Consider the following 57,671-nt stretch of genomic DNA (forward strand, 5'->3'; position numbering starts at 1 on the left):
CAGTCAGGCGACCCTGATTCTCGAACTCTTCGCGGGTTACGGTTGGGTAGTAGATCAGCTTCTCTTTCAGTGCATCACCGAAGTATTCGTTCTTCGGCAAATGCTCGGTGATGAACTCGCGATACGCCACCTCGTTGACGTAACGAACACCATGAACCAGCACCACTTTCTCGTAGCGCTCATAGGTTTCTGGGTCTTGAATCACGCTCATGAACGGCGCCAAGCCGGTGCCGGTGCTCAACAGGTACAAATGCTTGCCTGGCAACAGATCATCAAGAATCAAGGTCCCGGTTGGCTTGCGGCTCACCATCAACTCATCACCTGGCTTGAGGTGCTGCAGTTGCGAAGTAAGCGGACCGTCTTGCACCTTGATGCTGAAGAACTCGAGGTGCTCTTCGTAATTCGGGCTGGCAATGGAGTAAGCACGCATCAGCGGGCGACCAGTGTCCTGCTGCAAACCAATCATTACAAACTGGCCATTTTCAAAACGCAGCCCAGCGTTACGGGTGGTCTTGAAACTGAACAGCGTGTCATTCCAATGGTGGACGCTGAGCACACGCTCGACGTTCAAATTGCTCATGCAGGTATCCTCACTAAAGTACGCGACCCACTGTGGGTAATTGCGCTGCATTCTAGAGGGGCGCAGAATATCTGTTAAGTGAATTATTAAGATATAGGTTATCGGTTATATAGATATGCGATTTACTCTTAGACAACTTCAAGTATTTGTGGCCGTCGCCCAGCAAGAAAGCGTGTCTCGTGCGGCCGAATCCCTGTCCCTGTCGCAGTCGGCCACCAGCACCTCGGTGACCGAGCTTGAGCGACAAACCGATTGCCAACTATTCGATCGCGCAGGCAAGCGCCTGACCCTCAATGCCTTGGGTCACCAGTTGCTGCCACAAGCGGTTGCACTGATCGACCAAACCAAAGAGATTGAACGCCTGCTGGCCGGCAAAAGCGGCTTTGGCACCCTGAATGTCGGCGCCACCCTGACCGTCGGTAATTACCTGGCGACCTTGTTGATTGGCAACTTCATGCAATTGCACCCCGAATGCCGGGTCAAGCTACAGGTTCACAACACCGCGCATGTGGTGCAGCAAGTGGCCCATTACGAGATGGATCTTGGCTTGATCGAGGGCGATTGCCAGCATCCGGACATTGAAGTTCAACCTTGGGTGGAGGATGAACTGGTGGTCTTTTGTGCACCGCAACACCCACTGGCCCAATATAAAGTTGCCAGCGTTGAGGCACTTAACCAGGAAGCCTGGATTCTTCGTGAACAAGGCTCCGGCACTCGCCTGACCTTTGACCAAGCCATGCGCCATCACCCTAATCCGCTAAATATTCGCTTGGAACTCGAACACACCGAGGCCATTAAACGAGCGGTTGAGTCAGGCCTGGGCATTGGTTGTATCTCACGCCTGGCTTTGCGCGACGCCTTTCGCCGCGGCAGCCTGGTGCCCATCGAAACGCCAGATCTCGACCTGCGGCGACAGTTCTACTTCATCTGGCACAAACAAAAGTATCAAACGGCGGCAATGCGCGCTTTTCTTGAGTTGTGCCAAACACTGACGGCCGGATTAAGGCGTAGCGATGAAATCGTTTTGCCAACCATTGCCTGAGAACGCCTCAATGGCAGTCACAAGCGCTAGCCCAGCAGGATGATCAACCAGACACTGCCAATCAAAGAGAGGGAAACAAACTGAGCAGCACTGCCCATGTCCTTAGCATTTTTCGACAGCGGGTGCAGATCCAGCGAGATACGATCAATCGCCGCTTCAACCGCAGAGTTGAGCAATTCCACAATCAACGCCAACAGGCACACCGCAACCATTAAGGCACGCTCGCCTTTGCTCACGTCAAAAACGAATGCCAGCGGAATCAACACCACATTAAGCAGCACCAACTGACGAAATGCAGCCTCACCTGTAAATGCAGCGCGCAGACCATCGAATGAATAGCCAGTCGCATTGAGGATGCGCTTAAGACCTGTCTGGCCTTTAAATGGAGACATAGTTAAATAACCACAAACTGAAAAAAGGACGGCAGGCTACGCCAAAACGTCGCTAAAAGTCTGGTTTTTTTCAGCTGCCAGGAGCGGCTTCAGCCCAATAGCTGAAGCAATTAGTCAATTCAAACCGTTGTAGCGTTAGGAATACTTTCAAGCTGCTGCAGCAAAAGCGCCGCTTGCGTACGCGTGCGCACACCTAGTTTGCGAAATATCGCAGTGACATGCGCCTTGACCGTTGCCTCTGAAACCCCCAATTCATAGGCGATCTGCTTGTTCAGAAGCCCTTCGCAGACCATGGTCAAGACCCGGAACTGCTGCGGCGTCAAACTGGAAAGCCCGGCACTTGCGGCTTTGGCTTCAGCCGATACGGCTTGCACATCAGCACTGATTTCTGGCCACCAGGTATCACCATCCAGAACCTGACGAACAGCTTGCTGGATGGTTTCCAGCGAACTCGACTTAGGAATGAACCCGCTAGCCCCGAACTCTTTTGAGCGCAGCACAATCGCAGACTCTTCCTGTGCGGAAATCATCACCACCGGTATCTGTGGATATTGCCCACGTAGCAATACCAGCCCGGAAAAACCATAGGCCCCCGGCATATTGAGATCGAGCAAGACCAAGTCCCAATCTGGTTTCTCAGTCAAACGGCTTTCCAACTCAGCAATGCTTGCCGCCTCTACCAACCGCACACCCGGCCCTAACCCCTGGGTTAATGCTTGCTGCAATGCACTGCGAAACAATGGATGGTCATCAGCGATCAGGATTTCGTAAACAGCCATGGCAGATCCCGTTATTGTTATGGGGGCTACATAAGAGTTAGTTCAAAGCTTTCAACTCAACACTTTAGCAACCCATACACTAGGTGCGAACCTCAAATGCGCCTGAGGCGGCGCCCAGCATGCCCAGCGAAGACGGGGTGGTCAAGCGCAATACTTTCCGGCAAAGTCTGCGCCTTTCTAATCCATGAGCTTTTTTATGCGAAGCCAAGCCCTGCGCGCCGATCTTTTGATGCTAGTCACTGCCATGATTTGGGGCTCAGCATTTGTTGCACAGCGCTTAGGCATGGACTCCATCGGGCCATTTCTTTATAGCGGCTTACGCTTCTCCCTGGCGGCAGTCGTGCTACTGGCCATACTGCCACTGCTCAGCCGCAACAAGGCTGCTAGCAAACCGGCTGTGGATAAAAGTCTATTATCCGGCGGCGCGATCATGGGTGTGGCGCTGGCGGTCGGCATCAATCTACAGCAGGTCGGCCTGCTGTTCACCAGCGTGACTAACTCGGGCTTCATCACCGGCCTTTACGTGATTATCGTGCCCATACTCGGCCTATTTATTGGCCAACGCAGCGGCATGGGTATCTGGCTGGGCGCAAGCCTGGCCGTGATTGGCATGTTTCTGCTCAGCGTAGGTGAAGGCTTTACAGTGGCTTCGGGTGACTGGCTACAGCTGGCCGGGGCCTTCGTCTGGGGCCTGCATGTGCTGCTGGTCGGTTTCTTTGCGACCCGCCATGATCCGCTGCGCCTGGCGGTCATTCAATTTATCACCTGCGCGGCAATCAGCATGGTCCTGGCGCTGATCTTCGAGCCATTTGCGCTAGACGCCATCGCCGCAGCAGCTCCAGCGATCATCTACGGTGGCATATTCGGTGTCGCCATTGGTTTCACCCTGCAAGTGGTCGCCCAAAAGCATGCGATTGCCTCCCACGCGGCAATCATTCTTTCACTGGAAGCTGTATTCGCAGCGATTGCAGGTGCCATCCTGCTCAACGAGACGCTCCACCTACGCGGCTACATCGGTTGCACATTGATGTTTGCCGGCATGCTCCTGGCACAGCTCTGGCCCCACAAGCCGGAAGTGAGCGCCGCAAACAGGGTATAACCGTTAAGCGACCGCTTAACGGCTGCAATGCTATTCCAGAAACGGCAGCAATCGACGATGCACAGGGTCAGCCAGATCGACAGCCCGAGGCGCCTTGGCCGCCAGGTAATGCTGACTGAACACATCGAAGTAAGCATTCAAGCCATCGGCGGCCCGTTGGTCCCCCGCCAATTCAAGGCACAAGGCCGCGACTTCTGCAGTACAGAGTTGCTCGTTACGAGTTGAACGGCGCAGGTGATAACGCGATAGGCGCTCCGGCGACAGGCTCAACACCGGTAGATGATCCAGGTAAGGACTTTTGCGGAACATCTTGCGCGCCTCGGTCCAGGTCGCATCAAGCAGCACGAACAACGGACGCTTGCCAGGCGCGACATTAACCTCGCTCACAACACGTTCAGGTGCAACGTACTCACCCGGAAACACAAGGTACGGCTGCCACTGTGGATCATTGAGCAACGCAGGCAAGGCCGGATCTACCTCAGTCCGCAGCCAACCAAAAGCACTGGTTTGAGCAACCACGTCCGCGATAAGCCAGCCGGTATTGCTCGGTTTAAGCACTTCCACGTCATGCATGATCAGGCACATGGCTGATTGCGCTTCAATGCGTGGGCGCCAGGCACATAAACAATGAGTCTGGGCAATTCGGCATTGATCGCAGCGCACGGCTTTGCAGCCCCGCGCCAGAAAAGGTTTTTCACTGCGTGCTAGACGCTTGTCTCGCAAACGCGCGACTGCATGGGTCATGGGCGCTGACCACGGTAAGAAAAGCTTGGCATATTCAGTCCTGAATTAATCGGCGCGCAGTCTAGCAAATCTGGGTTGTTTGAGCGCTGCAAGCCGTCTTCAAGCAAAGCTGTGCGACTAATTTTGCCCATCGCTAAGGTACAACCCTGCCTTTGAGCGTTATCATAGGCACCAGCTGAACCTCTGCGGGTGCTTACCTGTCGAAGGATTGAAATGACTGTGGAGACTTGGATGTTACGCCTAACTGCTCTTACCCTGGCTCTGAGCCTACCCTTTGCCGCCCATGCTTCCTCGCTGAAAGAATACGAGCTGACCAAGATGCTACAAAGCGTCGCTCAGCAAAGCAGCGTCGGCACACCCCGCGCCATCAACGCGGATATTCTCGATCAAGGCTACACGGTCGAAGGCCATACCCTGATCAACCACCTCAGCGTGCAGCCACGCCATGCGGCGCAAATGCGCAACAACCTCGACGCAGTGCGCTCCCAACTGGGCAAAAGTGTCTGCAGCAATGGCGGTTTCCACAAATTACTCAGCGAAGGCGCCGAATTGCGCTACGAATTCACTGAGTACAAAACCAACAAGCCGATTGTTCGCGAGACCTTTGACAAGGGCGACTGCGGCCAATAAGTCATTTGGGCGACCCCTGGAAGCTACTGCGCTAGATATTACCGGGGCAGCTCTACCGCAGCCCCGAATGGGTGAGCAACGCGGATCAGACGCTCACTTACAGCACCTAAAGCCAACGCCCCGGCCACGCCGCCCGTTATTGCGCTGATTTTCAGCCCCTAACTGCAGCAACAGCCCAGCGTGCTGGTTTCAATGGTTACTGCAAGCCAAGACAGCTGCCAGCATTTGCTCATGGCACAAGTCTATTGTTAGCTTCATTGACGGGCCTGGGAGACAGAGCATGCCTTATGACACGGATGACTATCTAAGCCGACACTTTCAAGCCAGCGGCATTGATCTTCGCAGTAAAGTTGATGAGCTGACGTCGCTGATCGCCCCCGCCAACAGCCCCAACATCGAGCTGTACCAGGAAATGCTGATTACGGTTATTCGCATGGGCCAGGCAGACCGCAATCGCTGGGATGCCAAGATCATGCTGCAGACCTTACGTGAGATGGAGCATGCCTTTTGCGTGCTTGAGCAGTTCAAGCGCCGGCGTAAAGTCACGGTCTTTGGCTCAGCGCGCACCCCGGCCGATCACCCGATTTACCAACTTGGCCGTGAACTCGGTGCCCGGCTTGCTAGTCATGACCTGATGGTTGTGACCGGCGCTGGCGGCGGCATCATGGCGGCAGCGCACGAAGGTGCCGGACTCGACAATAGCCTGGGCTTCAATATCACCCTGCCCTTCGAGCAAAGCGCCAATGCCACTGTAAGCGACTCAGCCCACCTCCTGTCCTTCCACTTCTTCTTTTTGCGCAAACTGTTTTTCGTCAAGGAGGCCGACGCGCTCGTACTTTGCCCTGGTGGTTTCGGCACCCTGGATGAAGCAATCGAAGTATTGACCCTGATACAAACGGGTAAAAGCCCGCTGGTGCCGGTGGTGTTGCTTGACCAGCCTGGTGGTAGATTCTGGAAAGAGGCCTTGCAGTTCATCGAGCGACAACTCAAAGACAGCGGCTATATCCTTGCCAGCGACCTGAACTTGATGACCTTGGTCTACAGCGCCGATGATGCTGTTGCGCAAATTACCCAGTTTTACAGCAACTACAACTCCAGTCGCTGGTTAAACAAGCTGTTCATCATCCGTCTCAATCACTCACTCAATGCCCCTGCGCTAACCGCAATACGCAGCACCTTCGCTGACATCTGCAAGACGGGTGATTTTCAACTACAGGACAAAGCGGAGGACGGTCAGGATACAGCCGAGCTGGCACATTTGCCGCGCGTGACCTTCAATTTCAATGGACGTAATCACGGACGCCTTCGCGAGCTGCTTGATTTCATCAACCTGCGTGAAAACTGGCTTGGCGAGTAACCTCCGCTGCTAACTGCTGAGCCTGCCGCGCAACAACTCGCTGATAAGCTCCATCGGATACCCCCGGTAGCTCAGAAAACGGTGTTGTTTGGCTCGTTCACGCATATCCTGCGGTAACTTCCCGGCATACTTGCGCTGCCAGACCTCGAGCAGCTGCTCTGCCCAGTCAAGACCGCTGTCGGCCAGTGCCTGCTCAATCTCAGCACGCACCAAACCACGTTGTGTCAGCTCTTCTCGTATGCGTACAGGCCCGTAGCCCGAGCGGGCACGGTAGCGGATAAAACTTTCCAGATAGCGCGCTTCAGACAACAAGCCCTCTTCCGTCAACCGGTCGAGGGCTGGGTCGATCAAATCATCTGTTGCGCCGCGCTGGCGCAACTTGCGTACCAACTCCATACGTCCGTGCTCGCGACGCGCCAGCAAATCCATTGCGGCGCGCCTCACGGCTGTAGGGTTGTCGAGCATGGTGCTCAACCCTTAAGCATCAACTTCAGCATCAACCGGCGCTTCAGCACTCGCCTTGGCAGGCGTTACTGGGACCAGCAGCTTTTCACGGATCAAGCCTTCAACAGTGCGGGCAACTTCTGGATTGTCTTCCAGGTACTTGGCCGAGTTGGCCTTGCCCTGACCAATCTTGCTGCCTTGGTAGCTGTACCAAGCGCCAGATTTTTCCAGGAAGCCATGCAGCACGCCAAGGTCGATGATTTCGCCATTACGGTAGATGCCCTTACCATAGAGAATCTGGAACTCAGCTTGACGGAATGGCGGGGCAACCTTGTTCTTAACCACTTTCACGCGGGTTTCGCTGCCGACAACTTCGTCGCCCTCTTTAACCGCGCCAGTACGGCGAATATCCAGACGTACCGAAGCATAGAACTTCAATGCGTTACCACCTGTGGTGGTTTCCGGGCTGCCGAACATCACACCGATCTTCATGCGGATCTGGTTAATGAAGATCACCAGGCAATTGGCGTTTTTGATATTACCGGTGATTTTACGCAGCGCTTGTGACATCAAACGGGCTTGCAAGCCAACGTGCATGTCACCCATTTCGCCTTCGATTTCAGCCTTTGGCACCAGCGCTGCCACCGAGTCGACCACGATGACGTCGATGGCGTTTGAGCGCACCAACATATCGGTGATTTCCAATGCTTGTTCACCAGTATCTGGCTGCGAAACCAGCAGATCGTCAACGTTGACCCCAAGCTTGCCTGCGTATTCAGGATCAAGCGCGTGCTCGGCATCGACGAATGCACAGGTAGCACCGAGCTTTTGTGCTTCAGCAATAACTGACAAGGTCAGGGTGGTTTTACCGGAGGATTCCGGACCGTAAATTTCGACGATACGACCTTTTGGCAAACCGCCAATACCCAGCGCGATATCCAAGCCCAAAGAACCGGTCGAGATGGCCGGGATAGCCTGACGATCGTGATCGCCCATGCGCATCACTGCGCCTTTACCAAACTGCTTTTCAATCTGGCCAAGGGCAGCAGCCAGAGCGCGCTTCTTATTCTCGTCCATTGAAGTCCTCACGTGATCAAGAGGGCCTGACGGCCGCCAACAACTGTATAAGTAGCCAGTATTATTCCATAGCCTTGGCCGCCCGCCTACCCCAGAGTTGGATTTTCTTTTTCGACCAGGCGTATCAGCCCCTCTAGCGCGGCAATAACCGTTTGTCGGCGGACATTTTGGCGATCACCGGTAAACTCTTTGCGCAGGCTATACAGCTGCTCAGAGTCGCCCCAGGCCAGCCAGACAGTGCCAACAGGCTTGTCCTTTGTGCCACCATCAGGTCCAGCCACGCCACTGACAGCTACGGCATAGCGCGCGCCACTTTGCGCTTGCGCACCGCGCACCATAGCCTCGACCACTTCGCGACTTACAGCACCCAAGAGTACAAAGAGCTCAGGGCCAACACCTAGTTGCTTGGTTTTCTGAGCATTGGAATAAGTCACGTAACCTGCCTCAAACCACGCAGAGCTACCAGGCACGCGGGTAATAGCCTCGGCAATACCGCCGCCGGTGCAGGATTCAGCCGTACTGACCTGAGCATGCAACTCGGTCAATTTGCGACCCAATTCAGTTGCCAGGCGGGTTATCTCAGATTGATTTGCTTGCATCTTCACTCCGGGGTTAAGGCGGACTAGGTTGATACCGTACACTAGGCGTTTTTACGATTCAGCCGGACAGTTAAAACGATGAGCCAAAGCGACCTCAGCGCCCACACCCCGATGATGCAGCAATATTGGAAGTTGAAGAACCAGCACCCTGACCAGCTGATGTTCTATCGCATGGGTGACTTCTATGAAATTTTCTATGAAGACGCAAAAAAGGCCGCCAAGCTGCTCGACATCACCCTGACTGCACGCGGTCAATCCGCCGGTCAGGCGATTCCTATGTGCGGCATTCCTTACCACGCCGCAGAAGGCTATCTGGCTAAGCTGGTCAAGCTTGGTGAGTCGGTGGTTATTTGCGAGCAGGTTGGCGACCCGGCGACCAGCAAAGGTCCGGTTGAACGCCAGGTCGTTCGTATCATCACTCCGGGCACCGTCAGTGATGAAGCGCTGCTTGATGAGCGTCGTGACAACCTGATTGCCGCGGTACTTGGCGATGAACGCCTATTTGGCCTTGCGGTGCTCGACATCACCAGCGGGCGCTTCAGTGTGCTGGAGATTAAAGGCTGGGAAAATCTGTTGGCAGAGCTTGAACGGCTCAATCCGGTTGAACTGCTGATCCCTGATGACTGGCCGCAAGACCTGCCCGCCGAAAAACGCAAAGGCGCCCGTCGCCGCGCACCCTGGGACTTTGAACGTGACTCTGCGCATAAGAGCCTGTGCCAGCAATTTGGCACCCAGGATCTCAAAGGCTTTGGTTGCGAGTCACTGACGCTGGCGATCGGGGCTGCCGGTTGTTTGCTCGCCTACGCCAAGGAAACCCAGCGTACTGCACTGCCGCACCTGCGCAGCCTGCGTCATGAGCGCCTCGATGACACTGTGATTCTCGATGGTGCCAGTCGGCGCAATCTTGAGCTTGATGTCAACCTGGCCGGCGGCCGTGAAAACACCCTGCAATCAGTGGTTGATCGCTGCCAGACCGCAATGGGCAGCCGTCTGCTCAGTCGTTGGTTGAACCGCCCGCTGCGTGATCGCAGCATCCTTGTGGCACGCCAGGAATCGATCACCTGCCTGCTTGAGCGTTACCGCTTTGAAACCCTGCAGCCACAGCTCAAGGAAATCGGTGACCTTGAGAGGATTCTCGCCCGTATCGGCCTGCGTAATGCGCGCCCACGCGATCTTGCCCGGTTGCGCGATGCATTAGCCGCCCTGCCTGAACTGCAAAGCGCCATGACAAAGCTGGAGTCGCCGCACCTGACGTCACTGGCGACAATCGTCAGCACCTATCCAGAACTGGCTGAACTGCTCGGCAAAGCAATTATCGATAATCCACCCGCAGTGATTCGCGATGGCGGCGTGCTCAAGACCGGTTACGACGCAGAACTCGACGAGTTGCAATCGCTGAGCGAAAACGCCGGCCAGTACCTGATGGACCTGGAAACCCGCGAAAAGGCCCGGACCGGCTTGGCCAATCTCAAGGTCGGTTACAACCGCGTACATGGCTACTTTATCGAGTTACCGAGCAAACAGGCGGAGTCGGCCCCTGCCGATTACATTCGCCGGCAAACCCTTAAAGGTGCAGAGCGCTTCATCACCCCTGAACTCAAGGAGTTCGAAGACAAAGCCCTATCCGCCAAGAGCCGGGCTCTTGCACGCGAGAAAGTACTGTACGAAGAGCTGCTCGAGCACCTGATCACCCAACTCTCGCCGCTGCAGGACAGCGCCTCGGCCCTGGCCGAGCTCGATGTACTGAGCAACCTGGCCGAGCGCGCACTAAACCTCAACCTAAGCTGCCCGCACTTTGTTGACGAGCCCTGCATGCGCATCAACCAAGGCCGTCATCCAGTGGTTGAGCAGGTGCTGACCAAGCCCTTCGTGGCCAACGACCTGAATCTTGATGACGAAACACGCATGCTGGTCATCACCGGCCCGAATATGGGCGGTAAATCGACTTATATGCGCCAGACAGCATTGATTGTCCTGCTCGCCCATATCGGCAGCTTTGTGCCTGCGGCAAGCTGCGAGCTGTCATTGGTTGACCGTATATTCACCCGTATTGGCTCCAGCGATGATCTCGCCGGGGGCCGCTCGACCTTCATGGTTGAAATGAGCGAGACCGCCAATATTCTGCACAACGCCACAGAGCAAAGCCTTGTCCTGATGGACGAGGTTGGTCGTGGTACCAGTACCTTTGACGGCCTGTCACTGGCATGGGCCGCCGCCGAACAGCTGGCTAAACTTCGTGCGTACACCCTGTTTGCCACACATTATTTCGAGCTGACCGTGCTGCCCGAAAGCGAACCGCTGGTGGCCAACGTCCATCTCAATGCAACCGAACATAACGAACGCATCGTGTTTCTACACCATGTGTTACCAGGCCCTGCAAGCCAGAGCTATGGTCTAGCGGTTGCACAGCTGGCGGGCGTACCCAATGCTGTAATCCTGCGCGCACGCGAGCACCTGGCGCGGCTCGAAACCACGAGTTTGCCCCATGAACCGCTGCGTACTGAGCCCGGCAAACCGGCTGCGCCGCATCAAAGTGATATGTTTGCAAGCCTTGCTCATCCACTGCTTGAAGAATTGTCTAAGATCAATCCGGATGATTTGAGCCCACGAAAAGCACTTGAACTGTTATATACATGGAAAACTCGAGTCTAACGCCCACGCCAACAAGCTGTTAGAATCCTGCGCGCTCGGAATAGCTATGTGCTAAAGCCTGGTACTGAAGTGAGCTTTTCGAGCCGAGAGACTGTTTATGAGGGCAGTTTCGCGCCGTAGCCTGAGGAGAGAATTAGAATGACCTTCGTCGTCACCGACAATTGCATCAAGTGCAAGTACACCGACTGTGTGGAAGTCTGTCCGGTGGACTGCTTCTACGAAGGCCCGAACTTCCTGGTCATTCACCCTGACGAGTGCATTGACTGTGCTCTGTGTGAACCAGAGTGCCCAGCGCAAGCCATCTTCTCTGAAGATGAGGTGCCTGAGGACATGCAGGAATATATCGAGCTGAATGCTGATCTGGCTGAAGTTTGGCCAAATATCACCGAGAAGAAAGAAGCGCTCGCTGATGCTGAAGAATGGGATGGTGTGAAAGACAAGCTTGAGCACCTGGAGCGCTAAGACTGCCTCTGCAGCCCATGAAAAACCCGCTTCGGCGGGTTTTTTATTGACTTGAGAATGACCCCGGCACAAATCGCAGGCGAAAAAAAGGGCGGTATGACCCGCCCATTTTGTCCCTATTCCCTTTGTCTCCTACTCATCATCCTGATGAAATCGCATCCCGCGATTGTCCTGGTCGCTGTCCCTAACAACCTGTGTTTATCCTTAAACACAACTTGATAATAAGGGATTTTCAAAGCTTCACAAGTACCTGAAGATCTTCGAAATAGCCGACAAGACCGTTGCAATAAAATAAAAAACGTTTTAATTCAACAACTTAAAAAATATCCTAACGCTCACCCCTACAAATAGCAGGGCAAATGACTGCATTAGCCTACACTGGGGTAAGCGATCTCCTACACGGCCAACATACAAAAAAACCGGCATGAGCCGGTTTTTTTGCAAGATTTCACAACTCACTGGAACAGAGAGTCACTCGACAATCCGTTTTTCTCGAGAATTTCACGCAGGCGCTTGAGCGCTTCAACCTGTATCTGCCTGACACGCTCACGGGTGAGGCCGATCTCTTGGCCAACCTCCTCCAGCGTGCAGTTCTCATGGCCACGCAGACCAAACCGCCTGACCACGACCTCGCGTTGCTTATCGGTCAACTCGCATAGCCACTGATCAATGCTCTGTGACAGGTCGTCATCCTGCAACAATTCGCATGGGTCGGTCGGGCGCTCGTCAGTCAGGGTATCGAGCAGCGTTTTGTCAGAGTCAGAGCCCAGCGAAACATCTACCGAAGACACCCGCTCGTTGAGCCCGAGCATGCGCTTGACCTCACTGACGGGCTTGTCGAGCAAGTTGGCGATTTCTTCAGCAGAGGGTTCGTGATCGAGCTTTTGGGTTAGCTCGCGCGCGGCGCGCAGGTAGACGTTGAGTTCTTTGACCACATGGATTGGAAGACGAATCGTACGCGTCTGATTCATGATTGCGCGTTCGATGGTCTGGCGAATCCACCAGGTCGCATAGGTTGAGAAGCGGAAACCACGCTCAGGGTCGAATTTTTCCACGGCGCGGATTAAACCGAGATTGCCTTCTTCAATTAAGTCGAGCAATGACAGGCCACGATTGACATAACGCCTGGCGATTTTAACAACCAGTCGCAAGTTGCTTTCAATCATGCGCTTGCGGCCAGCAGGATCGCCTTTTTGCGCCAGTCGGGCAAAAAACACTTCCTCCTCAGGACTGAGGAGCGGGGAAAAACCTATTTCATTCAGATACAGCTGCGTAGCATCTAATGCGCGCGTGTAATCAATGTACTTGTGCTGCTTGGGTGCCACTGTTTTCGCCTTGGCTCTGGACCGCTTTGGCGTCGTCTCAACATTTAAATCTGCCCCATCCCCCAAGACGACATCCGACTCCATGAGGAGTACATCATCGTCTACGTCAAACTCGGGCACTAGTTTTTTTTTGAGAGCCATTTCTTAATATCCCTTGCTGAGTTCGACAGCAAGCCCCGGTGCGACCCTCTCCCTGGAGACACCTGAGCCCGTCCCTCCTACGCAGGGGAAACAGGCAGACAATAAGTTATTGGCGTGGCAAAAATTGCAAAGGATCTACAGGCTTTCCCTGACGGCGAATTTCAAAATGTAGCTTCACGCGGTCAGTGCCCGTTGAACCCATTTCAGCAATTGCTTGCCCTGCTTTGACCTTTTGCCCCTCTTTCACCAAGAGCCTGCGGTTATGTCCGTAGGCACTTACGTAGGTACTGCTATGTTTGATGATCACCAACTCGCCGTAGCCCCGTAAACCACTTCCGGCGTAAACCACTGAGCCATCAGACGCAGCTAAAACAGGCTGGCCCAAATCTCCGGCGATATCAATGCCTTTATTCAAACTACCGTTTGAGGAAAATCGACCAATAACCAAACCTTTGGTAGGCCACGTCCAACCAGAGGATGTGCCACTCACCGATTGCACGGGTTTGGCGGCAACAGGAGGTTTCTTGGCCGCTGGCTTGGCCGCACTACTCGATGTTGTCGGACGAACGGTACGAGTAGACGAACTGGACTTGACCACTACAGAAGAAGGCTTCTTGCCATCAAAACGAATCGGCTGGCCGACTCTCAACAAATATGGTGCAGGGATACCGTTGCGGGCTGCCAGTTCTTTCCAGTCCCAGCCAAAACGAAAGGCAATGGAATACAGCGTATCGCCACGCCGGACCAGATACTGACCACTCGTAACATGAGGCTGCTTCGATGTGATGGGTACTGGGCGACCGTTGCGATCTAAAACCTGAACGCCGCCTGCAGGCGCGCTTGAACAGCCAGACAAGATCAACGATAGAACCAAACCACTCAACAGGCATCGAGTGTTGCTATTGCGAATGCACGCTTGAATGGCGTCGAAACTCACCTGTCTCTCCCTTACTGGCTATTAGCGCCTGACACTATTGTGCAGGATTTATTGATTTTGGTCAGAACTTAACTGCTGACGCCCTGCCAACCACTCCAGTCCCAGGACAAGCACAACCCCTAGCAAAGCTAAAAGTCCTGCGAGTAAGAGTTGAGGGTCTTGGCCGCTGACTTCGGCAAAACGTGCAGGCAGAAGATTAGCTTGCAGCAAGGGAACCTGTTGTCCATGACGGTCGGTAAACCAGGTTAATGTCTCCTTCCACGGCCATATCTTGTTCAGTGAGCCAAGCATCAAGCCGGTCAAGAAGGCCAGCGACAGGTCGCGGTAGAAGCGAAGAAGCCAACGCAGGAAGCCCGCAAAGCTGATCAAGCCAACAGCACAGCCCGAAGCAAATAGCGCCAGGACAGTGATATCCAAGGCCTTTACCGACCCCAATACAAAGCTGTACATCCCCAGCAGGAGCAAGATGAAACTCCCCGAGATACCAGGAAGAATCATTGCGCAGATGGCGATAGCCCCTGCCAGAAAGATGCTCAGCGGATCGGTATCAAGGTGCACCGGCGAAGCAACCGTAATCCAGTAGGCAAACCCAGCGCCCAGGGCAAAACTGAGGATACGGGTCCAGTTCCAACGACTGATCTCGCGCGAGACCATGTGCGCCGAAACCAGCACCAAGCCAAAAAAGAACGACCACACCGGAATGGGGTGCTGCTCCAGTAAGTAGGTAATCAACCGGGCCAGGCTGACGATACTGGTAAGAATGCCAGCAAAGAGCACCAGCAAGAATGTTGCATTGGCAGTCACCCAGGCTTCGCCGAAGCGGCCGCGAATTGCCAGCAACGCAGCACGCGGCATGCTGGAGATAGACTTTAATAGCTCGTCATATATACCGCTGATAAAAGCAATGGTGCCGCCCGACACGCCCGGGACAACATCCGCTGCGCCCATGGCCACGCCCTTGGCGTAGAGCAAAAAGTATTTTTTCATAAACCCGTCAGAGCAAATGCTAAGCCAGTGGTCCATTAAGCAAAGGCACAAAACGTACCGCATCAAGAATGTGCCGCGAATAACCTTGCTCATCACGAATGATCAACATCAGCTGCTGCACATCGCCGGTGCCAACTGGGATAACCAGTCGCCCGCCCACCGCAAGCTGATCCAGAAGTGCCTGTGGCACCTCAGAAGCTGCAGCTGTGACAATAATTCCGTTGTAAGGTGCCAGCGCTGGCCAACCTTCCCAACCGTCTCCCCAACGAAAGACCACATTGCGCAAGTTCAGTTCGACCAAGCGTTCCTTGGCGCGATCTTGCAGACCCTGAATACGCTCGACGCTAAACACCCGCTCGACCAGCTGCGAGAGTATGGCGGTCTGATAGCCTGAACCCGTGCCGATCTCCAGCACTTTATCCAGCGGTCCAGCTTCAAGCAGCAACTCGCTCATGCGCGCAACCATATAGGGTTGCGAAATGGTCTGGTTGTGGCCGATGGGCAACGAAGTGTCTTCATAGGCGCGATGAGAAAATGCCTCATCGACAAACATGTGGCGCGGCGTACGGCGAATAACCTCCAACACCTGGGCGTTGGACAATCCTTCTTCATAGAGACGCTGGATAAGTCGCTCACGGGTGCGTTGTGAGGTCATGCCAATGCCACGGCGGTTCATTTCATCTTGTTCGCGATTCATTAAACTAAGCTCTCCAGCCATGGTTGCAAGCTGTTAAAGCCATCCTGAAAAGTACGATCGAATTGTAATGGGGTGACAGATACATAGCCTTGCATCACCGCATGGAAGTCTGTGCCCTGGCCACCGTCCTCGGCATCGCCAGCCACTGCAATCCAGTAGCCGACCTTGCCGCGCGGATTAATCGCCTTGACTGGCGGCGCAGCACGACCGCGATGCCCCAGGCGAGTCACTTGAATGCCGCGAATATGCTCCAGGGGTAAATTGGGGATATTCACATTAAGTACAGTGCGCGGCGGTAGATCGAGGTGTTCATGCGCTTCGACCAGCTTGCGGGCGAAGTAAGCAGCTGTCGGCAGATTATCAGTATTGCGTGACAGCAAGGAGAAGGCGAATGCCGGGCGCGATAAGAAGCGCCCCTCAAGCGCCGCGGCGACCGTCCCCGAATAAAGCACATCATCACCCAGGTTGGCGCCCAGATTAATCCCGGAGACGACCAAGTCAGCCACCTCGGGAAGCAGCCCATTAAGGCCCAAGTGCACGCAATCAGTCGGCGTGCCATTAACGCTGATATAACCGTTATCCAGCGTGCAAGGATGCAGCGGACGGTCAAGCGTCAGCGAACTGCTGGCGCCGCTCTTGTCCTGATCCGGTGCAATCACCGTACAGTCGGCATAATCAGCTAACGCGGCATGTAGCGCGGCAACGCCCGGCGCCATGACCCCGTCATCGTTTGAAATTAGAATACGCATGGGTTGTCCGTATGCCCTGTCGGCAATAGATCGACAAGCTCGCGAACCAATACGGTAGCGAAGCATCCAGCCGGCAGGACGAATTCCAGTTGCAGAATGTCAGACTCGGGATAATGCCACGTAAGGCCCGCAATGGGGAGGCGCAGAATGCGACGTTCGTGCGCCATGTCCGCTTCTGCCAGCCACCAGGCCAAGTCTTTCTCGGTTTGGCCAATACGCTGTTCAAGCGCCTGAACCGCCCCCAAGGTTGGCGGCTCGCCCTGACCCCAGAGCGGACCGGTGGGATGCACATCAAGCGCTGCAAGCCGCGGGTCACTGCACTCAGCCTCGCCCGCCGGGAAAAAACTGCGGCTATCGGTAAACGCCAGCAAGTCACCGACCTGCGCCTTGTTCCAGGTGCCCTCACCCACGCGCGCAGCCAGGACCTGATTGAACAAGTAGCTGCGCGCCGCCGATAGCAGCCGCGAACGAAGATTACGCTGCACCGGGCGGTCTTTGCGCTCGGCATACTGGCAGGCATCAAACAGATTGCCGCCCTCAAAGCCGAAGCGCTGCAAGCCAAAATAGTTCGGAACGCCCTGCTCGCGCACAGCCTGCAAACGCGCATCAAGGGCTTCAGGGTCAGCGCTCAATTGGGTCAGGCGTAAAATAAAGCCATTTGCGGCATGCGCCCCGCGTTGCAATTTACGCTGGTGACGCACCTGCTTGAGGATGCTCAGGCTGGCGTCTTCTGCAGCGCTCAGGTCTGGATTTGCCTTGCCCGGCAGATGCAGGCTGAACCACTGCCTCGTCAACGCCTGGCGATCCTTCAGCCCGGCATAGCTGATCAGTTTGAGCTGGACACCCGCCGCCTTGGCCAGACGCCGGGCGGCTTCCTCGGTATTGAGGCCGCGCTTTTCAACCCAAAGCCATAAATGCTCACCATCACCGGCCAAGGGAATATCGAGCACTTCCTCAACCTGGAAGTCTTCGGCACTGGCCTTGAGCAGCGCAGTACCGCACGCCTGGCCATGGGCCTTGGGGCCCAGCAGTTCAAATTCGTTCATGGGCGAACCAGCAGGGCCACAGCATGCACTGCAATACCCTCTTCGCGACCGGTATAACCGAGTTTTTCAGTGGTAGTGGCTTTGACGTTGACCTGATCAAGATCAACCTCAAGGTCCGCAGCAATCAGGGTGCGCATCGCCTCGATATGCGGTGCCATCTTCGGCGCCTGGGCAACAATTGTGCAGTCGACATTGCCAACCAGCCAGCCTTTGGCAGCGATCAAGGCGTACACATGCCGTAACAACACCCGGCTGTCGGCACCTTTGAAGGTCGGATCGGTATCAGGGAAATGCTTGCCAATATCCCCCAGCGCCAAAGCGCCAAGCAACGCATCCGCCAGGGCGTGCAAAAGCACATCACCATCTGAATGGGCAACGAGGCCGAAACGATGAGGAATCTGGATACCGCCAAGGGTAATGAATTCGCCCTCGCCAAAGCGGTGCACATCAAAGCCGTGGCCAATACGCATGCTGCTACTCATATAAAAATCAGGCCCAATAAATATCAGGCCATGATTCTACAACGCTATGCTCCCGAACTGGGCATCGTTATGCGCTGCACAGAGGCCAAAACCCATGCAAAGCGCCGTTCAAGATGCTGCAGATAACGCAGCAGCGTGATGACGCAGGTGATCATCAATAAAGCTGGCGATGAAGTAGTAGCTATGGTCGTAGCCTGGTTGCAAGCGCAACTCCAACGGATGCCCCGCCGCTTGCGCTGCAGCTTGCAGTGCTTCTGGCTTTAACTGGTCAAGCAGGAAGTCGTCTCGGTCGCCTTGATCAACCAACATCGGCAGGCGCTCGGTGGCATCAGCCAACAATGCGCAGGCATCCCACTCACGCCAGCGTGAGCGCTCATCACCCAAATAGCGACTGAAGGCTTTTTCGCCCCAAGGGCAATTCATTGGGTTAGCGATGGGAGCAAATGCCGACACCGACTGATACCGCCCCGGATTGCGCAGCGCACAGATCAAAGCGCCATGCCCGCCCATGGAGTGACCGCTTATGCCACGTTTGTCAGTGACCGGGAAGTTGGCCTCAATCAAGGCGGGTAACTCTTGCACCACATAATCATGCATGCGGTAGTGACGCGCCCAGGGTTCTTGTGTTGCATTGAGGTAGAAGCCGGCACCCAGGCCGAAATCATATGCAGCATCCGGATCATCCGCCACACCCTCGCCACGCGGGCTGGTATCCGGGGCGACAATAATCAAGCCCAGTTCGGCAGCCAACTTATGCGCACCGGCCTTCTGCATGAAGTTTTCATCGGTGCAGGTCAGTCCCGACAACCAATACAGCACCGGCAACTTCGCATCCAGCTCAGCCTGGGGCGGCAGATAAACAGCAAAGGTCATGTCGCAGTTGAGCGTGCTTGATCTGTGACGGTAACGTTTATGCCAGCCACCACTGCTCTTCTGGCAGGAAATATTTTCCAGACTCATCAGTCCACTCCTCAACAGAGCGCTACTGGTCTATCCAACGATATTGACCGGGTAGCAGTCTGCGTGTTTGCTTGGAAAACTGCTGAAAAATGCACGCGAAAAGGGCTGCCTAGCAGCACCACTTCGCGCAGCCGTTCTTGCAGCGTTTTAGAAATTAATGACTGTGCGGATGCTTTTACCTTCATGCATCAGCTTGAAGGCTTCATTGATATCTTCAAGCGGCATATTGTGGGTGATGAAGGTATCCAGCGGGATCTCGCCCTTCTGCGCCTTTTCCACATAGCCTGGCAACTCAGTGCGACCTTTAACGCCACCGAATGCCGAACCACGCCAGACGCGACCGGTGACCAATTGAAATGGACGGGTTGAGATTTCCTGGCCGGCGCCAGCGACACCGATAATCACCGACTCACCCCAGCCTTTGTGCGCACACTCAAGGGCTGCACGCATCAGTTGAACATTGCCGACGCACTCAAAGGAGTAATCAACACCGCCATCGGTCATTTCGACGATGACTTCCTGGATCGGCTTGGCGAAGTCTTTGGGATTGATGAAATCGGTTGCGCCCAGTTCACGGGCGATATCGAACTTGCCTGGGTTGATGTCGATGGCAATGATGCGTGAAGCCTTGGCCATTTTCGCGCCAATAATCGCTGCCAAGCCAATACCGCCAAGCCCGAAGATGGCAACAGTTGCCCCCTCCTCGACTTTAGCGGTGTTAAGTACGGCGCCAATGCCGGTAGTGACACCGCAACCCAGCAGGCAGACTTTTTCCAGCGGTGCCTCTTTAGGGATTTTGGCCAGCGAGACTTCAGGCAACACCGTGTATTCAGAGAAGGTCGAGCAACCCATGTAGTGATAGACAGGCTCGCCATTGTAGGAGAAACGCGAGGTGCCATCGGGCATCAAGCCTTTGCCCTGGGTGGCGCGTACCGAGCTGCACAGGTTGGTCTTGCCTGAAGTGCAGAACTTACACACGCGGCACTCAGCGGTGTACAGCGGGATCACATGATCGCCGACTTCCAGCGAAGTCACGCCCTCGCCAACCGCTTCGACTATACCGCCGCCTTCATGCCCGAGAATGCACGGAAACACGCCTTCTGAGTCTTCGCCGGACAGGGTGTAAGCGTCGGTGTGGCAAACGCCAGAGGCGACAATACGCACCAACACTTCACCGGCTTTTGGCGGTGCAACATCGACTTCAACGATTTGCAGCGGTTGGTTCGGCGCAAAAGCTACGGCAGCACGTGACTTGATCATGGAAGGCCCTCCGGCAGATAAATTCAGTGCATCCAGTGTAGATCAGCGCTCATTTGGGAATAATCCACCTATTGGAAAAACATTATTGCTATACAGGGATAATCAAGGAATTTTCGGTAGAATCTGGCCATATTCACCCACGAGTGAGCGCGACCATGAACAGCTGGGAAGGCATTGATGAATTTGTGGCGGTTGCCGAGTGCGGGCAATTTACCGCGGCGGCAGATCGGCTCAGCCTCTCATCCTCGCAGGTCAGTCGCCAGGTCGCACGGCTTGAGGAGCGCCTGCAAACACGACTGTTTTACCGCAGCACGCGCAAGGTGGCCCTGACCGAGGCCGGGCAAACATTCCTGCAACACTGCCAGCGCTTGCTCGATGCCCGCGAAGAAGCCTTGCGCGTGGTCGGAGACCTCAACAGCCAACCCAAAGGCTTGCTGCGCATGACCTGTGCGGTTGCCTATGGCGAACGCTTTATCGTACCGCTGGTGACAGAATTCATGGTCCGTCACCCACAGCTGCGGGTTGATATTGAGTTGAGCAATCGTCAGTTGGACCTGGTCCATGAAAGCCTGGACATGGCTATTCGACTGGGTCGCCTACAGGACTCAAGCCTAGTGGCGGCTAAACTTGCGCCGCGCAAAATGTACCTGTGCGCCGCCCCCGATTACCTTAGGCGCTACGGGCGCCCGCACAGCCTTTCTGAACTCAGCCGACATAATTGCCTGATTGGCAGCTCCGACACCTGGAGTTTCAAAATCAACCAGCACGAGACCGCGCAGCGCGTCCAGGGTAACTGGCGCTGCAACAGTGGCCAGGCAGTGCTCGATGCAGCGCTACGCGGCTTAGGGCTTTGTCAGTTGCCGGACTACTACGTGCTGGAACATCTGCGCAGTGGCGCGCTGATATCCTTGCTGGAAAACCATCAGCCTCCAAACACCGCAGTCTGGGCGCTTTATCCGCAGCAGCGCCATCTTTCCCCCAAGGTCCGCCAACTGGTTGATTTCCTCAAAGACGGACTGGCCAAACGCCATGAATATGCTCAGTGACAGAATGTCACAGATTACCCGGGAACCGCTTTAACCTCTGCATCGTCGTAGCTATAAGGCTCTTATCCTGGCCTTGATCAATCAGAGGAAACGGTTATGCAAGTTCTGGTCAACAGTGACAAACATATTGAAGCCTCACTCGACTTAGTCACCAACGTACGCAGTCGTGTCGAACACAAGATCAAACGTTTCGAAGATCACCTGACTCGAATAGAAGCGCACCTGAGCGATGAAAATGCCCATAAAAGCGGTACTCAGGATAAGCGCTGCCAGATAGAGGCCAGAATGAAGGGCCGAGACCCGATTTCAGTCACCCATAACGCCGAATCACTGCACCAGGCAATAGATGGCGCTATCGACAAGCTAAGCACGGTACTGGACCGCAACGTGCGTAAAACCCGCGTCGCCTAGCCGGGCCAAAGGGTGGACGCCAGTTCTGCGTCCACCCTTTGAGCTAGCTTCAACATTGGCGGACAAGCTTCGGATTGACCGCCTTACTGACGGTCACGCCAGATGCGCGCCAGGTTATTAAGGTCTTCCTGGCGGGTAACCTTGATATTGTCGGCGCGCCCCTCAATCAATCGCGGCGACTGCCCCGCCCATTCCACAGCCGAGGCTTCGTCGGTAATGGCCACATCGGAAACCAGCGCCTCAGCCATTGCCCGGTGCAAAAAACCCAGGCGAAACATCTGTGGGGTATAGGCCTGCCAGATCACCGAGCGGTCAACCGTTTCCTTGACGCGCCCATCCGCGTTGGCACGCTTTAGGGTGTCGCGCGCAGGCACCGCCAGCAAGCCGCCCACGGGGTCATGAGCCAACTCGGCGAGCAGAAGATCAAGGTCTTCGCGGGCCAGATTGGGTCTTGCGGCGTCATGCACCAGCACCCAGTCGTGTTCATCTGCACCCAGATCCGCGAGGCGTAGCAAGGCATTTAGCACCGACTCAGCACGCTCATCACCGCCAACGGCCACCTCGATACGCGGATCATTCGCACAAGGCAACTGCGCCCAGAACGGGTCATCCTCGGCCAGACTGATAACCAGGCCTTTAAGCCGTGGATGATCAACAAAGCACGCCAAGGTGTGTTCAAGAATGGTTTTACCGGCCAGCGGCAGATATTGCTTGGGCCGATCAGCACGCATACGACTGCCAACACCGGCAGCCGGTATGATTGCCCAGAAAGCAGGAAGTTTTTGCAGGGTCATGAAAAGGTCTTCACGCAGTTATTCGGCCAACTGATAGAGCGTCTCGCCATCTTTGACCATGCCCAATTCGTGACGTGCCCGCTCCTCGACAGTTTCCATGCCTTTTTTCAATTCGCGCACTTCCGCCTCGAGCACACGATTGCGTTCAAGCAGGCGTTCATTCTCGCCTTGCTGACTGGCAATCTGATGCTTCAAGTCTGTCACCTGCGCCAAGCTGCCGTCACCGACCCAAAGCCGATACTGCAGACCAGCCAGTATTAAAATCAGAACCGGGAACAACCAATAGGCTTTACGCATAACAACCAGAAAATCCGTCCGAAAAAAAGGGCGACTTTCGCCGCCCTCCTTTTAACATGCTTATGCTTAACCGCGGAACTCTGCGATACCAAGATAAGCTGCTTTCCCGCCCAACTGCTCCTCAATACGCAGCAATTGGTTGTATTTGGACACTCGGTCCGAACGGCACAGTGAACCAGTCTTGATCTGGCCAGCCGAAGTACCCACAGCCAAATCGGCAATGGTTGAGTCTTCGGTTTCGCCGCTACGGTGCGAGATCACCGCCGTGTAACCAGCTGCTTTGGCCATCTGGATGGCTTCAAGCGTCTCGGTCAGCGAACCGATCTGGTTGAACTTGATCAGGATCGAGTTGCCGATGCCCTTGTCGATGCCTTCCTTGAGGATCTTGGTGTTGGTTACGAACAGGTCGTCACCCACCAACTGAACCTTGCTGCCGATCTTGTCGGTCAGTACTTTCCAGCCAGCCCAGTCGGACTCGTCCATACCGTCTTCGATCGAGATGATCGGATAACGCTCGGACAGGCCAGCCAGGTAATCAGCAAAGCCTTCGGCGTCGAAGACTTTGCCTTCGCCAGCCAGGTCATACTTGCCGTCTTTGTAGAACTCGCTCGAAGCGCAGTCCAGGGCCAAGGTGACGTCATCACCCAAGGTGTAACCAGCATTGGCGACGGCTTCAGCGATCGCTGACAGCGCGTCTTCGTTGGAGGCCAGGTTAGGTGCAAAACCACCTTCATCACCCACCGAAGTGCTCAGGCCACGCGCCTTGAGAACCGCTTTGAGGTGATGGAAGATTTCAGCGCCCATGCGCAGTGCTTCGGCGAAGTTTTTCGCGCCCACTGGCTGAACCATGAATTCCTGGATATCAACGTTGTTATCCGCGTGCTCGCCGCCATTGATGATGTTCATCATCGGCACAGGCATCGAGTACACGCCCGGCGTACCGTTAAGATCAGCAATGTGAGCGTATAGTGGAACACCTTTAGCTTGGGCGGCGGCTTTAGCAGCAGCCAGCGATACAGCCAGGACAGCGTTGGCGCCCAGTGAAGCCTTGTTCTCTGTGCCATCAAGCTCGATCATCGCGCGATCAAGAGCTTGCTGGTCAATTGCATCCTTGCCCAACAGCAGATCACGGATCGGGCCATTGATATTGGCAACAGCCTTCAATACGCCCTTGCCCAAGTAACGGCTCTTGTCGCCATCACGCAGTTCCAGCGCTTCGCGAGAACCGGTTGAAGCACCCGATGGCGCACAAGCGCTACCGACGATACCGCCTTCAAGGATCACATCAGCTTCTACAGTTGGGTTGCCACGTGAATCCAGAACCTCACGGCCTTTGATGTCGACAATCTTTGCCATTGCGTTAAGCACTCCAAAAATTAACTAAAGTGAATCTCCAGCATTGTTGCGTAACCCTTGTTACCAGCAATGCGATTAGAAATTCTCTAGAAAGCAACGCGAGCCTAGTTTTGCCCAGCAAACCAACACGGAGTGAGCTGATGCAATTTAGCTGACCGATCGGTCAGCTTATGCCCGGATTGCACTCTACCGGATAAGCGCCTTGTTAGGCAGTCTCAATCGGCGGAAAACTCTTTACCAGATCATCAAGCTGCTTGAGCTGGGTCAGGAACGGCTCCAACTTGTCCAGGCGCAAGGCACAAGGACCGTCGCACTTGGCGTTGTCTGGATCGGGGTGCGCCTCAAGGAACAGTCCGGCCAAGCCCTGGCTCATGCCTGCCTTGGCCAGATCGGTGACTTGTGCGCGCCGACCACCGGCAGAATCAGCACGACCGCCTGGCATCTGCAAGGCATGGGTCACGTCGAAGAATACCGGGTATTCAAACTGCTTCATGATGCCAAAGCCAAGCATGTCCACCACCAGGTTGTTGTAACCGAAGGAAGAACCACGCTCGCACAGGATCAGTTGATCATTACCCGCTTCAACACACTTGGCCAGAATATGCTGCATCTCTTGAGGAGCAAGAAACTGGGCCTTCTTGATGTTGATGATTGCGCCGGTCTTGGCCATGGCCACAACCAGATCTGTCTGGCGCGATAAAAACGCTGGCAGTTGAATGATGTCGCAGACATCGGCAACAGGTTGCGCCTGATGCGGCTCGTGCACATCAGTGATGACGGGTACGCCGAAGGTCTTTTTGATTTCCTCAAAGACCTTCATGCCCTCTTCCAAGCCAGGGCCACGGAAAGAGGTCACCGAAGAGCGGTTAGCCTTATCAAAGCTGGCTTTGAACACGTAGGGAATACCGAGCTTCTCGGTAACCCGCACATACTCTTCACATGCCTTCATCGCCAGGTCGCGCGATTCAATGACGTTGATGCCGCCGAAGAGCACAAACGGCTTGTCGTTAGCGATTTCGATATTGCCTACACGCACTATTTTCTGCGTCATGCATTAAGCCTTTTTGCTTTTGTGAGCCAGCGCAGCATTAACAAAACCACTGAACAATGGGTGGCCATCGCGCGGGGTCGAAGTGAATTCAGGGTGGAACTGGCACGCCACAAACCATGGATGATCAGGCGCTTCAACCACTTCAACCAAAGCGCCATCACCGGAACGACCGGTAACTTTCAAGCCTGCCTCGGTTAACTGCGGCAACAGGTTGTTGTTGACTTCATAACGGTGACGGTGACGTTCAACAATCACGTCCTTGCCGTAGCAGTCATATACGCCAGAACCGCTTAACAGCTGGCAATCCTGAGCGCCGAGGCGCATGGTGCCGCCCAGGTCAGAGGCTTCAGTCCGCTGTTCGGTTGCACCTGTAGCATCTTGCCATTCAGTGATCAAACCAACCACCGGGTGGGTGCTTGCAGAGTCAAACTCGGTGGAGTTGGCGTCTTTCCAGCCCAGCACATTACGTGCGAACTCGATAACCGCGACCTGCATGCCCAGGCAAATACCCAGATAAGGGATTTTGTTCTCACGGGCATAACGCACCGCTTCGATCTTGCCTTCAACACCGCGCAGACCAAAGCCGCCCGGCACCAGGATCGCATCAACACCTTCAAGCACGGAGGTGCCTTTGGTTTCGATCTCTTCAGAGTCGATATAGCGCAGGTTGACCTTGGTGCGGTTCTGGATGCCAGCATGGCTCATCGCTTCGATCAGCGACTTATAGGCATCCAACAGCTCCATGTACTTACCGACCATGGCGATATTGACTTCTTTTTCCGGGTTGAGCTTGGCATCGACCACGCGGTCCCACTCGGAAAGATCAGCACCGCCGCAATTGAGGCCAAAGCGCTCGACGACGAAATCATCAAGGCCTTGAGCATGCAGCACCGAAGGAATCTTGTAGATGGTGTCGACGTCTTCGAGCGAAATAACCGCGCGTTCTTCAACGTTGGTGAACAGCGCGATCTTGCGGCGCGAGGACACATCGATCGGATGGTCGGAGCGGCAAACCAGTACATCGGGCTGCAGGCCAATGGAACGCAGCTCCTTGACCGAATGCTGAGTAGGCTTGGTCTTGGTTTCACCAGCGGTGGCGATGTATGGCACCAGCGTCAGGTGCATCAACATGGCGCGCTTGGCGCCTACTTCAACGCGCAGCTGGCGGATGGCCTCAAGGAAAGGTTGCGACTCGATGTCACCAACAGTGCCACCGATTTCTACCATGGCCACATCAGCGTCACCCGCGCCCTTGATGATACGGCGCTTGATTTCGTCAGTGATGTGCGGGATCACCTGGATGGTAGCACCGAGGTAATCACCACGACGCTCACGACGCAGCACGTCTTCATAGACGCGACCGGTGGTGAAGTTGTTGTTCTGGGTCATGGTCGTGCGGATGAACCGCTCGTAGTGCCCCAGATCCAGGTCGGTTTCAGCGCCGTCGTGTGTGACAAACACTTCACCGTGCTGGAACGGGCTCATGGTGCCCGGATCAACGTTGATGTAGGGATCCAGCTTGAGCATCGTGACCTTCAGGCCCCGCGCCTCCAGGATAGCCGCCAGTGAAGCCGAGGCGATGCCCTTCCCCAAAGAAGAAACAACACCACCCGTGACGAAAATGTAGCGCGTCATGAAAAATCCTAGAAATCAGCGTTTAAGCGGTCAGCGCCGCCGGGGAAAGCGAAGGAAATGTAAAGCAACCGGCTACCAAATCGCAGTAACCAGAACGCATTCACCGAGTCGTTTTGCCACTGGCAAACGGAATCAGCAAAAGCACTATTAAGACGGGAGCGTAGTCTACTCGAAAGCCCTTTTCAGCTCAAACCCAGATCGCTCGTCGGCAAATCCCATACAAAATGCCACTGCACGCCTTGAATAGCGCAGAGTTGCGGCATGTTGGCCACGGCCATCAGTTGTCCATCACAGGTTAATAACGGCAATCGGTTGCGAATAAATGTCGCAACAGCCTGCTCATTTAGCAGGCGCTTGAGGTCGCGGTGACCGCGTCCTGGCAGGTTCATGACCTCACCGCCCCGGCGATAGACAACAGCCCAATCGCCAGCAGGTAATTGGCCCTCGATGCGCACAGAGCCATTACCGGGCAGCACAAACCACCGCCCGGACACGACCGGCAAACTAACCGGCTCGGGCTGGCGCAACCATTGACCACTGAGCCACCATAACCGTTCATCAGCTCGGCGAAGTTCACCGCCTGCCAATCGCCAAACCGGGGTGGCATCTATTGCAGCGTCCCGCAGGCTGTACCAGCCCTGCCAATGCTCGGTATCCGGCATTGGCGTCAGCTGACGCAACCAGAAGCGCAACGCATTGCGCTGACGGGCCTCAGTCAACTGACGTAAAGGGGTCAAGGCCAGGCTAGGGATGTTCAGCCAACCTGTACCTGCCGAGTCCTGGGCTGCGGCGAGATCTTGAGCCGCCAACACATCGAGCAACTCAGAGGCTTCACGCATATGTTCGCTAGCCTGATTGAGGCGACCAAGGGCCTGCGGCCAACGCTGCGTCAGCAGTGGCAGCACCTGGCGGCGTAGATAATTACGCGACAACTGCTCATCGCTGTTCGATGGATCTTCGACCCAATGCAAGCCATGTTGATTTGCGTAGTCGCGCACCTCGGCCTGGGAACAGTTGAGCAGCGGGCGTAACAGCTGGCCGCGTCCAAGCGGGCGACTGATTGGCATGGCGGCGAGGCCACGTACACCAGCACCACGGAGCAACCTGAATAACAGCGTCTCGGCTTGATCATCGGCATGCTGGGCAAGCATCAGCAACTCACCACTGCACAACTGCGCCTCGAACGCCTTGTAGCGCGCTTCACGGGCAGCGCGTTCAAGACTGGCACCTGGCTCAACCTTGACCCGCAGCACGCTCAGCGGCACACCCAGCTGGTCACAAAAACGCTGGCAATGCTCAGGCCAGAGATCACCCGCAGGCTGAAGACCGTGATGGATATGCACGGCGTAAAGCGCCGCGATTGCCTCGCGTTGCGCGAGAGTCGCCAGGATATGCAGCAGTACGCTGGAGTCGAGACCGCCAGAAAACGCGACTCGCCAAACTGTTGCCTGACGCCAAGGAGCGATGTTTTCCAGCACCTTGGCAATCAAGCTCATTTCATCCACCTGCTACACGGACAGCAGCTGATTTAGGCGATGCCGTAGCTCATCAGACGCTCATAACGACGCGCCAGCAACTCTTCAGTGCTGTGCTTTTTCAGTTCCTTGAGCTGGGCACCCAGCGCCTGGCGGACTGATTCAGCAGCAGCTGCTGGGTCACGATGAGCACCGCCCAAAGGCTCGGCAATGACCTGATCAACGATACCCAGGCCTTTCAGGCGCTCAGCGGTGATACCCATGGCTTCAGCAGCGTCCGGCGCTTTCTCGGCCGTTTTCCACAGAATCGAGGCACAGCCTTCTGGCGAGATAACCGAATAGGTCGAGTACTGCAGCATGTTCAACTGATCGCACACACCAATGGCCAAGGCACCGCCGGAACCACCTTCACCAATTACGGTGGCAATGATTGGGGTCTTCAGGCGCGCCATAACCCGCAGGTTCCAGGCAATGGCCTCACTTTGACCGCGCTCTTCAGCGTCAATCCCAGGGTATGCGCCTGGAGTGTCGATAAAGGTCACAATCGGCATCTTGAAGCGCTCGGCCATTTCCATCAGGCGGCAGGCTTTACGGTAGCCTTCAGGGCGCGGCATACCGAAGTTGCGACGCACCTTTTCACGGACCTCACGTCCCTTCTGATGGCCAATAACCATGACCGGCTCACCGTCCAGGCGAGCCACACCGCCAACCAGGGCTGCGTCATCGGAGAAGTGACGGTCGCCATGCAACTCATCGAACTCGGTGAATATATGCCCGAGGTAATCAAGGGTGTATGGACGACGCGGGTGACGCGCCAACTGCGCCACTTGCCAGCTGCTCAGGTTACCGAAGATGGTTTCGGTGAGGGTGCTGCTTTTATCTTGCAGGCGAGCAATCTCGTCATTGATGTTCAACGAGTTGTCGTTACCAACCAGGCGAAGCTCTTCGATCTTGGCTTGCAGGTCGGCGATCGGCTGTTCGAAATCGAGAAAATTCGGGTTCATAGTCATCCGTCTTGCGTCGACGGCCAAGTGGCCGGGAGCTGTATCCGTTCGCGCCATACATTAATGGATCTGGCGCATCAAGGTCGACACCTGAGTGTGTGCACTGCATCGTCATTTTAAACAACACATGTACCCAAGCCACTCAGGGCCATAATTTATCCGCTTATTTAAAGGCTGAAATTCAGCGCTAAAAATTAGCGGTAGTGCAGGAAGACGTTGTCTTTCCCGAACTGGTCACGCAAAGCTTGAATCAAGCTGTCTGCCGGATTGATTCTCCAACCTTCGCCAAACTGCAAAAGCGCCTTGGCATCAGTGCTGGTGTAATCCATGGTGATTGGGCAAACACCGCGGTGGCGCGTGCACAAATCAGCCAGCCAACGCAGCTTGTCGCCTTTCAAGGCATCACTGGCAATCTTCAGCCGCAGGCTATCGGCAAGACCGGTGCGAGCCTCTTCCAAGCTCATCACCCGCTTGGCCCGCAAGCGCAGCCCACCAGAGAAGTCATCGTTGCTGACCTCGCCTTCGACAACCACCAAGGCATCACTTTGCAGCAATGCCTGATTGCTGGCAAATGCATCGGCAAACAACGAGGCTTCAATGCGCCCGGAACGGTCATCCAGGGTGATAAAGCCCATCTTGTCGCCTTTCTTGTTCTTCATCACCCGCAGGTTGACGATCAAGCCAGCAACCGTTTGCGTATCGCGTGCAGGCTTGAGGTCGATTATGCGCTGGCGGGCAAAGCGGCGCACTTCACCTTCATACTCATCAATAGGGTGGCCAGTGAGATACAAGCCCAAGGTGTCTTTCTCACCCTTGAGGCGCTCCTTGAGCGATAACTCGCGGGCCTTGAGGTGATTGGCGTAGACATCCTGTTCTTCATCGGCAAACACGCCACCGAACAGATCCATATGGCCGCTGTCATGGCTGCGAGCCGTCTGCTCGGCCGCTTGTACGGCCTCTTCCATCGCCGCCAGCAACACCGCGCGGTTACGGTCGATATTGGCGTGATAGGCCTTGATCTCTTCATGGAAATACGGACCCAGGCGATCCAATGCGCCGCTGCGCACCAGGGCTTCCAGCGTCCGCTTGTTGATGCGCTTGAGGTCGACGCGCGAGCAGAAATCAAACAGATCCTTGAATGGACCGTCACGGCGTGACTCAACAATGGCTTCAACCGGGCCTTCACCAACGCCCTTGATGGCACCCAGGCCGTAGACGATCCAGCCTTCGTCGTTAACCGTGAACTTGAACTCCGAGGTGTTGACGTCCGGCGCATCAATGCGCAGCTTCATGCTGCGACATTCTTCGATCAGGGTGACGACCTTGTCGGTGTTGTGCATATCCGCTGACAACACGGCAGCCATAAAGGCGGCCGAATGGTGCGCCTTGAGCCAAGCGGTCTGGTAGGACAACAGGCCATAGGCCGCCGAGTGCGACTTGTTGAAACCGTAACCGGCGAACTTTTCCACCAGGTCAAAGATGTTACCCGCGAGGTCGGCATCAATGCCGTTATTGGCGCAGCCTTCAATAAAGCCACCGCGCTGCTTGGCCATTTCTTCAGGCTTTTTCTTACCCATGGCCCGGCGCAACATATCCGCGCCACCGAGGGTGTAACCCGCCATGACCTGCGCAATCTGCATCACCTGTTCCTGATACAGGATAATCCCGTAGGTCGGCGCCAGGACAGGTTGCAGGCCTGCATACTGGTAATCTTGGTGCGGGTAGGAAATTGGCTCGCGCCCGTGCTTACGGTTGATGAAGTCATCCACCATGCCGGACTGCAGCGGGCCCGGACGGAACAGTGCCACGAGGGCGATCATGTCTTCGAGGCAGTCTGGCTTGAGCTTTTTGATCAGCTCCTTCATGCCGCGAGACTCAAGCTGGAACACCGCTGTGGTTTCAGCCTTTTGCAGCATGGCAAAGGTCGCTTTGTCGTCAAGCGGGATGAAATCGATATTCAAATCGGGCAAACCTTGCTTGGCCTGCTCGCGATTGATGGTTTCCATCGCCCACTTGATGATGGTCAGCGTGCGCAAGCCCAGGAAGTCGAACTTGACCAGCCCCGCCGATTCGACATCATCCTTATCGAACTGGGTCACCAGGCCATTGCCTTCTTCATCACAGGCAATAGGTGAAAAGTCAGTCAGCTTGGTTGGCGCAATAACCACACCCCCGGCATGCTTGCCGGTACCCCGGCAAATACCTTCGAGCTTGAGCGACATCTCCCAGATTTCAGCCGCTTCCTCATCGGTCTTGAGGAAGTCGCGCAATGGCTCTTCCATCTCGAACGCCTTGGCCAGCGTCATGCCGACTTCAAACGGAATCATCTTCGACAGGCGATCCGCCAAACCGTAGGACTTGCCCTGCGCACGGGCAACGTCGCGCACCACCGCCTTGGCCGCCATGGTACCGAAGGTGATGATCTGGCTAACCGCATTACGGCCGTACTTTTGCGCTACATAATCAATGACTCGGTCGCGACCATCCATGCAGAAGTCGACGTCGAAGTCGGGCATCGACACCCGCTCGGGATTAAGGAATCGCTCGAACAGCAAGTCATAGGCCAGCGGGTCAAGGTCGGTAATCTTCTGCACATAGGCAACCAGCGAACCCGCACCCGACCCACGGCCAGGCCCAACCGGGACGCCATTGTTTTTGGCCCACTTGATGAAGTCCATTACGATCAGGAAGTAACCAGGAAAGCCCATTTGAATAATGATATTCAATTCAAAATTGAGGCGATCGACGTAGACCTGCTTCTTGGCCTCGTAGTCCGGCGTGTCCTTGGGCAACAGCACTTCAAGACGTTCATCAAGACCATCGAACGAGACCTTGCGGAAGTACTCATCAATGGTCATGCCGTCTGGAATCGGGAAGTTCGGCAGGAAGTAGGTGCCCAGTTGCACCTCGATATTGCAACGCTTGGCGATTTCAATCGTATTGTGCAGCGCTTCGGGTAAGTCGCTGAACAACTCCGCCATTTCCTCTGGCGACTTCAGGTACTGCTGGTCGGAATACAGGCGCAGCCGGCGTGGATCATCCAGCGGGCGGCCCTCGCCAATGCACACGCGCGTTTCGTGCGCTTCATAATCGTCCTGCTTGATAAAGCGCACATCATTGGTGGCAACCAAAGGTGCAGCAAACCGTTCAGCCAGGGCGACGGCGGCATGCAAATGTTCTTCGTCGTTGATGCGATTGGTGCGTTGTACTTCCAGGTAGAAGCGCTCGGGAAAAACGTCCATCCACTCTTTAAGGATTGATTCAGCCAATGGCTGGTCACCGGCCAACAGTGCCAAGCCCACCTCACCCTCTTTGGAGCCCGACAAGGCAATCAACCCTTCATTGGCCGCCTTGACCCAGTCGCGCTGGATGATCACCAAGTCATTGCTCTGCCCTTCACTCCACCCTCGTGAAACCAGTTCGGTAAGGTTGCGATAGCCCTTGGCATTCATCGCCAACAGGGTCATGCGGGTCAGCGGGCCATCTTCGCTGGCACTGGCCATCCAGATATCAGCTCCGCAAATAGGCTTGATACCACCACCCATTGCCGCCTTGTAGAACTTGACCAGCGAGCACATGTTGCTCTGGTCGGTCACAGCGACTGCTGGCATGCCCGCGCCCGCAACCGACTTGATCAAAGGTTTGACCCGGACCAGACCGTCGACGAGCGAAAACTCGGTGTGCACACGTAAATGGACGAACGAAGCAGTCATGGCAGCCCTTACAAAACACAAAAACGACAAGACCCGGATTGTACCGGGCCTTGGATAAAACATCAGCCTGAGTTCAACAACCCTAACAGCTTAATCCTGTTAAGACTGATAAAAGCTCAGCGCTCAAACTTGCTTGCGATCATCCCAAACGCCCGCTTCAAGCTTCGCTTGCACCTCTGGATACTGAGCCGCATCAAAGGTTGGCAATTGCCCGGCTTTACGCTGAGCGTTGTAATCTTTGGCCAGCTTGAACACCAAGTTAGAAAGCAACAGGATTGCAACCAAGTTAGTGATCGCCATCAAGCCCATCGACACATCCGCCAGATTCCAGACAAACGGCAGTGATGCCAATGCGCCAAACATCACCATTGCCAAAACCACGAGCCGGAAGATCAACAAACCTGCTTTATGGTTGTGCTCAAGAAATACCAAGCAGTTTTCCGCATAAAAGTAGTTTGCAACGATAGAGGTGAAGGCAAAGAACAATATCACCACAGTCAGGAAATACTTGGCCCAACCGCCCAACTGGCTGCTCAGGGCATCCTGTACCAAAGTGATACCTGCGGCGCTACCGGTTGGCACCTGAGCCAACAGAATGATTGCCGCCGATGCGGTGCAAATCAGCATGGTGTCGATAAAGACACCGGCCATTTGTACATAACCTTGCGACACCGGGTGCGGTGGATAAGGCGTAGCAGATGCCGCCGCATTGGGTGCCGAGCCCATACCGGCTTCGTTTGAGAACAAACCACGCTTGAAGCCGTTCATGATCGCCGCACCGATACCGCCAGCCGCCGCCTCATGCAAACCAAAAGCGCTCTTGAAGATCAGCGCCAGCACAGCAGGAACCTGGCCGATATTGAGGACAATGATCAGCAGTGCAATCAACAGGTAAGCTGCAGCCATTACCGGCACGGCCAGCTCGGAGAATCGGGCAATCGAACGCAAGCCGCCGAAGATAATCAGCGATGTCAACACCACTAGGCCTGCGCCCACGACCGCCGATGCAACCGGAATCACGCTTTGACCCAGGCTGAAAGTCCCCCAATCCAGGGCAAAAGCACCGGTCAACGCATTGCTGATGGTATTGGCCTGCACCGAGTTGAAAACAAAACCAAAGGCGATAATCAGGAATATCGAAAACAAGATCCCCATCCAACGCGCATTCAGGCCGCGCTCCATGTAATAGGCCGGGCCGCCGCGAAACTGGCCGGCGTCGTCACGCACCTTGAACAGCTGCGCCAAAGTGGCTTCGACAAAGCCTGTCGCCATACCAATCAAGGCAATCAGCCACATCCAGAAAATCGCGCCGGGCCCGCCCAAGGTAATCGCCACGGCAACACCAGCAATATTTCCGGTCCCTACGCGCGCAGCCAGTGAAGTGCAGAGCGCTTGAAAAGACGAAATACCCGAGTCATCACTCTGCCGGCTGCCCTTGAGCACGGAGAAGATATGGCCAAATTGGCGAAACTGAATAGCCCCCAACCTGACGGTGAAATACAAACCAGTACCGACCAACAGCCAGATAAGGATTTTGCCCCAGATTAGGCCATTAAGAATATCAACGACCTGTGTGGCGATATCTTGCATTGATCACTCCCAACCGCGCAGAGCGGCTATCCGTTGGACCCCGATCAGGTCCGGGAAAATTAAACTCAGACGCCAAGGTAAACGACGAGCAAGGCAGCGCACGGCAAAACCACTGCGCACAAAGATTTCAGCTGGAAATAACACCCAATGGCGTTACGACAGTGTAGACAGCGAAAGGGCAGGAACTTTCCAACATTGCAGCCAGTGACTGCATGTAAGTGAGCGACCAATCAGGTCAATGAGGCGACACTTGCGGGCAAAACGGGCGTTATTGAGACAAAAGTGCGCGCACTGGTGCAAATGAACGCCGGTGAACCGGTGTCGGTCCCAGGCGACGCAGGGCCTCCAGATGAACAGCAGTCGGATACCCTTTGTGACCGGCAATTCCGTAACCCGGATACTGCAGATCCAGCGCTTGCATCTCGCGATCACGGCTGACTTTAGCCAGGATTGAAGCGGCTGCGATGGCTGGAACCTGACTATCACCCTTGACCACCGCGGCGCTCGGCACCTGCAGTTTCGGGCAACGATTACCGTCGATAAGCGCCAGTTTTGGCGTGACGTGCAAACCCTCGACCGCACGCTGCATCGCCAGCATGGTTGCATGGAGGATATTCAACTGATCGATCTCTTCGACCTCTGCCCGGGCGATACACCAGGACAGCGCTTTCTCGCGGATCTCATCAAAGAGTTTTTCGCGGCGCGCGGCGGTGAGCTTTTTCGAGTCATTCAAACCCAGGATCGGCCGCGTCGGATCAAGAATCACAGCGGCAGTAACCACAGCCCCGCACAGTGGGCCACGCCCTACTTCATCGACACCGGCTACTAATTCATCGACAGTGACAAAGTCCAAACCCAGTTGCATCAGTTGCGCCCAATCAATTCAAGTACGGCGTCTGCGGCCTGTGCCGATGCATCGCAACGCAAGGTACGGTGGATCTGATCGAACCCCAAGGTCTGCTCATCGCCACCATCAACCAAGGGCGCAAGCAATTGAGCCAGTGCCTCCGGTGTTGCGGCGTCCTGGATCAGCTCGGGCACCAACAAGCGCTCAGCCAGCAAGTTCGGTAGCGAGATATAGGGGCTTTTGACCATGCGACTGAGGATTTTGAACGTCAGCGGCGCAACCCGGTAAGCCACAATCATCGGACGCTTGTACAGAAGCGCCTCAAGTGTGGCTGTGCCCGAGGCAATCAACACCGCATCACAGGCGGCCAGTGCCAGATGCGATTTGCCGTCAAGCAGCTTCAATGGCAAGTCGCGGCTGGCCAGCATCTGCTCGATTTGTTCGCGGCGCTGCGCATTGGCGCAAGGCAGGACAAATTGAATACCGGGGCGCAAATTACGCAAACGTTCTGCCGCATCAAAAAACACAGCCCCCAACCGCGAAACTTCACCACCACGGCTACCCGGCATCAAGGCAACCACAGGCCCTTCGAGCGGCAGGTCGAGCGCCTCACGGGCGGCTGTGCGGTCAGCTTGTAACGGAATCGCGTCTGCCAATGGATGCCCGACAAAACGTACCGGCACCTGATATTCGTCGTAGAACTTGGCTTCAAAGGGAAACAGCGTCAGCATCAAGTCGCAGGCTTCGCGGATTTTCAACACGCGTTTCTGCCGCCACGCCCACACGGATGGGCTGACGTAGTGCACGGTTTTGATGCCGGCGCGGCGCAGCTTCAACTCCAAGTCGAGGTTGAAGTCAGGCGCATCAATACCAATAAAAACGTCGGGTTTGGCTGCGATCAGATCACGCAACAGATGGCGACGGCGTTTGAGCAACTCGGGCAAGCGCCCAAGCACTTCAACCAACCCCATCACCGAAAGGCGCTCCATCGGGAAGATTGATTGCAAGCCCTCTGCTTCCATCAACGGGCCGCCGACACCTATGACCTCAACATCGCCGTGGCGCTGTTTCAATGCCTGAATCAGACCGGCGCCAAGGATGTCACCGGAAGCCTCACCCGCTACCAGAGCTACGCGTATACGAGCCATGTTTAGCGAGTAATGCCGCGCTGGGATGCCTGAATGGAGTCACGGAATACCGCAACCTCAGGAAACTCGATGGAAGGCTCTGCCAGTTCTTTCAGGGCCTCTTCAATGGTCAGCCCCTGACGGTAAACCGTTTTATACGCCCGGCGCAGCGCATGAATCGACTCTGCCGAGAAGCCACGACGGCGCAAGCCCTCGAAGTTCATGCTACGGGCTTCGGCAGGGTTGCCGGAAACCGTGACATAAGCCGGCACATCCTTACCAATCGCCGTACCCATGCCAGCAAAGCTATGGGCGCCGATGTGGCAGAACTGGTGCACCAGGGTGTAACCAGACAAAATTGCCCAGTCACCAATGTGCACATGCCCGGCTAGCGCTACGTTGTTGACCAGGATGCAGTGATTGCCCACAACACTGTCATGACCGATGTGCGCATAGGCCATGATCAGGTTGTGGTCGCCAACCGTGGTTTCATCGCGATCCTGAATCGTTCCGCGGTGCATGGTGACACCTTCGCGAATGATGTTGTGATCGCCAATGACCAGACGGGTTGGCTCACCTTTGTACTTGCGGTCGGGGGTGTCTTCGCCCAACGACGCGAATTGATAGACACGGTTGTGCTTACCAATTCGAGTGGGCCCTTTGATGATCACATTAGGCCCAAGCACTGTACCCTCACCAATCTCTACATCGGGCCCGATAATCGCCCACGGGCCGACAGTGACGTCGTCAGCCAGCTTGGCAGCGGGATCGATAATGGCACGAGGGTCAATCAAACTCATAATTTGCGTTCCGCACAGATCACTTCAGCTGAACAGACTTCCTTGCCGTCGACACTGGCTTTACATTCGAACTTCCAAATACTGCGCTTGGTGCTGAGAAACTTGGCTTCCAGGATCAGCTTGTCACCCGGTACAACTGGCTGACGAAAGCGTAGCTTATCCGAACCCACGAAGTAGTACAGCGTACCGTCGCTCGGTTTCAGATCCATCATCTTGAAGCCAAGAATGCCTGCAGCCTGAGCCATCGCTTCGATGATCAGAACGCCGGGCATAATAGGATGCTCAGGAAAATGGCCATTGAAGAAAGGCTCATTGATGCTGACATTCTTGTAGGCACGAATGGTCTTGCCTTCTACGTCCAGATTGTCGACGCGGTCTACCAGCAGAAAAGGGTAGCGATGCGGCAGATACTCGCGAATTTCGTTGATGTCCATCATTTCCAGAGAAGCCTGTAGTAAAAAAAGAAGAGCTCGACTTTAGCCGGGCTCAAGCATCAGATGAGGCGTTCCCGCTAGAAGTCACCGCAGCCAGCTGTTTTTCCAGCTGTTGCAGGCGGCGCGCCATATCGTCAAGCTGACGGATGCGTGCGGCACTTTTGCGCCACTCGCCTGCGGGTTGCATTGCCGTACCAGACGAATAAGAGCCTGGTTCGGTTATCGAACGGGTGACCATCGTCATTCCCGTCACAAACACCCCATCACACACTTCGATGTGGCCAACCATGCCCACACCGCCTGCAATCATGCAGTTCTTGCCAATTTTGGTGCTGCCAGAAATACCCACGCAACCGGCCATGGCGGTGTTATCACCAACCTGAACGTTATGCGCAATCATGATCTGGTTATCCAGTTTGACGCCATTGCCAATCAGGGTGTCCGCCAAGGCGCCACGGTCGATAGTGGTATTGGCACCAATCTCGACATTATCCCCGATGACCACACCGCCAATCTGGGCAATTTTCTGCCAGACACCTTTCTCGTTGGCAAAGCCAAAGCCTTCGCCGCCTAGAACAGCGCCTGACTGAATCACCACGCCCTTGCCGATGCGCACGTCGTGGTAAATCGTCACCCGCGGGGCCAACCAGCCACCTTCGCCGATGACCGAACGCGCTCCAACCACGCAATGCGCGCCGACTGTAACACCAGCTGCAATGCTTGCACCGCTCTCGATCACGGCAAATGGACCAATGCTGGCCGTTGCGTCGATCTGGGCATCCGCAGCAATCACCGCACTCGGATGAACCCCTGCGGCGGCAACGGGCTTGCGATCGAACGCATGGGACAACTCGGCATAAGCCAAATACGGATTGGCCACGATCAAGGCATCGCCGCTGTAGCTTTGTGCATCAGCCACAGTCAACAAAACCGCAGCTGCTTGGCAACTTGCCAGGTGCTTGCGGTATTGAGGGTTTGCCAGAAAGCTCAGCTGCTGCGAATTGGCGTCCTGCAATGTTGCCAAGCCAGTAATGACTTTATCCGCAGGACCGCGCAGCGTAGCGCCAAGACGCTGAGCCAACTGGCCCAGCGTATAAACCGGTGCATTCATAATTAACGCAGCTGATTCATGCGCTCGATAACTTGGCGAGTGATGTCGTACTGAGGCTTGACATCAATGACTGCGCCACGCTCGAGAACCAGGTCGTAACTGCCTTTCTTGATTACTTCTTCAACCGCTTTATCAAGGTTTGGCTTGAGCTTTTTCAACATGTCGCGATCAGCAACAGCTTTTTGCTCATTGAGCTCCTTGGACTGGAACTGGAAGTCACGGGCTTTTTGCTTGAAATCAAGCTCAAGGCGCTCGCGTTCAGCGGTCTGCAACTTCTGACCGCCTTTTACCAGGCGATCCTGAATGCTCTTGGCATCGCTTTCCAGCTTCTTCAGCTTGCTCAGTTGCGGGCCGAATTTTTTCTCGGCATCAACCGCATAACGCTTGGCTGCATCAGACTCGAGCAAGGCCATTTGATAGTTCAATACGGCAATTTTCATTTCAGCCATGGCTGGGGTCGCAACCGACAGCATGGCAACACTTAACAGAACAACTTGAGTCAATTTACGCACGGTACACTCCTGCAAAAATCCATTTTTGTTGATCGGTCATCAACCGATTAAAACGTCTGGCCAAGGGAGAACTGGAACACTTGAGTATCGGCATCATCCGGCTCCTTGACTGGCATTGCCAGGCTGAAGCTCAACGGACCCAGCGCGGTAATCCAAGTCAGACCCACACCGACAGAGCTGGCCATGTTGCCCAGTGATATTTCACAGCTGTCGCTCTCTGCCTTCTGCGAAGAGGAGCAGTTGGTGTCAAATACATTACCTACGTCCCAGAACAGCGAAGTACGCAGTGAACGCTGATCTTTCACGAACGGCAGCGGGAACAACAACTCAGCACCACCCTGGACCAATACGTTACCACCAAATGGTAGCGGGTCTTGGTCCGGGTCAGTGTAGCGACCGTTTGCATCCTGTACGCCGTAAACAATTTCACCCTGGTCGTTACGCACGACACTCGGGGTACTGCGCGGGCCAAGGCTGCTGTCCTCGAAACCACGCACCGAGTTGAAACCACCCGCGTAGTAGTGCTCGTAGAATGGCAGCTCGGATGTCGAACCGTAGCTGTCGCCATAACCCAATTGAGTATGGAAACGCATGGTGTAGTTATCGGTCAGCGGAGTGAAGATCTGGCCGCGGTAATCCAGCTTGTAGAACGACAGGTCGCTACCTGGAATGGTGGTTTCAAGCACCAGGCTCTGCGAGTGTCCACGGTTAGCCAGTACGCCGCGGTTAAGCGTCGACTCAGACCAACCAATCGAGGCCTTGAAGTTCAGGTAGCTGTCGCCTTCCTCTTCAAGGAAGTCGTAGATTTCATCAACGGTATAGATACCGGTGTCGATGTCGTCCTGTTGAACAGTCAAGCCATAGGTCAGACGCGAGGTTTCACTGATCGGGTAGCCGATGCTCATGCCTGCGCCGTAGCTGTCTACCGAATAGCTTGCGACGTCAGTGTCGAGCTCATCGTAGTCAGTTTCACGGAAGAACAGGTTGTAACCCAGGCTGACACCGTCTGGCGTCCAGTAGGGGTTCACAAAGCCGAAGTTGTAGCGGCTCTGGTATTCGCTGCGAGTCAGGCCGAGGCTAACCTTGTTACCCGAACCGAGGAAGTTGTTCTGGGTGATCGAGCCACCGAGGATCAAACCGGCGTTCTGGGCAAAACCAACGCTGGCAGTAATCGAACCGGAAGCCTGTTCCTCAACGCTGTAGTTAACGTCGATCTGGTCATCTGTGCCGGGCACTGCTGGCGTCTCAACGTTGACTTCCTTGAAGAAGCCCAGACGCTCAAGCCGGGTTTTCGACTGGTCGATCAGGTAGGTTGAAGCCCAACCGCCTTCCATCTGGCGCATTTCACGGCGCAGCACTTCGTCTTCAGTTTTGGTGTTACCGCGGAAGTTGATGCGGTTAACGTAGGCGCGCTTGCCCGGATCAACAACGAACATCACCGAAACAGTGTGATCGTCATCATGGGGCGTAGGTACACCGTTGACGTTGGCGAAGGTATAGCCCTCGTTACCCAGGCGACGCGTAATCAGCTCAGAGGTGGTGGTCATCACTTTACGCGAGAAGACCTGACCTTCCTTGACCAGCAACAACTTGCGAACTTCATCTTCCGGGACTTTCAGGTCACCGCTCAGGCGCACGTCACGAATCTTGTACTTCTCACCTTCGTTGATGTTAACGGTGATATAGACATGCTTCTTGTCAGGCGTGATCGATACCTGGGTCGAGGCGATATCCATGTTGATATAGCCGCGGTCCAGGTAATAAGAACGCAAGCGTTCCAAGTCGCCGGAGAGTTTTTCACGGGCGTACTTGTCGTCGTTCTTGAAAAACGAAAGCCAGTTAGTGGTCTTGAGCTCAAACAGGCTCATCAGGTCTTCGTCAGGAAAGACAGTGTTACCCACCACGTTGATGTGCTGAATGGCAGCCACTTCGCCTTCGTTGATATTGACCTTCAACGCGACGCGGTTACGTGGCTGCGGAATCACCTCGGTTTCGATCTCGGCCGAGTAACGACCTTGCGAAACATACTGGCGTTGCAGCTCGTTACGCACACCCTCGAGGGTCGCACGCTGGAAAATCTCACCCTCTTCCAGGCCTGACTGATTGAGGCCCTTGAGCAGATCTTCGGTCGTGATCGCCTTGTTGCCTTCGATTTCAATACTGGAAATCGACGGACGTTCAACCACCGTAATAACCAGCACGTTGCCATCACGGCCGAGCTGGATATCCTGGAAGAAACCGGTTTTAAAGAGTTCACGCGTCGCTTCAACCAAGGAGCGATCATCGGCTTCACCACCGACATTCAACGGTAAGGCACCGAATACGCTGCCAGCGGACACCCGTTGGAGGCCGTTGACTCGAATATCGGAGATGGTGAAGGACTCGGCGTGAACTTCGGCGATCATCAATGCGGCGAGAACCACAGGTAGCAGCAGACGTTTCATGAAGTCCTTTCTTATTCCAACTGGCGATAAAAAATCTGTCGCTAAAGGCGACAGATTTGTAATTCAGAAGCGGTTACAGCCGACTCAGATCATTAACCAGGGCAAGTAACATCACCCCGACTACTAAACTAATGCCAATCTGCATCCCCCAACCTTGCACCCGTTCAGACAATGGGCGACCACGCACCCACTCGACCAGATAAAAAAGCAGATGCCCCCCATCCAGTACAGGGATAGGCAAAAGATTGAGAACCCCTAAGCTAATACTGAGATAGGCGAGAAAGTTTAAAAAATCCCCCACGCCGGACTCAGCTGAAGCGCCCGCCACTTTAGCAATGGTTATCGGCCCGCTCAAGTTTTTTACCGAGAGCTCGCCAAACAGCATTTTCTTTAGCGAGTCGAGCGTCAGTATACTCATGGTCCAAGTGCGCTTAACACTCTCAGCAACGGCCTCCAGAGGCCCGTAACTGACTTCGCGCAGCATTTCCGGCGGCCAGTCTACAGGTTTCACTCCTGCCCCCAGATAACCGCTGCGCGCGCCCTCATCACCACGTATGGCGAGAATCACGCTCACATCCTGCAATTGTCCGGCGCGCATAATCTGCAGAGTCACGGCCTTGCCGGGCAACGCACGCACCTGATCAACCACTTGCTGCCAATCATTGAGAGGCTTGCCATCAAGGGCAACCAGCTCATCGCCAACCGCCAGCCCGGCCGCACTTGCTGGCCCGCTAGGGTCGATCTCAGCCAGCACAGGCTTGAGTTCAGGTCGCCACGGGCGAATACCCAGCGCGGCGATCGGGTCTGGCTCCTCGACACCCTTGAGCCAGTTATCCAAATGGATTTGCTCGGCGCTTTCAGCCGTAGAGCCTGGGCTCTTGACGCTGAGATCAAGCACACCGCTCTCACCCAAGCGACGAACAAGCTGCAAATTGACTGCTGACCAACCATTGGTCGGCTCGCCGTTTATCGAGACAATTTCCTGACCCGGCTGCAGACCTGCTTGCGCCGCAAGACTGGACTCGGCAACAGTGCCAATAACCGGACGTACTTGCTGGCTGCCCAACAGCGCCACACACCAGAAAAACGCAATCGCCAGTAAAAAGTTGGCTATTGGCCCGGCAGAAACGATAGCAATACGCTGGCCAACAGACTTGCGATTGAACGACAAATGGGCCTGTTCGGCAGGCACTTCGGCTTCGCGCTCATCGAGCATTTTCACGTAGCCGCCCAATGGAATCGCCGCCAGCACGAATTCTGTGCCCTGGCGGTCATGCCAGCGCAACAATGGTGTACCAAAACCTACAGAGAAACGCAGGACTTTGACGCCACAACGCCGCGCCACCCAGAAGTGTCCAAACTCATGAAAAGTCACCAGGACACCCAAGGCAATCAGAGTACCGGCGATCATGTACAACGCACTCATCACGCTTCTCCGCTTCGGTTAACCCATTGTTCTGCCAGTGCCCGTGCGCGACTATCCGCAGCAAGCACAGTTTCCAGGCATGTGACCGCAGTCGATGCCTCGCTGTTCAGTACGTGGTCAATGATACTCGCGATTTGCGGAAAACTGATCTGGCGCTGCAAAAATGCCGACACCGCAACTTCATTGGCAGCATTCAACATTGCCGCTGCGGTGCCGCCCTGTTCTGCGGCTTCACGTGCCAGGCGCAGGCATGGGAAACGCTGCTCGTCAGGCGCCTCAAAATCCAGCCGCCCCACGGCAAATAAGTCGAGCGCCGCAACCCCTGAATCTATGCGCTCAGGCCACGCCAGCGCGTGACTGATTGGGGTGCGCATATCTGGGTTGCCCAACTGCGCCAGCACCGAGCCATCAACGTAGTCGACCAATGAGTGAATAACACTTTGTGGATGAATGACCACTTCGACCTGCGCTGGCTGCGCATCAAACAGCCAGCACGCCTCGATCAGCTCAAGGCCTTTGTTCATCATGCTGGCGGAATCGACGGAAATCTTGCGCCCCATCGACCAATTCGGGTGCGCGCAAGCCTGCTCAGGTGTAACCCTGGCTAGTTGTTCCAGCGGAGTCTGCCGGAACGGCCCACCCGATGCGGTGAGCAAAATACGCCGTACGCCCACCTGTGCAAGCCCACGCGAATAGTTGCCAGGCAAACACTGGAAGATTGCGTTGTGCTCACTGTCGATCGGCAGCAGCACGGCGCCGCTTTTTCCGACAGCCTGCATAAACAAGGCGCCGGACATCACCAGCGCCTCTTTATTGGCCAGCAACACTTTCTTGCCAGCCTCCACCGCCGCAAGCGTCGAGCGCAGGCCCGCAGCCCCTACAATCGCCGCGACAACCGCATCAACATCGGCATGAGCGGCCACTTCGCACAGGCCTGCCTCACCGAATAAAACCTGGGTTTTCGAGCCCTGCGCAGCCAGTGAAGCCTGCAGGCGCTGGGCACTCGAAGCATCAGCTGCCACCGCAAAAACCGGTTTATGCAGCACGCACAGGGCCTCAAGCTCCACCAAGCGACTGCGGCCACTCAAGGCAAAAACCTGATAACGCTCAGGGTGACGGGCAATCACATCAAGCGTGCTTAGGCCAATCGAGCCGGTGGCTCCCAGTACGCTGATTCTCTGGCGATTCACAGGTTACCCCAGCCCGAGAGCAACAGCAGCACCGCAAACACCGGAATGGCTGCCGTGAGGCTGTCGATACGATCCAGCACGCCGCCATGGCCCGGCAGCAGATTACTGCTGTCTTTGACCCCTGCCTGGCGCTTGAACATGCTCTCGGTAAGATCACCGACCACCGAGATCATCACCACTATCGCAGCGCCAAGCAGCGCCCAGAGCATTTCACCGGCACCCCAGCCACGTACCACACCGACGACCAGGGTAATCAGCAGGCAAGTGCACAGGCCACCGATCGCACCCTCCCAGCTTTTGCCGGGACTGACCTGTGGCGCCAACTTGCGTTTACCGAACGCCTTGCCGGAAAAGTAGGCACCAATGTCAGCTGCCCATACCAGCACCATGACCGCGATGATCAGCCAGTTAGCCAACGGCCACTGCTTGAACAACACCAGACCTTGCCAAGCAGGCAGCAGAATCAAAAGGCCAATACCCAGCTTGCGTGGTGCACTGGCCCAGACCTGGCTGCTCTGCGGATAACCCAAGACCAGCCAGGTCGCCACAGCCCACCAGATAATTGCCAGCACCAGTACCGGCGTTGCCAGAATTGGCAGCAGATAGAGCAACCAGCAAAGAATTGCCACCAACACTGCGTAGGCAACGCGCAGTGGCTGCGATTCAAAACCAGCTAATCGTGCCCACTCCCAACCACCAAGGCTGACCACTGCACCGATAAACAGCGCAAACGCAGCACCATCGAGCAGGAAAAAGCCTCCCAGCGCAATGGGCAACAGCGCCAATGCAGTTATGACTCGTTGCTTAAGCATTGCGCGCCTCAGATTCTACCTGCGCGCTAGTCTTGCCAAAGCGCCGCTGTCTGGTTGCGTAGTCAGCAAGCGCCTGACGCATTGCGTCGTGCTTGAAGTCAGGCCAGAACAGGTCGGTGAAATACAGTTCACTGTAGGCCAACTGCCACAGCAGGAAATTACTGATGCGATGCTCACCACCCGTACGGATGCACAGGTCAGGCAGCGGCAAGTCGCCGGTTGCGAGACAGCTTTGCAGAAGCTGCGGGGTAATATCACCCGGCAACAAATGTCCGCCCTGCACTTCACGGGCAAGACGTTGCGCAGCCTGGGCAATATCCCACTGACCGCCATAGTTGGCGGCGATTTGCAGGATAAAGCGTTTTTCGCCAGCCGTTTGCGCCTCTGCTTCACGCATTGCATTTTGCAATTCAGGGTGAAAACGCGAACGATCCCCGATAATGCGCAGGCTGATGTCATTGTCATTGAGCTTGCGTGTTTCACGGCGCAAGGCGCTCATGAACAGCTCCATCAATGCGCCAACCTCATCAGCCGGGCGTTGCCAGTTCTCGCTTGAGAAGGCAAACAGGGTCAGCACCTCGACCCCGGCCTCGGCACAGACCTCAATGACCGCACGCACCGCATCAACACCGGCTTTATGGCCAGCAACACCCGGCAGCAGGCGCTTTTTCGCCCAGCGGTTGTTGCCATCCATAATCACGGCCACGTGGCGCGGCACTACTGTTGCCGGGCCACCGTCTTTGGCTTTTTCCATAACGATTCCTGACCGTCAGACGGCCATCAGATCCGCTTCCTTGTTTTCCAGCGCCTTATCGACTTCAGCAACATACTTGTCGGTCAGTTTCTGGATTTCATCAGCGGCGCGACGCTCTTCGTCCTCGCTGATTTCCTTTTCTTTTTCCAGGTCCTTGAGCTGCGCCAAGGCGTCACGACGGATGTTGCGCACGGCAACACGGGCGTTCTCAGCCTCGGAACGCGCCTGCTTGGTGTAGCCCTTGCGCGTTTCTTCGGTCAGCGCAGGCATTGGCACACGAATAGTGGTACCGGCCGTCGCAGGGTTGAGGCCCAGGTCGGATGTCATGATGGCTTTTTCAACGGCCTGGATCATGCCCTTGTCAAATACAGACAAGGCCAAGGTGCGCGAATCTTCAGTGACTACGTTGGCGACCTGGCGCAACGGCGTATCAGTGCCGTAATAAGACACCATCACACCATCAAGAATGCTCGGGTGCGCGCGGCCAGTGCGGATTTTGGCAAATGCGACATTCAGCGACTCAAGACTCTTGGTCATGCGTGACTGGGTTTCTTTCTTGATCTCGTTAATCATTCTTCACCTTCCTCGATCAGGGTACCTTCAGCGCCACCAACAACGACATTCAACAAGGCGCCAGGTTTATTCATATTGAAGACTCGCAGCGGCATATTATGGTCGCGGCACAGGCAGATAGCAGTGAGGTCCATAACCCCAAGCTTGCGATCCAGCACCTCGTCATAGGTCAAGCGCTCGAACTTCTCTGCATGGGGATCTTTGAATGGATCCGCAGTGTATACGCCATCGACCTTGGTCGCCTTCAATACCACGTCCGCATCGATCTCGATTGCGCGCAGGCACGCAGCAGAATCCGTGGTAAAGAACGGGTTACCGGTACCGGCAGCGAAAATCACCACTTCACCGGTTTTCAGATGGCGCATGGCCTTACGACGGTCGTAGTGATCAGTCACTCCAACCATGGAAATCGCCGACATCACGATTGCCGGGATATTTGAACGCTCCAGCGCGTCGCGCATGGCCAAGGCATTCATCACAGTGGCAAGCATGCCCATATGGTCACCGGTTACCCGGTCCATTCCAGCTGCGCTCAATGCTGCACCACGAAACAGGTTACCGCCACCGATCACCAGACCAACTTGCAAACCGATGCCTACCAATTGCCCTACTTCCAGGGCCATGCGATCAAGCACCTTGGGATCGATACCAAACTCTTCCGACCCCATCAGGGCTTCGCCGCTTAGTTTGAGCAGAATGCGCTTATAACGCGGTTGACGACCACTCACCTGCTGAGCCATACAATTCTCTCCTGCGGCGTTAAAATTCTATGCGGATAATACAGCCCGCAATTATCGAGTACTTCGGCAACAGTCGGGGCTTTTAAATCACAAAAGCCGGAAAATATTTTTCGCAACCGGCCAAGGCAAACCTTTGAAAACGTCTTGAACACCAAATAGCCAGGTCGAAAGGCGCATCAGCCTTGCAGTTTACAAGAGCTGACCCGCAGCGTAAGCAGCTTTAAACCTGTACCGTGTGGGCCCTTGCTTTCAGGGGCATCCTAATTTGCCGCCCTAGTTTGACAAAAAGGCCGCACGCATAAGCGGGCAGCCTCTTTGGGATGACAGCTTTTAGACCGTCTTACTGCTTGCTGGAAGCCAGCTGTGCAGCTACTTCTGCAGCGAAGTCAGTTTCGCCTTTGTCGATACCTTCACCCACTTCGAAGCGAGTGAACGAAACGATTTCAGCGCCAGCTTTCTTCACCAGCTCGCCAACCTTGACGCTGTCGTCTTTGACGAAAGCTTGCTCGACCAGGCTTGCTTCAGCCAGGAACTTGCTGATACGACCGGCAACCATCTTCTCAACGATTTCAGCAGGCTTGCCTTTGATTTTCTCTTCGTTCAGCGCCAGGAAGATTTCTTTTTCCTTGGCAACTGCCTCTTCAGAGACTTCAGCAGCGCTGAGGAACTGAGGGTTGCTTGCAGCTACGTGCATGGCAACTTCTTTAGCCAGCTCGACGTCGCCACCTTTAAGGGCAACCAGAACACCAATGCGATGACCGTGCAGGTAAGAACCGACAACGTCAGCCTCAACGCTAGCCAGACGACGGATGTTTACGTTCTCGCCAACCTTGGCAACCAAGGCTTCACGATCGGATTCCATGGCCGCAACCAGTGGCGCCGCGTCAGTCATGTTCTCGGCGAAGGCCTTTTCGATGCTGCTGCTGACGAAGTTCTTGAAATCGTCTTGCAGAGCCAGGAAGTCAGTCTGGGAGTTGACTTCGATGATCAGCGCGCGCTTGTTGTCGTCAGCCAATTTGATTGCGATAGCACCTTCAGCAGCGATGTTACCGGCTTTCTTGGCAGCCTTGATGGCACCAGCAGCACGCATATCGTCGATTGCTTTCTCGATGTCGCCACCAGCAGCAGTCAGGGCTTTTTTGCAGTCCATCATGCCTTGGCCAGTACGCTCACGCAGTTCTTTAACCAGGGCTGCAGTAATCTCTGCCATGTTCGAAATCCTCTTAGGTAGGTCTTCAACCATCTCACCCGCCAGGCGGGCGATGAATTCTATAAGTGACAAAAAGGGGGCAAAGCCCCCTTTTTGCGTAGCGAGTAACGCTTGCTACTTAGCCTTGAGCGGCTTCAGCAGCCGGGGCTTCAGCGACGAATTCGTCGGTGCCACCGTTCGCGTTGCTACGACCACGAACAACTGCGTCAGCCATGGCACCCATGTACAACTGGATGGCACGGATGGCGTCGTCGTTACCAGGAATGATGTAATCAACACCTTCCGGGCTGCTGTTGGTATCAACAACACCAATTACTGGGATGCCCAGCTTGTTGGCTTCGGTGATAGCAATGCGCTCGTGGTCAACGTCGATAACAAACAGAGCGTCTGGCAGACCGCCCATGTCCTTGATACCACCCAAGCTGCGATCCAGTTTTTCCAGATCACGAGTGCGCATCAGGGCTTCTTTCTTGGTCAGCTTGGTGAAAGTGCCGTCTTGAGCCTGAACTTCAAGATCACGCAGACGCTTGATCGAAGCGCGGATGGTCTTGTAGTTGGTCAGCATGCCGCCCAACCAGCGGTGATCGACGAACGGAGAGTTGCAGCGAGCTGCTTCTTCACGAACGATCTTGCCAGCAGAACGCTTGGTGCCAACGAACAGAATCTTGTTTTTGCCCGAAGCCAGCTTCTCAACGAACGACAGAGCGTCATTGAACATTGGCAGGGTTTTTTCAAGGTTGATGATGTGAATCTTGTTACGCGAACCGAAGATGTACTTACCCATTTTCGGGTTCCAGTAACGGGTCTGGTGGCCGAAGTGCACACCGGCCTTCAGCATATCGCGCATATTGACTTGGGACATGGTCGTTCCTTAATAAGTCGGGTTAGGCCTCCACGCATCCCAATCTCCAACCCTTTGCATGACAAAAGGCACCCAGGAAATCGTGTCGATACGTGTGTGGGTTTAGGCTTTTGGACAGGTTGCCCATGAAAGCGGCGCGTTTTATACCACAATAAACACCCAGAAGCTACAGGCTGATTACAGCAAAACTTCAGGACAGCGACCTTTGCCCTTATAGAATGCACCTCTAAGCTGTTACCATACTGCCACTTTTCTGTATGCCCGAGACCCCATATGACCGTCACCATCAAGTCGCCCGAGGAAATCGAAAAAATGCGCATCGCCGGCCGCTTGGCCGCTGACGTGCTGGAGATGATCGGCGAACACGTCAAACCCGGTGTTACCACCGAGGAACTCGACCGCATCTGCCACGACTATATCGTTAACGTGCAGCAGGCCATTCCTGCCCCGCTTAACTACAAGGGCTTTCCCAAATCGATCTGCACCTCGATCAACCACGTTGTCTGCCACGGCATTCCCAACGAGAAGCCGCTCAAGGAAGGCGATGTGCTGAACATAGACATCACCGTGATCAAGGACGGCTACCACGGCGATACCAGCAAGATGTTCATGGTTGGCAAAGTGCCAGAATGGGCCGAGCGCCTGGCCAAAGTCACTCAGGAATGCATGTATAAAGGCATCGAACTGGTCAAGCCAGGAGCGCGCCTGGGCGATATCGGCGAAGTGATCCAAAAGCACGCTGAGAAGAACGGTTTCTCTGTGGTGCGCGAATACTGCGGCCACGGTATTGGCGCGGTTTTCCATGAAGAGCCTCAGGTGCTGCACTACGGCCGCACAGGCACAGGCATGGAACTCAAGGAAGGCATGACCTTCACCATTGAGCCCATGATCAACCAGGGTCGCGCCGAGACTCGCCTACTGGGCGATGGCTGGACAGCAATCACCAAGGACCGCAAGCTCTCTGCACAGTGGGAACACACGATTCTGGTGACCGCAGAAGGTTACGAGATCTTCACCCTGCGCAGCGACGATACCATTCCACGCGTATCCGCCTGATACGCGCGGGTCGCTTTACCGGCAATCAATCCTGATTGAGTATTTTGTCGCGCTATATAAGGAAGGTCGTTGCATGCCGCAGGTAGACCCTCAGTTGTTCGACCGTGGCCAGTTCCAAGCTGAACTGGCCTTGAAGGCGAGCCCGATTGCAGCTTTCAAAAAGGCCATCAAGCGCGCTCACGACGTGCTCAATGCCCGCTTTTACGAAGGCCGCGAAGTACGTCGCTTGGTTGAAGACCGCGCCTGGTTTGTCGACCAGATCCTGCGTGAAGCCTGGCTGCGCCTGGACTGGTCGGAAGATGCCGACATTGCCCTGCTCGCCGTCGGCGGCTATGGCCGTGGCGAGCTGCATCCGTTTTCTGATATCGACCTGCTGATACTGCTCGACAACGCCGATCACGAAACCTTCCGCGAACCGATCGAGCAGTTTCTCTTGCTGCTGTGGGACATTGGCCTGGAAGTGGGCCAGAGCGTGCGCTCGGTTAATGAATGTGCCGAAGAAGCGCGGGCCGACCTGACCGTCATCACCAACCTGATGGAAAGCCGCACCATTGCTGGCCCAGAGCGTCTTCGCCAACGCATGCAGGCGGTGACCAGCCCGGAGCAAATGTGGCCAAGCCAAGAATTCTTTCTGGCCAAGCGCAAAGAACAGCGCGCCCGCCACGCCAAATATAACGACACTGAATACAACCTTGAGCCCAATGTAAAAGGCTCACCGGGTGGCCTGCGCGATATCCAGACCATCCTGTGGGTGGCGCGCCGGCATTTCGGTACGCTCAACCTGCAGTCGATGATCGAGCAGGACTTCCTGCTCAAAACCGAGTACACCATGCTCGCCGCCAGCCAGGACTTCCTGTGGAAGGTGCGCTATGCCCTGCACATGCTCGCCGGCCGCGCCGAGGACCGCTTATTGTTCGATCACCAGGCACAGATTGCCGAGCTGCTGGGGTTCGAGAGCACCGAGGGCAAGCGCGGTATCGAGCAATTCATGCAGAAGTACTACCGCGTGGTCATGGGCGTTGCCGAACTCAGCGACCTGATCAAGCAGCATTTCGAAGAGCAAATCCTGCGTGCAGGTGAACGCGGCACCGCCACCGGCCTTAACAGCCGCTTCCAGCTGCGCGATGGCTATATCGAGGTGACGCACCCCAATGTCTTCAAGCGCACCCCATTCGCGATTCTCGAAGTGTTCGTGCTTATGGCTCAGCACCCGCATATCAAGGGCGTCTGCGCGGACAGCATTCGCTTGCTGCGCGATCACCGGCACTTGATCGACGATGAGTTTCGCCACGACATTCGCAATACCAGCCTGTTTATAGAACTGTTCAAGAGCCCCTCGGGCATCCACCGCAACCTGCGGCGAATGAACCGCTACGGCATTCTTGGCCGCTACCTGCCTGAGTTTGGTCATATTGTTGGGCAAATGCAGCACGACCTGTTCCACATCTTCACGGTCGATGCCCACACCCTTAACCTGATCAAGCACCTGCGCAAGTTCAAATGGGTGGAAATGGCCGAGAAATTTCCGCTGGCCAGCAAGCTCATGGATAAACTGCCCAAGCCGGAACTGATTTACCTGGCCGGCCTGTATCACGACATAGGCAAGGGCCGCGGCGGCGATCATTCGGAACTGGGCGCGGTCGATGCCGAAGCCTTTTGCGTGCGCCATCAGCTGCCCGACTGGGATACCAAGCTGATTGTCTGGCTGGTCCAGCAGCACCTGACCATGTCCACCACCGCGCAGCGCAAAGACTTGTCTGATCCACAAATCATCCATGACTTTGCCATGTTGGTCGGCGACCAGACGCACCTTGACTACCTCTACGTGCTCACCGTTGCCGATATCAATGCAACCAACCCGACGTTGTGGAATTCATGGCGTGCCAGCCTGCTGCGCCAGCTCTATACGGAAACCAAGCGCGCGCTCAACCGCGGCCTGGAAAACCGCCTGGAGCGTGAAGAGCAGATACGCCTGACCCAAACCTCGGCACTGGACACTCTGGTACGCAGCGGCACGGACCCTGATGAAGCCGAGCAGCTCTGGTCGCAGCTTGGCGATGATTACTTCCTGCGTCATACGGCCAGCGATGTGGCCTGGCACACCGAGGCCATCATCCAGCACCCCAATGACGGCAACCCCTTGGTCCTGATCAAGGAAACCACCCAGCGCGAGTTTGAGGGCGGCACCCAGCTGTTCATCTATGCCCAGGACCAGCACGACTTCTTCGCCGTGACTGTGGCAGCAATGGCCCAGCTGAACCTGAATATTCATGATGCGCGGATTCTGACCTCGACCAGCCAGTTCACCCTCGACACCTATATAGTGCTCGAAGGCGACGGCAGCTCGATTGGCGACAACCCGGCGCGCATCAAGCAAATCCGCCAAGGCCTGATCGATGCGCTGATCAACCCGGATGATTACCCGAACATCATTCAACGCCGCGTGCCACGCCAGCTCAAGCACTTTGATTTTGCCCCGCGCGTGACCATCCACAATGATGCCAAGCGCCCACTCACGGTAATCGAACTGACTGCACCCGACCGCCCCGGCCTGCTGGCCAGGGTCGGACGCATCTTTCTTGATTTCGACCTGTCTATCCAGAACGCCAAGATTGCCACCCTGGGCGAGCGCGTAGAAGACGTATTCTTCGTGACCGATGCCAATAACCAGCAACTTTCCGACCCTGAGCTTTGCATGCGACTCCAGGAAACCATCGTCTCGCAACTTAGTGATGCGAGCACCCTGGGCAGTGAGCCGAGCAAAATTACAATTTGAACCCGACAGCTGCCGCAAGGCTGGTATGCCCAGCGGCAAAGACGTTGCCAGGAATGAACCATGAATGACGCGTTAAACCAGTTGCAGCCCTACCCGTTCGAGAAGTTGCGCGCCCTGCTTGGCAGCGTAACGCCGAACGCCGAGAAAAAAGCGATTGCCCTGTCGATCGGCGAACCCAAGCACCGCTCGCCGGATTTCGTCGCCAAGGCGCTCAGCGACAACCTTGAGCAACTGGCTGTTTATCCAACCACGCTGGGCATACCCGCGCTGCGTGAAGCCATCGCCAACTGGGCGAGCAAACGCTTCAACCTGCCAGCCGGTGCGCTCGATCCAGCACGCCATGTGTTGCCGGTCAACGGCACACGTGAAGCGCTGTTTGCTTTCACGCAAACGGTAATCAAGCGCGCGCAAGCTGGCGATCAGCCAGGTTATGTGGTCAGCCCTAACCCGTTTTACCAAATCTATGAAGGCGCAGCCTTGCTCGCCGGGGCACAACCGCATTACCTGCCGTGCCTTGAGCAACATGGTTTCAATCCAGACTTTGCCGCTGTCAGCGACGAGGTCTGGCAGCGCTGCCAGATTCTGTTCCTGTGCTCGCCCGGCAATCCGACTGGCGCATTGATTCCGCTGGACACCCTGAAACAACTGATCAGTCTGGCTGACAAGTTTGACTTCGTGATTGCCGCAGACGAGTGCTACAGCGAGCTGTATTTCGACGAAGCCAATCCACCAGCCGGGCTGCTCAGCGCCTGCGCCGAGTTGGGCCGCAATGATTTCAAGCGCTGCGTGGTATTCCACAGCCTGTCGAAGCGCTCGAACCTGCCGGGGCTGCGCTCCGGTTTTGTCGCTGGCGACGCCGACATACTGAAATCTTTCCTGCTGTATCGTACCTACCACGGCTGCGCGATGCCGGTGCAAACCCAGTTGGCAAGCATTGCCGCATGGACCGATGAAGACCATGTACGCGCCAACCGCGACCTGTACCGCGAGAAATTCGATGCAGTGCTGGCAATTCTCGATGGCGTACTTGACGTACAGCGTCCGGACGGCGGCTTCTATTTGTGGGCAAAAACCCCGGTAGATGACGAACAGTTCAGCCGTGACCTGTATGCCCAAGAACAGGTAACCGTGGTGCCGGGCTCGTACCTGTCGCGCAGCGTTGACGGCCACAACCCAGGCGCCAATCGCGTGCGCATGGCACTGGTTGCCCCCCTGGCAGAATGTGTTGAAGCGGCAGAGCGTATTCGTCACTTCGTAAAGAGTAACTAGGCAACACCGAGGCAAGCGCTGCTGAATACGGCGCCCCTTGAGAGGTTTGATTGAATGAGCAACACACTTTTTGGCATCAAAGCTTGTGACACCATGAAAAAAGCACGCACCTGGCTCGATGAGCACGCTGTAAGCTACCAGTTTCATGATTACAAAGCCGTGGGCATTGATCGCGGCAACCTGGAAAAGTGGTGCAACGAACATGGCTGGGAAACAATACTCAACCGTGCTGGCACCACCTTCCGCAAGCTGGATGAGGCGCAAAAAAGCGACCTAGACCAGAACAAGGCCATCGAACTGATGCTGGCCCAACCGTCGATGATCAAACGCCCAGTCCTTGATCTGGGCGACAGAACCCTGGTGGGTTTCAAACCTGACCGTTATGCAGCCGAGCTGGCCTAACGCATCTCTTACTATTGAATCTGCTGCAAGGAACTCAAGATGAGCAACAATCTCTACAGCCTGGCCTTCGGCGTAGGTACACAGAACCGTCAAAGCAACTGGCTAGAAGTGTTCTACGCCCAACCATTGCTCAACCCAGCAGCCGAACTGGTTGCCAAGGCCGCAGAAAAGCTCGGCTATGACGGCGGCAACCAAGCTATCCAGTTCAGCACCCAGCAAGCCAGCGACCTCGCCGAAATGCTCAAGGGTGTTGACGCTGCTCAAGCAGCCCTGCTGACTCGTCTGGCTGAAAGCCATAAGCCGCTGGTTGCGACCTTCCTCGCTGAAGACGCCGCGCCAACCAGCACCCCGGAAGCCTATTTGAAACTGCACCTGCTGTCGCATCGCCTGGTACAGCCTCACGGCCTGAACCTGAGCGGCATTTTCCCGCTGCTGCCAAACGTGGCATGGACCAGCCAGGGCGCCATTGACCTCAGTGAATTGGCTGAACGTCAGCTCGAAGCCCGTCTGCGCGGCGAGCTGCTGGAAGTCTTCTCGGTCGACAAATTCCCGAAAATGACTGACTACGTCGTGCCCGCTGGCGTGCGTATTGCCGACAGCTCGCGCATTCGCCTTGGCGCCTTTATTGGCGAAGGCACCACCGTCATGCACGAAGGTTTCGTCAACTTCAACGCTGGCACTGCAGGCCCGGGCATGATCGAAGGCCGCGTTTCGGCGGGCGTATTCGTCGGCAAAGGCTCTGACCTGGGCGGCGGCTGCTCGACCATGGGTACATTGTCTGGCGGCGGCAACATCGTTATTTCCGTGGGTGAAGGCTGCCTGATCGGCGCCAATGCCGGTATCGGTATTCCACTGGGCGACCGCAACACCGTTGAATCGGGCCTGTATGTCACCGCCGGGACCAAGGTCAACCTGCTCGACGAGCAAGGCAATCAGGTCAAAGTGGTCAAGGCCCGTGAACTGGCTGGTCAACCCGACTTGCTGTTCCGCCGCAACTCGATCACCGGCGCGGTTGAGTGCAAGACGCACAAGTCTGCCATCGAGTTGAACGAAGCACTGCACGCGCACAACTAAGCGCGTGTCTGCCTGGCCGGGGCTCGCAATCAGCTAGCTTCGGCCAGTTTGTAACCTGTAATAATTCACAGAATTTCTAAATAACCCTGCAGTGCGCAGCTGTTATGGGTGGATAAATAAAGCGCCATCCACCCTACCCTTTGGTTTATCCGCTCACAGTCTCGGAACCCGCTATGTCCTTGCCCTCACCCTGGCGTGCAGATTTCCCCGGCATTCTGGCCCTAGAGGCCGAGGGTCAAATCTATCTGGACAGCGCTGCCACCGCGCAAAAACCCCAAGCGGTGCTCGATGCATTGCTCGCCTATTATTCAACCGGCAGCGCTAACGTACACCGCGCCCAGCACCTGCCAGGCGAGCGCGCCACCCGCGCCTTTGAGGCCTGTCGCGAGCAACTGGGCAAATGGCTGAACGCGCAATCCAGCGCCCAAATAATCTTCACCCAGGGCGCGACCTCAGCTTTCAATTTGCTGGCCTATGGCTTGGAGCATCTGTTCAAACCCGGTGATGAACTGGTGATCAGCGCGCTTGAGCACCACGCCAACCTGTTGCCGTGGCAACAACTGGCATTGCGTCAGAACCTGAAACTGGTGATCCTGCCGTTGCGCGCCGACGGATGCATTGACCTGGAACGTGCAGCAGAGCTGATTGGCCCACGCACCCGCCTGCTGGCCGTCAGCCAACTGTCAAATGTGATTGGCCGCTGGCAACCCATCGCCGAACTGCTGGCACTGGCCAAGCCCCATGACGCATTGACTGTGGTTGATGGCGCCCAAGGCGCGGTGCATGGCCGCCATGACATGCAGCAACTTGGCTGCGACTTTTATGTATTTTCCAGCCACAAAATCTATGGCCCAGATGGGGTTGGCGTGCTCTACGGCAAGCCCGAGGCACTGGCGCAACTGAAGCACTGGCAGTTCGGCGGCGAGATGGTGCAAAGCGCAGACTACCTTGACGCCCTGTTCAATCCTGCGCCACTTGGCTTTGAAGCAGGAACGCCCCCGATCAGCAGCGTGATTGCACTTGGCGCCACGCTGGGCTACCTGAACCGACTCGATCATCTCGCCGTGACAGCGTTCGAGCAGGCGCTACACCAACAATTGATGACCGGACTTGCGGCACGTGACGGCATCACCCTGCTCGGCCAGCCAGATATCGCCCTGGCCAGCTTTGTGGTCGACGGCGTACACAATGCCGACCTTGCCCAACTGCTGACCGAACAAGGGGTTGCCGTACGCGCCGGGCAACACTGTGCGATGCCCTTGATGAACCAGCTCGGCCTTGGCGGCGCAATTCGTGTCTCGCTCGGCCTGTATAACAATGGCAGCGACCTTGAGCGCTTCTTCAGTGCGCTGGATAACGCCTTGGATATTCTCAGATGAGCGCCTCACAACCATTGCCACCAAGCGCCGCACAAGCACTCGACGCATTCCAGCAGGCGG

General features: G+C 55.6%; 55 protein-coding genes (2 of these 55 cut by a window edge). 15 read left to right on the top strand and 40 right to left on the bottom strand.

What is annotated here, in order from left to right:
* Window positions 1-580 carry the 5' portion of a ferredoxin-NADP reductase gene (fpr, locus tag AACY26_RS02465; RefSeq protein ID WP_339510643.1) on the bottom strand. Its footprint begins 200 nt before the window's first position, so 580 of the gene's 780 nt are visible here — the first part of the coding sequence; its start codon is at window positions 578-580; the stop codon falls past the left edge of the window.
* Window positions 581-695: 115 nt separating this feature from the next.
* Between fpr and AACY26_RS02470 the strand changes: the two genes are divergently transcribed.
* Complete coding sequence (locus tag AACY26_RS02470) at window positions 696-1,622, top strand: LysR family transcriptional regulator (RefSeq protein WP_339510645.1); 927 nt, start codon at window positions 696-698, stop codon at window positions 1,620-1,622.
* 26 nt (window positions 1,623-1,648) lie between these two features.
* Here AACY26_RS02470 and AACY26_RS02475 read toward each other — a convergent pair whose 3' ends face one another.
* Both AACY26_RS02475 and erdR read right to left on the bottom strand, forming a co-directional pair.
* Window positions 1,649-2,014 carry a diacylglycerol kinase gene (locus tag AACY26_RS02475; RefSeq protein WP_339510647.1) on the bottom strand — a complete coding sequence of 122 codons (366 nt, stop codon included), beginning with the start codon at window positions 2,012-2,014 and terminating at the stop codon, window positions 1,649-1,651.
* Between the two features lie 119 nt (window positions 2,015-2,133).
* Complete coding sequence (gene erdR / locus AACY26_RS02480) at window positions 2,134-2,793, bottom strand: response regulator transcription factor ErdR (RefSeq protein WP_339510649.1); 660 nt, start codon at window positions 2,791-2,793, stop codon at window positions 2,134-2,136.
* Between the two features lie 196 nt (window positions 2,794-2,989).
* On the opposite strand from erdR, the gene AACY26_RS02485 reads away from it, so the two are divergent.
* Window positions 2,990-3,892, top strand: coding sequence for a DMT family transporter (locus tag AACY26_RS02485; RefSeq protein WP_339510651.1), 903 nt, complete (start codon window positions 2,990-2,992; stop codon window positions 3,890-3,892).
* A 30-nt stretch (window positions 3,893-3,922) separates the two neighbouring features.
* Here the strand turns inward: AACY26_RS02485 and AACY26_RS02490 are convergent, their stop codons facing one another.
* A complete protein-coding gene (locus AACY26_RS02490; protein ID WP_339510653.1) occupies window positions 3,923-4,636 on the bottom strand; it encodes a tRNA-uridine aminocarboxypropyltransferase in 714 nt (237 codons plus the stop codon).
* A 231-nt stretch (window positions 4,637-4,867) separates the two neighbouring features.
* Here AACY26_RS02490 and AACY26_RS02495 point away from each other — a divergent pair, with 231 nt between their 5' ends.
* Together AACY26_RS02495 and AACY26_RS02500 are read left to right on the top strand one after the other, a co-directional pair.
* Window positions 4,868-5,266 carry a quorum-sensing-regulated virulence factor family protein gene (locus AACY26_RS02495; RefSeq protein WP_339510655.1) on the top strand — a complete coding sequence of 133 codons (399 nt, stop codon included), beginning with the start codon at window positions 4,868-4,870 and terminating at the stop codon, window positions 5,264-5,266.
* A 280-nt stretch (window positions 5,267-5,546) separates the two neighbouring features.
* Window positions 5,547-6,623 (top strand): LOG family protein, encoded by a 1,077-nt coding sequence (locus tag AACY26_RS02500; RefSeq protein ID WP_339510657.1) that lies wholly within the window; start codon window positions 5,547-5,549, stop codon window positions 6,621-6,623.
* A gap of 9 nt (window positions 6,624-6,632) precedes the next feature.
* On the opposite strand, the gene recX is transcribed toward AACY26_RS02500, so the two are convergent.
* The 3 genes from recX to AACY26_RS02515 form a co-directional block, all read right to left on the bottom strand.
* Window positions 6,633-7,097, bottom strand: coding sequence for a recombination regulator RecX (recX, locus tag AACY26_RS02505; protein WP_339510659.1), 465 nt, complete (start codon window positions 7,095-7,097; stop codon window positions 6,633-6,635).
* A 3-nt stretch (window positions 7,098-7,100) separates the two neighbouring features.
* Window positions 7,101-8,144: a recombinase RecA gene (gene recA, locus AACY26_RS02510; protein WP_339510661.1), complete on the bottom strand. Its 1,044-nt coding sequence runs from the start codon at window positions 8,142-8,144 to the stop codon at window positions 7,101-7,103.
* A gap of 86 nt (window positions 8,145-8,230) precedes the next feature.
* The gene (locus AACY26_RS02515) at window positions 8,231-8,743 is read right to left on the bottom strand and encodes a CinA family protein (RefSeq protein WP_339510663.1); all 513 of its coding nucleotides are present in this window, start codon (window positions 8,741-8,743) and stop codon (window positions 8,231-8,233) included.
* A 78-nt stretch (window positions 8,744-8,821) separates the two neighbouring features.
* Between AACY26_RS02515 and mutS the strand changes: the two genes are divergently transcribed.
* Window positions 8,822-11,395 carry a DNA mismatch repair protein MutS gene (gene mutS, locus AACY26_RS02520; protein WP_339510665.1) on the top strand — a complete coding sequence of 858 codons (2,574 nt, stop codon included), beginning with the start codon at window positions 8,822-8,824 and terminating at the stop codon, window positions 11,393-11,395.
* A 138-nt stretch (window positions 11,396-11,533) separates the two neighbouring features.
* On the top strand, window positions 11,534-11,857 hold the full coding sequence (gene fdxA / locus AACY26_RS02525) for a ferredoxin FdxA (RefSeq protein ID WP_010486824.1): 324 nt from the start codon (window positions 11,534-11,536) through the stop codon (window positions 11,855-11,857).
* 455 nt (window positions 11,858-12,312) lie between these two features.
* Here fdxA and rpoS read toward each other — a convergent pair whose 3' ends face one another.
* From rpoS to AACY26_RS02570, 9 genes are all read right to left on the bottom strand, one after another.
* On the bottom strand, window positions 12,313-13,323 hold the full coding sequence (gene rpoS / locus AACY26_RS02530) for an RNA polymerase sigma factor RpoS (RefSeq protein ID WP_339510668.1): 1,011 nt from the start codon (window positions 13,321-13,323) through the stop codon (window positions 12,313-12,315).
* A 106-nt stretch (window positions 13,324-13,429) separates the two neighbouring features.
* Window positions 13,430-14,260 carry a peptidoglycan DD-metalloendopeptidase family protein gene (locus AACY26_RS02535; RefSeq protein WP_339510670.1) on the bottom strand — a complete coding sequence of 277 codons (831 nt, stop codon included), beginning with the start codon at window positions 14,258-14,260 and terminating at the stop codon, window positions 13,430-13,432.
* 48 nt (window positions 14,261-14,308) lie between these two features.
* Window positions 14,309-15,247 carry a DUF368 domain-containing protein gene (locus AACY26_RS02540; protein WP_339510672.1) on the bottom strand — a complete coding sequence of 313 codons (939 nt, stop codon included), beginning with the start codon at window positions 15,245-15,247 and terminating at the stop codon, window positions 14,309-14,311.
* Between the two features lie 19 nt (window positions 15,248-15,266).
* Window positions 15,267-15,902, bottom strand: a complete 636-nt coding sequence (locus tag AACY26_RS02545) for a protein-L-isoaspartate(D-aspartate) O-methyltransferase (protein WP_339511690.1) — start codon at window positions 15,900-15,902, stop codon at window positions 15,267-15,269.
* Window positions 15,903-15,943: 41 nt separating this feature from the next.
* Entirely contained in the window at window positions 15,944-16,693 is a 750-nt protein-coding gene (surE, locus tag AACY26_RS02550; protein WP_339510674.1) for a 5'/3'-nucleotidase SurE, read from the bottom strand.
* Window positions 16,681-17,739, bottom strand: coding sequence for a tRNA pseudouridine(13) synthase TruD (gene truD, locus AACY26_RS02555; RefSeq protein ID WP_339510676.1), 1,059 nt, complete (start codon window positions 17,737-17,739; stop codon window positions 16,681-16,683). Before truD ends, surE begins: the two co-directional genes overlap by 13 nt.
* Window positions 17,736-18,209, bottom strand: coding sequence for a 2-C-methyl-D-erythritol 2,4-cyclodiphosphate synthase (gene ispF, locus AACY26_RS02560; RefSeq protein WP_339511692.1), 474 nt, complete (start codon window positions 18,207-18,209; stop codon window positions 17,736-17,738). Before ispF ends, truD begins: the two co-directional genes overlap by 4 nt.
* Window positions 18,210-18,329: 120 nt before the next feature.
* A complete protein-coding gene (fghA, locus tag AACY26_RS02565; protein WP_339510678.1) occupies window positions 18,330-19,181 on the bottom strand; it encodes an S-formylglutathione hydrolase in 852 nt (283 codons plus the stop codon).
* A gap of 147 nt (window positions 19,182-19,328) precedes the next feature.
* Window positions 19,329-20,441, bottom strand: coding sequence for an S-(hydroxymethyl)glutathione dehydrogenase/class III alcohol dehydrogenase (locus tag AACY26_RS02570; RefSeq protein WP_339510680.1), 1,113 nt, complete (start codon window positions 20,439-20,441; stop codon window positions 19,329-19,331).
* 155 nt (window positions 20,442-20,596) lie between these two features.
* Here AACY26_RS02570 and AACY26_RS02575 point away from each other — a divergent pair, with 155 nt between their 5' ends.
* Together AACY26_RS02575 and AACY26_RS02580 are read left to right on the top strand one after the other, a co-directional pair.
* Window positions 20,597-21,487 (top strand): LysR substrate-binding domain-containing protein, encoded by an 891-nt coding sequence (locus tag AACY26_RS02575; protein WP_339510682.1) that lies wholly within the window; start codon window positions 20,597-20,599, stop codon window positions 21,485-21,487.
* Between the two features lie 96 nt (window positions 21,488-21,583).
* A complete protein-coding gene (locus AACY26_RS02580; protein ID WP_339510684.1) occupies window positions 21,584-21,898 on the top strand; it encodes an HPF/RaiA family ribosome-associated protein in 315 nt (104 codons plus the stop codon).
* An 83-nt stretch (window positions 21,899-21,981) separates the two neighbouring features.
* On the opposite strand, the gene ispD is transcribed toward AACY26_RS02580, so the two are convergent.
* From ispD to rpsB, 24 genes are all read right to left on the bottom strand, one after another.
* Window positions 21,982-22,692, bottom strand: coding sequence for a 2-C-methyl-D-erythritol 4-phosphate cytidylyltransferase (gene ispD, locus AACY26_RS02585; RefSeq protein ID WP_339510686.1), 711 nt, complete (start codon window positions 22,690-22,692; stop codon window positions 21,982-21,984).
* 18 nt (window positions 22,693-22,710) lie between these two features.
* Window positions 22,711-22,989, bottom strand: a complete 279-nt coding sequence (gene ftsB, locus AACY26_RS02590) for a cell division protein FtsB (protein ID WP_339510688.1) — start codon at window positions 22,987-22,989, stop codon at window positions 22,711-22,713.
* A gap of 66 nt (window positions 22,990-23,055) precedes the next feature.
* Complete coding sequence (gene eno, locus AACY26_RS02595; RefSeq protein ID WP_339510690.1) at window positions 23,056-24,345, bottom strand: phosphopyruvate hydratase; 1,290 nt, start codon at window positions 24,343-24,345, stop codon at window positions 23,056-23,058.
* 205 nt (window positions 24,346-24,550) lie between these two features.
* Window positions 24,551-25,396: a 3-deoxy-8-phosphooctulonate synthase gene (gene kdsA, locus AACY26_RS02600; protein ID WP_010486794.1), complete on the bottom strand. Its 846-nt coding sequence runs from the start codon at window positions 25,394-25,396 to the stop codon at window positions 24,551-24,553.
* Window positions 25,397-25,399: 3 nt separating this feature from the next.
* Complete coding sequence (locus tag AACY26_RS02605) at window positions 25,400-27,031, bottom strand: CTP synthase (RefSeq protein WP_339510693.1); 1,632 nt, start codon at window positions 27,029-27,031, stop codon at window positions 25,400-25,402.
* Window positions 27,032-27,213: 182 nt separating this feature from the next.
* Window positions 27,214-28,527, bottom strand: coding sequence for a tRNA lysidine(34) synthetase TilS (gene tilS / locus AACY26_RS02610; protein WP_339510695.1), 1,314 nt, complete (start codon window positions 28,525-28,527; stop codon window positions 27,214-27,216).
* Between the two features lie 32 nt (window positions 28,528-28,559).
* Entirely contained in the window at window positions 28,560-29,510 is a 951-nt protein-coding gene (gene accA / locus AACY26_RS02615; RefSeq protein WP_339510697.1) for an acetyl-CoA carboxylase carboxyl transferase subunit alpha, read from the bottom strand.
* Between the two features lie 194 nt (window positions 29,511-29,704).
* A complete protein-coding gene (gene dnaE / locus AACY26_RS02620) occupies window positions 29,705-33,223 on the bottom strand; it encodes a DNA polymerase III subunit alpha (protein WP_339510699.1) in 3,519 nt (1,172 codons plus the stop codon).
* A gap of 123 nt (window positions 33,224-33,346) precedes the next feature.
* Window positions 33,347-34,813 (bottom strand): alanine/glycine:cation symporter family protein, encoded by a 1,467-nt coding sequence (locus tag AACY26_RS02625; protein ID WP_339510701.1) that lies wholly within the window; start codon window positions 34,811-34,813, stop codon window positions 33,347-33,349.
* Window positions 34,814-35,081: 268 nt separating this feature from the next.
* A complete protein-coding gene (gene rnhB / locus AACY26_RS02630) occupies window positions 35,082-35,678 on the bottom strand; it encodes a ribonuclease HII (RefSeq protein WP_339510703.1) in 597 nt (198 codons plus the stop codon).
* Window positions 35,678-36,808 carry a lipid-A-disaccharide synthase gene (lpxB, locus tag AACY26_RS02635; protein WP_339510705.1) on the bottom strand — a complete coding sequence of 377 codons (1,131 nt, stop codon included), beginning with the start codon at window positions 36,806-36,808 and terminating at the stop codon, window positions 35,678-35,680. Before lpxB ends, rnhB begins: the two co-directional genes overlap by 1 nt.
* A gap of 2 nt (window positions 36,809-36,810) precedes the next feature.
* Window positions 36,811-37,587 (bottom strand): acyl-ACP--UDP-N-acetylglucosamine O-acyltransferase, encoded by a 777-nt coding sequence (gene lpxA, locus AACY26_RS02640; RefSeq protein WP_010486782.1) that lies wholly within the window; start codon window positions 37,585-37,587, stop codon window positions 36,811-36,813.
* Entirely contained in the window at window positions 37,584-38,024 is a 441-nt protein-coding gene (fabZ, locus tag AACY26_RS02645; RefSeq protein ID WP_010486781.1) for a 3-hydroxyacyl-ACP dehydratase FabZ, read from the bottom strand. The genes lpxA and fabZ overlap by 4 nt, the downstream gene beginning before the upstream one ends.
* 49 nt (window positions 38,025-38,073) lie before the next feature.
* Window positions 38,074-39,132 (bottom strand): UDP-3-O-(3-hydroxymyristoyl)glucosamine N-acyltransferase, encoded by a 1,059-nt coding sequence (lpxD, locus tag AACY26_RS02650; protein ID WP_445261256.1) that lies wholly within the window; start codon window positions 39,130-39,132, stop codon window positions 38,074-38,076.
* A gap of 2 nt (window positions 39,133-39,134) precedes the next feature.
* Entirely contained in the window at window positions 39,135-39,644 is a 510-nt protein-coding gene (locus AACY26_RS02655; RefSeq protein WP_339510708.1) for an OmpH family outer membrane protein, read from the bottom strand.
* 47 nt (window positions 39,645-39,691) lie between these two features.
* The gene (gene bamA / locus AACY26_RS02660; protein WP_339510710.1) at window positions 39,692-42,088 is read right to left on the bottom strand and encodes an outer membrane protein assembly factor BamA; all 2,397 of its coding nucleotides are present in this window, start codon (window positions 42,086-42,088) and stop codon (window positions 39,692-39,694) included.
* Window positions 42,089-42,161: 73 nt separating this feature from the next.
* Window positions 42,162-43,514 carry a sigma E protease regulator RseP gene (gene rseP / locus AACY26_RS02665; protein WP_339510712.1) on the bottom strand — a complete coding sequence of 451 codons (1,353 nt, stop codon included), beginning with the start codon at window positions 43,512-43,514 and terminating at the stop codon, window positions 42,162-42,164.
* Complete coding sequence (gene ispC, locus AACY26_RS02670) at window positions 43,514-44,704, bottom strand: 1-deoxy-D-xylulose-5-phosphate reductoisomerase (RefSeq protein WP_339510714.1); 1,191 nt, start codon at window positions 44,702-44,704, stop codon at window positions 43,514-43,516. The genes rseP and ispC overlap by 1 nt, the downstream gene beginning before the upstream one ends.
* Window positions 44,701-45,516 carry a phosphatidate cytidylyltransferase gene (locus AACY26_RS02675; protein WP_339510715.1) on the bottom strand — a complete coding sequence of 272 codons (816 nt, stop codon included), beginning with the start codon at window positions 45,514-45,516 and terminating at the stop codon, window positions 44,701-44,703. Before AACY26_RS02675 ends, ispC begins: the two co-directional genes overlap by 4 nt.
* On the bottom strand, window positions 45,509-46,270 hold the full coding sequence (uppS, locus tag AACY26_RS02680) for a polyprenyl diphosphate synthase (protein WP_339510716.1): 762 nt from the start codon (window positions 46,268-46,270) through the stop codon (window positions 45,509-45,511). The genes AACY26_RS02675 and uppS overlap by 8 nt, the downstream gene beginning before the upstream one ends.
* A 15-nt stretch (window positions 46,271-46,285) precedes the next feature.
* A complete protein-coding gene (gene frr / locus AACY26_RS02685; RefSeq protein WP_339510718.1) occupies window positions 46,286-46,843 on the bottom strand; it encodes a ribosome recycling factor in 558 nt (185 codons plus the stop codon).
* Window positions 46,840-47,583 (bottom strand): UMP kinase, encoded by a 744-nt coding sequence (gene pyrH / locus AACY26_RS02690; RefSeq protein ID WP_087517757.1) that lies wholly within the window; start codon window positions 47,581-47,583, stop codon window positions 46,840-46,842. The genes frr and pyrH overlap by 4 nt, the downstream gene beginning before the upstream one ends.
* A gap of 340 nt (window positions 47,584-47,923) precedes the next feature.
* The gene (tsf, locus tag AACY26_RS02695; protein WP_339510720.1) at window positions 47,924-48,793 is read right to left on the bottom strand and encodes a translation elongation factor Ts; all 870 of its coding nucleotides are present in this window, start codon (window positions 48,791-48,793) and stop codon (window positions 47,924-47,926) included.
* A gap of 118 nt (window positions 48,794-48,911) precedes the next feature.
* Entirely contained in the window at window positions 48,912-49,655 is a 744-nt protein-coding gene (gene rpsB / locus AACY26_RS02700; protein ID WP_087517759.1) for a 30S ribosomal protein S2, read from the bottom strand.
* A 273-nt stretch (window positions 49,656-49,928) separates the two neighbouring features.
* On the opposite strand from rpsB, the gene map reads away from it, so the two are divergent.
* The 7 genes from map to AACY26_RS02735 all read left to right on the top strand — a co-directional run.
* Window positions 49,929-50,711, top strand: coding sequence for a type I methionyl aminopeptidase (gene map, locus AACY26_RS02705; RefSeq protein ID WP_339510722.1), 783 nt, complete (start codon window positions 49,929-49,931; stop codon window positions 50,709-50,711).
* Between the two features lie 73 nt (window positions 50,712-50,784).
* A complete protein-coding gene (locus AACY26_RS02710; protein ID WP_339510724.1) occupies window positions 50,785-53,487 on the top strand; it encodes a [protein-PII] uridylyltransferase in 2,703 nt (900 codons plus the stop codon).
* A gap of 60 nt (window positions 53,488-53,547) precedes the next feature.
* Window positions 53,548-54,756, top strand: a complete 1,209-nt coding sequence (gene dapC, locus AACY26_RS02715) for a succinyldiaminopimelate transaminase (RefSeq protein ID WP_339510726.1) — start codon at window positions 53,548-53,550, stop codon at window positions 54,754-54,756.
* A gap of 54 nt (window positions 54,757-54,810) precedes the next feature.
* Window positions 54,811-55,158: an ArsC family reductase gene (locus tag AACY26_RS02720; protein ID WP_339510728.1), complete on the top strand. Its 348-nt coding sequence runs from the start codon at window positions 54,811-54,813 to the stop codon at window positions 55,156-55,158.
* 39 nt (window positions 55,159-55,197) lie between these two features.
* A complete protein-coding gene (dapD, locus tag AACY26_RS02725; RefSeq protein WP_010486754.1) occupies window positions 55,198-56,232 on the top strand; it encodes a 2,3,4,5-tetrahydropyridine-2,6-dicarboxylate N-succinyltransferase in 1,035 nt (344 codons plus the stop codon).
* A 173-nt stretch (window positions 56,233-56,405) separates the two neighbouring features.
* Window positions 56,406-57,611, top strand: a complete 1,206-nt coding sequence (locus tag AACY26_RS02730; protein ID WP_339510731.1) for an aminotransferase class V-fold PLP-dependent enzyme — start codon at window positions 56,406-56,408, stop codon at window positions 57,609-57,611.
* Window positions 57,608-57,671, top strand: the start of a protein-coding gene (locus AACY26_RS02735; RefSeq protein WP_339510733.1) for a SufE family protein. 359 nt of this gene lie beyond the right edge of the window; only the first 64 of its 423 coding nucleotides appear in the window; it begins with the start codon at window positions 57,608-57,610; its stop codon lies off the right edge, out of view. Before AACY26_RS02730 ends, AACY26_RS02735 begins: the two co-directional genes overlap by 4 nt.

It is taken from the genome of Pseudomonas sp. RL_15y_Pfl2_60 (assembly GCF_963970595.1).
In the GTDB taxonomy this organism is placed as follows: Bacteria; Pseudomonadota; Gammaproteobacteria; order Pseudomonadales; family Pseudomonadaceae; genus Aquipseudomonas.

Coding starts and splice junctions, on each gene's coding strand:
- AACY26_RS02470 (WP_339510645.1), top strand. CDS start 696: ATGCGATTTACTCTTAGACAACTTCAAGTATTTGTGGCCGTCGCCCAG.
- AACY26_RS02475 (WP_339510647.1), bottom strand. CDS start 2,014: ATGTCTCCATTTAAAGGCCAGACAGGTCTTAAGCGCATCCTCAATGCG.
- erdR (WP_339510649.1), bottom strand. CDS start 2,793: ATGGCTGTTTACGAAATCCTGATCGCTGATGACCATCCATTGTTTCGC.
- AACY26_RS02485 (WP_339510651.1), top strand. CDS start 2,990: ATGCGAAGCCAAGCCCTGCGCGCCGATCTTTTGATGCTAGTCACTGCC.
- AACY26_RS02490 (WP_339510653.1), bottom strand. CDS start 4,636: ATGACCCATGCAGTCGCGCGTTTGCGAGACAAGCGTCTAGCACGCAGT.
- AACY26_RS02495 (WP_339510655.1), top strand. CDS start 4,868: ATGTTACGCCTAACTGCTCTTACCCTGGCTCTGAGCCTACCCTTTGCC.
- AACY26_RS02500 (WP_339510657.1), top strand. CDS start 5,547: ATGCCTTATGACACGGATGACTATCTAAGCCGACACTTTCAAGCCAGC.
- recA (WP_339510661.1), bottom strand. CDS start 8,144: ATGGACGAGAATAAGAAGCGCGCTCTGGCTGCTGCCCTTGGCCAGATT.
- AACY26_RS02515 (WP_339510663.1), bottom strand. CDS start 8,743: ATGCAAGCAAATCAATCTGAGATAACCCGCCTGGCAACTGAATTGGGT.
- mutS (WP_339510665.1), top strand. CDS start 8,822: ATGAGCCAAAGCGACCTCAGCGCCCACACCCCGATGATGCAGCAATAT.
- fdxA (WP_010486824.1), top strand. CDS start 11,534: ATGACCTTCGTCGTCACCGACAATTGCATCAAGTGCAAGTACACCGAC.
- rpoS (WP_339510668.1), bottom strand. CDS start 13,323: ATGGCTCTCAAAAAAAAACTAGTGCCCGAGTTTGACGTAGACGATGAT.
- AACY26_RS02540 (WP_339510672.1), bottom strand. CDS start 15,247: ATGAAAAAATACTTTTTGCTCTACGCCAAGGGCGTGGCCATGGGCGCA.
- AACY26_RS02545 (WP_339511690.1), bottom strand. CDS start 15,902: ATGACCTCACAACGCACCCGTGAGCGACTTATCCAGCGTCTCTATGAA.
- surE (WP_339510674.1), bottom strand. CDS start 16,693: ATGCGTATTCTAATTTCAAACGATGACGGGGTCATGGCGCCGGGCGTT.
- truD (WP_339510676.1), bottom strand. CDS start 17,739: ATGAACGAATTTGAACTGCTGGGCCCCAAGGCCCATGGCCAGGCGTGC.
- ispF (WP_339511692.1), bottom strand. CDS start 18,209: ATGCGTATTGGCCACGGCTTTGATGTGCACCGCTTTGGCGAGGGCGAA.
- fghA (WP_339510678.1), bottom strand. CDS start 19,181: ATGAGTCTGGAAAATATTTCCTGCCAGAAGAGCAGTGGTGGCTGGCAT.
- AACY26_RS02570 (WP_339510680.1), bottom strand. CDS start 20,441: ATGATCAAGTCACGTGCTGCCGTAGCTTTTGCGCCGAACCAACCGCTG.
- AACY26_RS02575 (WP_339510682.1), top strand. CDS start 20,597: ATGAACAGCTGGGAAGGCATTGATGAATTTGTGGCGGTTGCCGAGTGC.
- AACY26_RS02580 (WP_339510684.1), top strand. CDS start 21,584: ATGCAAGTTCTGGTCAACAGTGACAAACATATTGAAGCCTCACTCGAC.
- ispD (WP_339510686.1), bottom strand. CDS start 22,692: ATGACCCTGCAAAAACTTCCTGCTTTCTGGGCAATCATACCGGCTGCC.
- ftsB (WP_339510688.1), bottom strand. CDS start 22,989: ATGCGTAAAGCCTATTGGTTGTTCCCGGTTCTGATTTTAATACTGGCT.
- eno (WP_339510690.1), bottom strand. CDS start 24,345: ATGGCAAAGATTGTCGACATCAAAGGCCGTGAGGTTCTGGATTCACGT.
- kdsA (WP_010486794.1), bottom strand. CDS start 25,396: ATGACGCAGAAAATAGTGCGTGTAGGCAATATCGAAATCGCTAACGAC.
- AACY26_RS02605 (WP_339510693.1), bottom strand. CDS start 27,031: ATGACGCGCTACATTTTCGTCACGGGTGGTGTTGTTTCTTCTTTGGGG.
- tilS (WP_339510695.1), bottom strand. CDS start 28,527: ATGAGCTTGATTGCCAAGGTGCTGGAAAACATCGCTCCTTGGCGTCAG.
- accA (WP_339510697.1), bottom strand. CDS start 29,510: ATGAACCCGAATTTTCTCGATTTCGAACAGCCGATCGCCGACCTGCAA.
- dnaE (WP_339510699.1), bottom strand. CDS start 33,223: ATGACTGCTTCGTTCGTCCATTTACGTGTGCACACCGAGTTTTCGCTC.
- AACY26_RS02625 (WP_339510701.1), bottom strand. CDS start 34,813: ATGCAAGATATCGCCACACAGGTCGTTGATATTCTTAATGGCCTAATC.
- rnhB (WP_339510703.1), bottom strand. CDS start 35,678: ATGCAACTGGGTTTGGACTTTGTCACTGTCGATGAATTAGTAGCCGGT.
- lpxB (WP_339510705.1), bottom strand. CDS start 36,808: ATGGCTCGTATACGCGTAGCTCTGGTAGCGGGTGAGGCTTCCGGTGAC.
- lpxA (WP_010486782.1), bottom strand. CDS start 37,587: ATGAGTTTGATTGACCCTCGTGCCATTATCGATCCCGCTGCCAAGCTG.
- fabZ (WP_010486781.1), bottom strand. CDS start 38,024: ATGATGGACATCAACGAAATTCGCGAGTATCTGCCGCATCGCTACCCT.
- lpxD (WP_445261256.1), bottom strand. CDS start 39,132: ATGAATGCACCGGTTTATACGCTGGGCCAGTTGGCTCAGCGTCTTGGC.
- bamA (WP_339510710.1), bottom strand. CDS start 42,088: ATGAAACGTCTGCTGCTACCTGTGGTTCTCGCCGCATTGATGATCGCC.
- rseP (WP_339510712.1), bottom strand. CDS start 43,514: ATGAGTGCGTTGTACATGATCGCCGGTACTCTGATTGCCTTGGGTGTC.
- AACY26_RS02675 (WP_339510715.1), bottom strand. CDS start 45,516: ATGCTTAAGCAACGAGTCATAACTGCATTGGCGCTGTTGCCCATTGCG.
- uppS (WP_339510716.1), bottom strand. CDS start 46,270: ATGGAAAAAGCCAAAGACGGTGGCCCGGCAACAGTAGTGCCGCGCCAC.
- frr (WP_339510718.1), bottom strand. CDS start 46,843: ATGATTAACGAGATCAAGAAAGAAACCCAGTCACGCATGACCAAGAGT.
- pyrH (WP_087517757.1), bottom strand. CDS start 47,583: ATGGCTCAGCAGGTGAGTGGTCGTCAACCGCGTTATAAGCGCATTCTG.
- tsf (WP_339510720.1), bottom strand. CDS start 48,793: ATGGCAGAGATTACTGCAGCCCTGGTTAAAGAACTGCGTGAGCGTACT.
- rpsB (WP_087517759.1), bottom strand. CDS start 49,655: ATGTCCCAAGTCAATATGCGCGATATGCTGAAGGCCGGTGTGCACTTC.
- map (WP_339510722.1), top strand. CDS start 49,929: ATGACCGTCACCATCAAGTCGCCCGAGGAAATCGAAAAAATGCGCATC.
- AACY26_RS02710 (WP_339510724.1), top strand. CDS start 50,785: ATGCCGCAGGTAGACCCTCAGTTGTTCGACCGTGGCCAGTTCCAAGCT.
- dapC (WP_339510726.1), top strand. CDS start 53,548: ATGAATGACGCGTTAAACCAGTTGCAGCCCTACCCGTTCGAGAAGTTG.
- AACY26_RS02720 (WP_339510728.1), top strand. CDS start 54,811: ATGAGCAACACACTTTTTGGCATCAAAGCTTGTGACACCATGAAAAAA.
- dapD (WP_010486754.1), top strand. CDS start 55,198: ATGAGCAACAATCTCTACAGCCTGGCCTTCGGCGTAGGTACACAGAAC.
- AACY26_RS02730 (WP_339510731.1), top strand. CDS start 56,406: ATGTCCTTGCCCTCACCCTGGCGTGCAGATTTCCCCGGCATTCTGGCC.